The organism is Pseudomonas sp. MYb541 (genome assembly GCF_037479595.1).
Lineage (GTDB): Bacteria > Pseudomonadota > Gammaproteobacteria > Pseudomonadales > Pseudomonadaceae > Aquipseudomonas > Aquipseudomonas canadensis.
This window is the reverse complement of record NZ_JBBGYS010000037.1, coordinates 1-57,671: the sequence shown is the minus strand read 5'-3', so window position 1 is coordinate 57,671 and position 57,671 is coordinate 1. Positions and strand designations below refer to the sequence as shown.

General features: G+C 60.4%; 37 protein-coding genes and 2 pseudogenes (1 of these 39 running past the window's edge). 22 read left to right on the top strand and 17 right to left on the bottom strand.

All coding sequences use genetic code 11. The features are described 5' to 3' along the window. Positions 1-1,570 carry the 3' portion of an ATP-binding protein gene (locus WH299_RS21650; RefSeq protein ID WP_339551253.1) on the top strand. The gene continues 611 nt to the left of window position 1, outside the view, so the window shows 1,570 of its 2,181 coding nt (coding positions 612-2,181); its start codon lies off the left edge, out of view; its stop codon occupies positions 1,568-1,570. A 3-nt stretch (positions 1,571-1,573) separates the two neighbouring features. Here WH299_RS21650 and WH299_RS21645 read toward each other — a convergent pair whose 3' ends face one another. The 4 genes from WH299_RS21645 to WH299_RS21630 form a co-directional block, all read right to left on the bottom strand. Beyond that, positions 1,574-2,740 (bottom strand): GGDEF domain-containing protein, encoded by a 1,167-nt coding sequence (locus WH299_RS21645; protein ID WP_122727496.1) that lies wholly within the window; start codon positions 2,738-2,740, stop codon positions 1,574-1,576. Positions 2,741-2,791: 51 nt separating this feature from the next. Beyond that, positions 2,792-5,029, bottom strand: a complete 2,238-nt coding sequence (gene glgB, locus WH299_RS21640; protein WP_339551252.1) for a 1,4-alpha-glucan branching protein GlgB — start codon at positions 5,027-5,029, stop codon at positions 2,792-2,794. Further along, entirely contained in the window at positions 5,026-8,373 is a 3,348-nt protein-coding gene (treS, locus tag WH299_RS21635; protein ID WP_339551251.1) for a maltose alpha-D-glucosyltransferase, read from the bottom strand. Before treS ends, glgB begins: the two co-directional genes overlap by 4 nt. A 134-nt stretch (positions 8,374-8,507) precedes the next feature. Next, on the bottom strand, positions 8,508-10,496 hold the full coding sequence (locus WH299_RS21630) for an alpha-1,4-glucan--maltose-1-phosphate maltosyltransferase (RefSeq protein ID WP_339551250.1): 1,989 nt from the start codon (positions 10,494-10,496) through the stop codon (positions 8,508-8,510). A gap of 204 nt (positions 10,497-10,700) precedes the next feature. Between WH299_RS21630 and WH299_RS21625 the strand changes: the two genes are divergently transcribed. Beyond that, entirely contained in the window at positions 10,701-10,877 is a 177-nt protein-coding gene (locus WH299_RS21625) for a hypothetical protein (RefSeq protein ID WP_164393753.1), read from the top strand. On the opposite strand, the gene WH299_RS21620 is transcribed toward WH299_RS21625, so the two are convergent. After that, entirely contained in the window at positions 10,855-11,346 is a 492-nt protein-coding gene (locus tag WH299_RS21620) for an MgtC/SapB family protein (RefSeq protein ID WP_012723945.1), read from the bottom strand. The two genes, WH299_RS21625 and WH299_RS21620, sit on opposite strands and share 23 nt — an antisense overlap. A 119-nt stretch (positions 11,347-11,465) precedes the next feature. On the opposite strand from WH299_RS21620, the gene WH299_RS21615 reads away from it, so the two are divergent. The 4 genes from WH299_RS21615 to WH299_RS21600 all read left to right on the top strand — a co-directional run bounded on the left by WH299_RS21615 (position 11,466) and on the right by WH299_RS21600 (position 15,306). Beyond that, complete coding sequence (locus WH299_RS21615; protein WP_122727504.1) at positions 11,466-11,705, top strand: DUF3203 family protein; 240 nt, start codon at positions 11,466-11,468, stop codon at positions 11,703-11,705. Between the two features lie 184 nt (positions 11,706-11,889). Further along, a complete protein-coding gene (ccoG, locus tag WH299_RS21610) occupies positions 11,890-13,299 on the top strand; it encodes a cytochrome c oxidase accessory protein CcoG (protein WP_123477186.1) in 1,410 nt (469 codons plus the stop codon). Positions 13,300-13,369: 70 nt separating this feature from the next. Beyond that, positions 13,370-14,779 carry a GntR family transcriptional regulator MpaR gene (gene mapR, locus WH299_RS21605; protein WP_122727508.1) on the top strand — a complete coding sequence of 470 codons (1,410 nt, stop codon included), beginning with the start codon at positions 13,370-13,372 and terminating at the stop codon, positions 14,777-14,779. Positions 14,780-14,901: 122 nt separating this feature from the next. After that, positions 14,902-15,306, top strand: coding sequence for a hypothetical protein (locus WH299_RS21600; RefSeq protein ID WP_339551249.1), 405 nt, complete (start codon positions 14,902-14,904; stop codon positions 15,304-15,306). A gap of 7 nt (positions 15,307-15,313) precedes the next feature. On the opposite strand, the gene WH299_RS21595 is transcribed toward WH299_RS21600, so the two are convergent. The 7 genes from WH299_RS21595 to tpx form a co-directional block, all read right to left on the bottom strand. Continuing rightward, positions 15,314-16,060, bottom strand: coding sequence for an SDR family oxidoreductase (locus WH299_RS21595; protein WP_122727510.1), 747 nt, complete (start codon positions 16,058-16,060; stop codon positions 15,314-15,316). A gap of 54 nt (positions 16,061-16,114) precedes the next feature. Continuing rightward, positions 16,115-18,211, bottom strand: a complete 2,097-nt coding sequence (locus WH299_RS21590; RefSeq protein ID WP_122727512.1) for a putative bifunctional diguanylate cyclase/phosphodiesterase — start codon at positions 18,209-18,211, stop codon at positions 16,115-16,117. 241 nt (positions 18,212-18,452) lie between these two features. Beyond that, positions 18,453-20,033: an efflux transporter outer membrane subunit gene (locus WH299_RS21585; RefSeq protein WP_122554762.1), complete on the bottom strand. Its 1,581-nt coding sequence runs from the start codon at positions 20,031-20,033 to the stop codon at positions 18,453-18,455. Then, positions 20,030-23,137, bottom strand: a complete 3,108-nt coding sequence (locus tag WH299_RS21580; protein WP_122727516.1) for an efflux RND transporter permease subunit — start codon at positions 23,135-23,137, stop codon at positions 20,030-20,032. Before WH299_RS21580 ends, WH299_RS21585 begins: the two co-directional genes overlap by 4 nt. Further along, entirely contained in the window at positions 23,134-26,235 is a 3,102-nt protein-coding gene (locus WH299_RS21575; RefSeq protein ID WP_123477178.1) for an MdtB/MuxB family multidrug efflux RND transporter permease subunit, read from the bottom strand. The genes WH299_RS21580 and WH299_RS21575 overlap by 4 nt, the downstream gene beginning before the upstream one ends. After that, positions 26,232-27,536, bottom strand: a complete 1,305-nt coding sequence (locus WH299_RS21570; protein ID WP_126571628.1) for an MdtA/MuxA family multidrug efflux RND transporter periplasmic adaptor subunit — start codon at positions 27,534-27,536, stop codon at positions 26,232-26,234. The genes WH299_RS21575 and WH299_RS21570 overlap by 4 nt, the downstream gene beginning before the upstream one ends. Positions 27,537-27,767: 231 nt before the next feature. After that, positions 27,768-28,268, bottom strand: a complete 501-nt coding sequence (tpx, locus tag WH299_RS21565) for a thiol peroxidase (RefSeq protein ID WP_126571629.1) — start codon at positions 28,266-28,268, stop codon at positions 27,768-27,770. A gap of 158 nt (positions 28,269-28,426) precedes the next feature. Between tpx and WH299_RS21560 the strand changes: the two genes are divergently transcribed. The 12 genes from WH299_RS21560 (at position 28,427) to WH299_RS21505 (ending at position 49,008) form a co-directional block, all read left to right on the top strand. After that, positions 28,427-29,716 carry a glycosyltransferase gene (locus WH299_RS21560; protein ID WP_339551247.1) on the top strand — a complete coding sequence of 430 codons (1,290 nt, stop codon included), beginning with the start codon at positions 28,427-28,429 and terminating at the stop codon, positions 29,714-29,716. Positions 29,717-29,788: 72 nt separating this feature from the next. Beyond that, complete coding sequence (locus WH299_RS21555) at positions 29,789-30,736, top strand: AraC family transcriptional regulator (RefSeq protein ID WP_339551245.1); 948 nt, start codon at positions 29,789-29,791, stop codon at positions 30,734-30,736. A gap of 124 nt (positions 30,737-30,860) precedes the next feature. Then, positions 30,861-37,262 carry a hypothetical protein gene (locus WH299_RS21550; protein WP_339551244.1) on the top strand — a complete coding sequence of 2,134 codons (6,402 nt, stop codon included), beginning with the start codon at positions 30,861-30,863 and terminating at the stop codon, positions 37,260-37,262. A gap of 289 nt (positions 37,263-37,551) precedes the next feature. Next, entirely contained in the window at positions 37,552-38,823 is a 1,272-nt protein-coding gene (locus WH299_RS21545; RefSeq protein ID WP_445262716.1) for an ABC transporter substrate-binding protein, read from the top strand. Between the two features lie 153 nt (positions 38,824-38,976). Next, a complete protein-coding gene (locus WH299_RS21540; RefSeq protein ID WP_032864136.1) occupies positions 38,977-39,867 on the top strand; it encodes a carbohydrate ABC transporter permease in 891 nt (296 codons plus the stop codon). A gap of 10 nt (positions 39,868-39,877) precedes the next feature. Next, positions 39,878-40,708: a carbohydrate ABC transporter permease gene (locus WH299_RS21535; RefSeq protein WP_003173672.1), complete on the top strand. Its 831-nt coding sequence runs from the start codon at positions 39,878-39,880 to the stop codon at positions 40,706-40,708. A 22-nt stretch (positions 40,709-40,730) separates the two neighbouring features. Next, positions 40,731-41,834 carry an ABC transporter ATP-binding protein gene (locus WH299_RS21530; RefSeq protein ID WP_339551242.1) on the top strand — a complete coding sequence of 368 codons (1,104 nt, stop codon included), beginning with the start codon at positions 40,731-40,733 and terminating at the stop codon, positions 41,832-41,834. Between the two features lie 18 nt (positions 41,835-41,852). After that, complete coding sequence (locus WH299_RS21525; protein WP_339551240.1) at positions 41,853-43,334, top strand: mannitol dehydrogenase family protein; 1,482 nt, start codon at positions 41,853-41,855, stop codon at positions 43,332-43,334. 134 nt (positions 43,335-43,468) lie between these two features. Continuing rightward, on the top strand, positions 43,469-44,950 hold the full coding sequence (gene xylB / locus WH299_RS21520) for a xylulokinase (RefSeq protein WP_339551238.1): 1,482 nt from the start codon (positions 43,469-43,471) through the stop codon (positions 44,948-44,950). A gap of 12 nt (positions 44,951-44,962) precedes the next feature. Beyond that, positions 44,963-45,901: a carbohydrate kinase family protein gene (locus WH299_RS21515; RefSeq protein ID WP_339551236.1), complete on the top strand. Its 939-nt coding sequence runs from the start codon at positions 44,963-44,965 to the stop codon at positions 45,899-45,901. Between the two features lie 143 nt (positions 45,902-46,044). After that, positions 46,045-48,648: an autotransporter family protein gene (locus WH299_RS21510; RefSeq protein WP_339551235.1), complete on the top strand. Its 2,604-nt coding sequence runs from the start codon at positions 46,045-46,047 to the stop codon at positions 48,646-48,648. 90 nt (positions 48,649-48,738) lie between these two features. Beyond that, a complete protein-coding gene (locus WH299_RS21505; RefSeq protein WP_122727540.1) occupies positions 48,739-49,008 on the top strand; it encodes a DUF2790 domain-containing protein in 270 nt (89 codons plus the stop codon). A 65-nt stretch (positions 49,009-49,073) separates the two neighbouring features. Here the strand turns inward: WH299_RS21505 and WH299_RS21500 are convergent, their stop codons facing one another. Together WH299_RS21500 and ilvA are read right to left on the bottom strand one after the other, a co-directional pair. Then, positions 49,074-49,340 carry a DUF1652 domain-containing protein gene (locus tag WH299_RS21500; RefSeq protein ID WP_122727542.1) on the bottom strand — a complete coding sequence of 89 codons (267 nt, stop codon included), beginning with the start codon at positions 49,338-49,340 and terminating at the stop codon, positions 49,074-49,076. A 258-nt stretch (positions 49,341-49,598) separates the two neighbouring features. Beyond that, positions 49,599-50,585 (bottom strand): annotated as a pseudogene (ilvA, locus tag WH299_RS21495) (threonine ammonia-lyase, biosynthetic); the annotation flags it as partial. Between the two features lie 252 nt (positions 50,586-50,837). Here ilvA and WH299_RS21490 point away from each other — a divergent pair. Together WH299_RS21490 and map are read left to right on the top strand one after the other, a co-directional pair. Then, entirely contained in the window at positions 50,838-51,038 is a 201-nt protein-coding gene (locus WH299_RS21490) for a ParD-like family protein (protein WP_058425498.1), read from the top strand. Then, positions 51,038-51,793, top strand: a complete 756-nt coding sequence (gene map / locus WH299_RS21485) for a type I methionyl aminopeptidase (protein ID WP_339551232.1) — start codon at positions 51,038-51,040, stop codon at positions 51,791-51,793. The genes WH299_RS21490 and map overlap by 1 nt, the downstream gene beginning before the upstream one ends. A 114-nt stretch (positions 51,794-51,907) precedes the next feature. Here the strand turns inward: map and WH299_RS21480 are convergent, their stop codons facing one another. Both WH299_RS21480 and WH299_RS21475 read right to left on the bottom strand, forming a co-directional pair. Continuing rightward, a complete protein-coding gene (locus tag WH299_RS21480) occupies positions 51,908-52,846 on the bottom strand; it encodes a magnesium transporter CorA family protein (RefSeq protein WP_339551231.1) in 939 nt (312 codons plus the stop codon). Between the two features lie 7 nt (positions 52,847-52,853). Then, positions 52,854-54,440: a RimK family protein gene (locus tag WH299_RS21475; RefSeq protein ID WP_122727550.1), complete on the bottom strand. Its 1,587-nt coding sequence runs from the start codon at positions 54,438-54,440 to the stop codon at positions 52,854-52,856. A gap of 94 nt (positions 54,441-54,534) precedes the next feature. Between WH299_RS21475 and WH299_RS21470 the strand changes: the two are divergent. After that, a pseudogene (locus tag WH299_RS21470) lies at positions 54,535-54,981 on the top strand (GNAT family N-acetyltransferase); the annotation flags it as partial. On the opposite strand, the gene sfnG reads toward WH299_RS21470, so the two are convergent. Next, entirely contained in the window at positions 54,980-56,065 is a 1,086-nt protein-coding gene (gene sfnG / locus WH299_RS21465; RefSeq protein ID WP_122727554.1) for a dimethylsulfone monooxygenase SfnG, read from the bottom strand. The pseudogene WH299_RS21470 and the gene sfnG overlap by 2 nt on opposite strands. Positions 56,066-56,320: 255 nt before the next feature. Here sfnG and WH299_RS21460 point away from each other — a divergent pair, with 255 nt between their 5' ends. Next, positions 56,321-57,553, top strand: a complete 1,233-nt coding sequence (locus WH299_RS21460) for an acyl-CoA dehydrogenase family protein (protein WP_339551230.1) — start codon at positions 56,321-56,323, stop codon at positions 57,551-57,553. Positions 57,554-57,671: the final 118 nt, after the last annotated feature.

The following is a 57,671-nucleotide window of genomic DNA, read 5'->3' as shown; positions in this document are numbered from 1 at the left end:
CGGCTTTACCATTCGCGGCAACTGGGCGGCCCCCGGCTCGCCGAGTATCGTCGGGCGCTACAGCCTGGCGTCGTTCGGCGCGCGGGCCGTGCAGCAACTGCGTGCCGGAGAACCGCTGGTGGTGCAGGACAACCGCGTCGAATTCCCGCCGGAGGTAGCCGCCAGCTACCAAGCCCTGGGTGCAATGGCGACCGTATGCTTCCCACTGATCAAGGACGGCCGCCTGACCGCGTTGATGGCAGTGCACCACAAGACGGCACGCGTCTGGGCGCCCTACGACCTGGCGCTGGTCGGGGAAGTCACCGAGCGTTCCTGGGCGCATATCGAGCGGGTGCGCGCCGACGCCGCCGTACGCGAGGGCCTGGCGGCGTTCACCGAGCTCAATGCCACCCTGGAACAACGGGTGCAGGAGCGCACCCTCGCCCTCACCCAGACGGAAGCGGCGTTGCGCCAGTCCCAGAAGCTGGAAGCCATCGGCCAATTGACCGGCGGCGTGGCCCATGACTTCAACAACCTGTTGACCATCATCCGCTCGTCGGTGGACTTCCTGCGCCAACCGGGGTTGTCCGAGGAACGGCGCCAACGCTATATGAGCGCCGTTTCCGACACCGTCGAGCGCGCCAGCAAACTCACCAGCCAACTGCTCGCTTTCGCCCGACGCCAGCCGCTCAACCCGGAAGTCTTCGATGCAGGTCTGCGGGTCAAGAACATCGGCGAAATGCTCGAAAGCGTCACCGGCGCACGTATCCATGTGCAGGTGCAATTGCCCGAGCGTCCTTGCCATGTGCGCGTCGACGCCAGCCAGTTTGAAACCGCGTTGATCAATATCGCCCTGAACGCCCGGGACGCCATGGACGGGCAAGGCACCCTCACCTTGCACGTGGCCCCGGTGGACACCATGCCGCGCATCCGTGGCGACGAGGAAAGCCGCCAACCCTTTGTGAGCATCGCCCTGGCCGACACCGGCAGCGGCATTCCCGGCGACACGCTGGAACGCATTTTCGAACCGTTCTTCACCACCAAGGCCGTCGGCAAAGGCACTGGCCTGGGGTTGTCCCAGGTATTCGGCTTTGCCAAGCAGTCCGGCGGAAACGTCGATGTGGCGAGCCATCCGGGCCAGGGCACGCTGTTTACCCTGTACCTGCCAGAGGTGGCGGCGCAGGTGATATCACACGAGCAAAGCCTGCAAGATCCCCTGCCGGGCCAGAACATAACGCTGCGCCATATTCTGATTGTGGAAGACAACCTCGAAGTGGGCCGCTTCGCCAACCAGATCCTGCAGGACCTGGGTTACCAGACCACCTGGGCCACCGATGCGGAGCAGGCGCTCGCATTGGCCGGCGCAGACGCCCTGGCGTTCGATGGGATTTTTTCGGATGTGGTGATGCCCGGTATGACGGGCGTAGCGATGGCTAAAGTATTGCGCCAACGGCGCCCGGATTTGCCGGTGGTGCTCACCTCCGGCTACAGCGAGGAACTGGCCGAAAGTGGTTATGAAGGGTTCGAGTTCCTGCCCAAGCCCTACTCCGCCGACCAGGTTGCCCGGGCGCTTGCCAAGGCGATGTCCTGAGTCCTATTCGGCTACCGCCACCTGATTACGCCCTTGGGCCTTGGCACGATACAGCGCCTTGTCAGCGGTGTTCATCAGGCCGTGCAGGTCTTGGTCCTGAGTATGGGTGGAGGCCACGCCAAGGCTGGCAGTCAGGCCATGCACCGGCTCGGAGGCCAGGCCTGAGATGGCCTTGATCAACTGCTCGGCAATGTCCCGCGCGGTTTCCAGCGACGTATTAGGCAGCAACACCGCAAATTCCTCGCCGCCCAGGCGCCCGTACACGTCGGCCTGGCGGAACGAGGCACTGATCACCCCACCAATCTGGCGCAGCACTTGGTCACCGGCCTGGTGACCGTAGGTGTCATTGATTTCCTTGAAGTGGTCCATGTCCATCATCAACGCACACAACGGCTGCTGATTGTGACGGCATTGTGCGTACAAGACCTGGGCATGTTCGAAAAAGGCACGCCGGTTCATCAGGCCGGTGAGTTCGTCGGTCTGTGCGGCGCGGGTGGAGATGTTGTGGGCACGCTCCATCTGACGGGTCAGGCGAAAGGCCTTTTCCAAGGCGTCCGACAGCTTGCGCGTGGCGCTGACCACAAAGGTGGAGAACACCAGCACCGCAATGGCGACGCCCACTTGCATCGAGGATGGCTGGAACAGCAGCCACACGGTACACGGCAATAGCACCACAGCCATGGAGGCCAAGGTCATGTAGCGATAAGCCGAGTAACAGGACACGGCGCTGACCGACATGCCCACCGTAAACAGCATCACCAGCACCTGGGACAATCGATCATCGGTGGGCATGACCGCCAACGCACCGATTCCCCAGGTTGCGGCAGACAGCATCAGCGTAACCCAGTAACGGCGCTCCCAACGGTCCGGCGTACGCTCGGCATTGGGACAGCGAAACCACTCCATGAACATCTGGATACGAACCAGGGAAGTCACCGCCAATACCACCAGCCAGACCAGGATGACCTGATGGTCAAACCGATCCCAGCACAACCAGCTCAGCATCACCGCGGCCAGGTAACTGCCGAAAATCGCAGCAAATGACTGCCGGAACAGCTGGTGCAAACGGTCGGTCCGCACCTGCTCCTCTATAAAGCAATCCTGGTCCTGCCCACGCCCAAGGCCATTCATGAATTTCGCCTGATTCGACTGCCACGACAAAGGCGCCATTGTGGCACCCTGCCAGTAGTGCGGACAACAGAATCCAGCAAGGTAGAGCCTTTAAAGCGATTCCGGCCGCAGAATCAGCACGCCCAGTGGCGGCAGATTCAACGACAGTGACACCGGCTGCCCGTGCTTGGGTTCATCCTGGGTAAACACCTCGCCTCCATTACCGTAATTGGATCCTGCGTACATGTCCGCATCACTGTTGATCATTTCACTCCAGCGCCCACCAAACGGCACGCCGACGGCGTAACCCTCGCGCGGCACCGGGGTGAAGTTGGCCACCACCAACACCGGCTTGCCGTCCTTGCTCCAGCGCAGCCAGGCGTAGACGCTGTTGATCGCGTCGTCACCGATCAGCCACTGGAAGCCTTGAGGCGCGTCGTCCTGTTCATGCAGGGCCGGCTCCTCGCGGTACAGACGATTGAGGTCGCCCACCAGCTTCTGCACGCCTTTGTGTTCGGCGTACTGCAGCAGGTACCAATCCAATTGCTGGTCATGATTCCACTCGCGCCATTGGCCGAATTCGCAGCCCATGAACAACAGCTTTTTGCCGGGGTGCATCCACATGAACGCCAGGTAAGCGCGCAGGTTGGCGAACTTCTGCCAACGGTCGCCAGGCATCTTGTCGATCAGCGAATGCTTGCCGTGCACCACTTCATCATGGGAGATCGGCAGGATGAAACGCTCGGACCAGGCATACACCAGGCCAAAGCTCAGCTCGTTGTGATGGTGGGCGCGGTACACCGGATCCTGCTGGATGTAATGCAGGGAATCGTGCATCCAGCCCATGTTCCATTTGTAGTTGAAGCCCAGGCCGCCTTGCTGGGTGGGCTGGCTGACGCCGGGCCAGGCGGTGGATTCCTCGGCGATCACCAGGGCACCAGGTGCCTCGATAGCGACCACATCGTTGAGGTGACGCAGGAAGTCGATGGCTTCCAGGTTTTCGCGGCCGCCATGGCGATTCGGCACCCATTCGCCGGCTTTACGTGAGTAGTCGCGGTAGAGCATCGAAGCCACGGCGTCCACGCGCAGGCCGTCGATATGGAAGTGTTTGAGCCAATGCAACGCCGACGCCAACATGAAGCCATGCACTTCGGTGCGGCCCAAATTGTAGATCAGCGTGTCCCAATCCTGATGGAACCCTTCCAGCGGGTTGGCATATTCGTACAGCGCAGTGCCGTCGAATTGCGCCAGGCCGTGGGTGTCGGTGGGGAAATGCGCCGGCACCCAGTCAAGGATCACGCCGATATCGGCCTGATGCAGGGCGTTGACGAAATAGGCGAAATCCTGCGGCGAACCGAAGCGTGCCGTCGGTGCGAACTGTGACAAGGCCTGGTAGCCCCAGGAGCCGCCGAAAGGGTGCTCCATGATCGGCATCAGCTCGATATGGGTGAAACCCAGTTGCTGCACATAGGGAATCAGGCGCTCGGCCAATTCGCGCCAGTTGTATTGGCGCGCCACTTCGCCCGCTTCATCCAGCTCCGCCTGCCAGGAACCCACGTGCAATTCATAGATCGACAACGGCGCGGTGGTCTTCTGCTTCTCGACTCGCGATTGCATCCATTCGTGGTCCTGCCAGTCCACCTGCAAGGGCTCGGCAACCTTCGAAGCCGTGTCCGGCGGCAGTTGAGTGGCCAACGCCACGGGGTCGGCCTTGAGCGGCAGGATCCCATTAGCGCCGAGTACTTCGTACTTGTAGGCCGCACCCGGCTGCAGACGTGGGATAAAGATCTCCCACACGCCGGAAGGATGGCGCAGGCGCATCGGATGCCGGCGACCGTCCCAGATATTGAAGTCGCCCACCACCGAGACCCGCCGCGCATTCGGTGCCCACACGGCGAAGCGCACACCCTCAATGCCATCGACGCTGGTCACCTGGGCCCCCAGGCAACTGCCGAGATCGCGGTGATTGCCTTCAGCGAACAGGTACAGGTCCATTTCACCGAGCAACAGTTGTTGGAAGCTGTAAGGGTCTTCGGTGATCTGTTCACCACCGGCCCACTGGATTTTCAACAGGTACGCCTGCCGGGTCTTGAACTGCCCGACAAACAACCCCGGGACCTGGCTCGCGTCCAGGCTGCCGATCGGCTCGCCGCTGTCGCGCGCCAGCACCTGGACGCTCAAGGCCTCCGGCAGGAACGCGCGGATAAACTGGCCGCCGTGTTCATCATCGTGTGGCCCGAGAATCGAGAACGGGTCATGGTGCTCGGCGCGTACCAGCGCTTCGACGTCCTTGGACGCCGGCAATGCAGTCAACTTCGGTTGCAGCGGTTCTTTATTTGTAAAGCTCATGACGTCTCCCCACCGCGTGCAGTTTTCGATATAGGTGCAAGCCCGCTCAACAGTCCGTGCAACCCTTGCAGGGGCACCGGCAACCAGGTCGCGCGGTTTTCCGCTTCGTAGGCCACTTCATACGCGGCCTTCTCCAGGCTGAACAACGTCAGCGCTGCGTCCTGACCTTTGGCATCCTGCCAGTCATGCGCCAGTGTAGACGTAGCGGACTGATAAGCCTGGATAAAGGCCTGGCGTGCTTCTTTGAGGTAACGGTCAGTCACGCGTTTGCGCGCCTGGTCCGCTTCGGGCGAATGGTCCACCCCTTGTACATTCAAGGCCATGGCTGCCGCGTAGTCGAAGGAGCGCAACACGCCGCTCACATCTTTATACGGGCTGTGCTTGCCGCGTCGTTCGTGCAGTGGCCGCGCCGGTTCGCCTTCGAAATCGATCAGGTAGGCATCGCCCTTCACCACCAGCACTTGGCCCAGGTGCAAGTCACCGTGGACCCGAATACGCAACCCGCCGGCCGTGGCTTTCGCCAAGGCCTGCACATGGCTGGCAATGGCTTTTTTCTGCGCCAGCAATTCACTGACCAGCGCTTGATCCGCGGGGTTCAACTGGCTTTGATGAAGTTTGAGCAGTTGCAACGCGCGGTCCAACTGCGCGCCGACATCCTTGGCCCAGGCCTGGGTGTCCTTGGCCGTGGTGGCTTCGGGCTTGAAGTCTTTGTTGGTGGTTTTCGCGCCGAGTACCAGGTGCATTTCACCCAGGCGTTGGCCGAGCAACCCGGCAAAATCCGCCAGCTCGCCCAGGGCGTTGTAGTGCTGTTCCTGCTCGGAGATGGCTTCGGCCAGTTCGTCGCGAATCGCCCTTTCCAGGTTGTTCTGGGTCCAACCCCAGGCATCGCCCTGGTTGCTCAAATAGCCTTGGGCAATCATCAGCAGGTTGTCTTGGCCTTCGGCATCATGACGCACCATCGAGCCCAGTAGCGGCGAGATGTTGGGGTAGCCGGCTTCGGTCAGGTAGGCGCTCATTTCCAGTTCCGGGTGCACGCCGGAGGCGACTTTGCGGATCAGCTTGAGCACCAGGCTCTCGCCCACCACCACCGAGCTGTTCGACTGCTCGGCCGACAGGTAGCGCACTTCGGACTCATCCGTCAGTTGCAGCTTGGCCAGGTGCAGCGTGGCGGCAAAGCGCAGCTCGCCTTCGCTGGTGTTGAGCACGGTGCCCGCCTGTAAACCCTGGATGACGGCGCGGATAAAGTGTTCGAGGCTGAAGGCATCAGTCACCAACCCCACCTGACGCACTCGGCGTACACGGGCCAGAGCCAATTGCTGCGGCAAGGCGCTGGTGAACTGGTCTTCACCGAGGAAGCCGAACGGCAACTGATAACGGCTGACCTGGCCACCGGCCGTCACTTCAAGCTCGCTGAGCAACACCGGATGCTGCGGATCGCCAAAGCGCACACCGTAGGCAATGCGCACGCTGTCGATGGCCGTGTCCTTGCCCGCGAACCAGCGGCGCTTGGGCAGCCAGGCCGGCAGTGCGGTCTGTTCCAGGGAGGCGCGGCAGGGTTCTTCGAGCAATTCTTCCATGCGCTTTTTCAATACCAGCGTGGTGAAGTCCGGCATGCTCTGGGCCGGCTCCACATGCCAGCTGGGCATCTGGTTTTCCGGCGCCAGCACAAACCAATAAAAGCCGTAAGGCGCCAGGGTCAGCAGGAAATTCAGCTGGCCGATGGGCGGGAAGGCATTCCCGCCGAGCATCTCCACCGGCACCATGCCGGCGAATGCTGACAGGTCCAACTCGGCCGCCTGGGCACTGCGCGACACGTTGGCCACGCAGAGGATGATCTCGTTGCGCCCGTCTTCGCCGGTGAATTCACGGGTATAGGCCAGGATGCGGCGGTTGCTCGGTGAAAGCATTTTCAAGCTGCCACGGCCGAACGCCTTGGATTGCTTGCGCACCGCCAGCATGCGCCGGGTCCAGTTCAGCAACGAATGCGGGTCCTGGGCCTGGGTCTCGACATTCACCGATTGATAGCCGTATTGCGGGTCCATGATCGGCGGCAACACCAGGCTGGCCGGGTCGGCGCGGGAGAAACCGCCGTTGCGGTCGATGGACCATTGCATCGGCGTACGCACGCCATCGCGGTCGCCGAGGTAGATGTTATCGCCCATGCCGATTTCATCGCCGTAATACAAGGTCGGCGTGCCGGGCATCGACAGCAACAGGCTATTGAGCAACTCCACACGACGACGATCGCGCTCCATCAACGGCGCAAGGCGCCGACGAATACCCAGGTTGATCCGCGCGCGCCGGTCGGCGGCGTAGTAGTTCCACAGGTAGTCGCGCTCTTTGTCGGTGACCATTTCCAGGGTCAGTTCATCGTGGTTGCGCAGGAAAATCGCCCATTGGCAGTTGGCCGGAATCTCCGGGGTCTGGCGCAGGATGTCGGTGATCGGGAAGCGATCTTCCTGGGCCAGGGCCATGTACATGCGTGGCATCAGCGGAAAGTGGAAGGCCATATGACATTCGTCGCCGTCATCGCCCTTCTTGTCACCAAAGTAGAGTTGGGTGTCTTCCGGCCACTGGTTGGCTTCGGCCAGCAGCATGCGGTCGGGGTAATGGGCATCGATTTCGGCGCGGATCTGCTTGAGCACGTCGTGGGTTTCAGGCAGGTTTTCGTTGTTGGTGCCGTCGCGCTCGATCAGGTACGGAATGGCGTCGAGGCGCAGGCCGTCAATGCCCATATCCAGCCAGTAACGCATCACCGACAACACAGCTTTCATCACCTGGGGGTTGTCAAAGTTGAGATCGGGTTGGTGGGAATAGAAGCGGTGCCAGAAGTATTGGCCGGCGACCGGGTCCCAGGTCCAGTTCGACTTCTCGGTGTCGAGGAAGATGATGCGCGTGCCGTCGTATTTCTGGTCGTCATCCGACCACACGTAGAAGTCCCGCGCCGCCGAGCCTGGCTTGGCCTTGCGCGCGCGTTGGAACCAGGGGTGCTGGTCGGAGGTGTGGTTGATCACCAGCTCAGTGATCACCCGCAGCCCACGTTTGTGCGCCTCGGCAATAAAGCGCTTGGCGTCGGCCATGGTCCCGTAGTCGCTGTGCACACCGCGGTATTCGGCAATGTCATAGCCATCGTCGCGACGCGGCGAGGGGTAGAACGGCAATAGCCAAATGGTGTTTACGCCCAGATCGGCGATGTAGTCGAGCTTGGCGATCAGGCCGGGGAAATCACCGATGCCGTCGTTATTGGAGTCGAAATAGGATTTAACGTGAACCTGGTAGATCACCGCGTCCTTGTACCAGAGCGGGTCTTTGATGAAGGTGGCAGCGTTGGGCTTCTTCGCCATTGGAAACTCCTGGAATATTCGAACGGGAGAAACGCGGTCACTGTAGGAGCCGGCTTGCCGGCGATGGCGTACTTGAGCCATGCAGCGATGCCAAGGGCCTTATCGCCGGCAAGCCGGCTCCTACAGGTCCGGTTTCAAGAAGTGGTAATACGCCAGATCCCAAACGGCATCTGCGGCTCCAGCCGCATCCACTGGCTTTTGCCATACCAGGTCCAGCGATGGCCGTTCATCAAGTCTTCGCCCTGGGTCTGGGCGTCGTCCGGCAGGCCTAACTCCCACAGTGGCAGCTCGAAATGGGCTTCCTGGGCATTGAAGGGATCAAGGTTCACTACAACCAAAATGAAGTTACTGCCATCCTCGCTGCGCTTGCCGAAATACAGGATGTTGTCGTTCCAGGCGTTGTAGAGCTTGAGCCCCAGGTGCGTCTGCAACGCCGGGTTCTGCCGACGGATACGGTTGAGTTGGGCGATCTCGGCAATGATGTTGCCGGGCGCGGTGAAGTCCCGTGGACGAATCTCGTATTTCTCCGAGTCCAGGTATTCTTCTTTGCCCGGCACCGGGGCCGCTTCGCAGAGTTCGAAGCCGGAATACATGCCCCACAGGCCTGAGCCCATGGTGGCCAGCGCGGCACGGATCAAAAAGCCGGGACGGCCGGATTCGTGCAGGAAGGCCGGGTTGATATCCGGCGTATTCACGAAGAAATTCGGCCGGTAGCATTCGCGCCACGGCGACTCGTTCAACTGCGTCAGGTATTCGCTCAACTCGGCCTTGGTATTGCGCCAAGTGAAATAGGTGTAGCTCTGGGAATAGCCGACCTTGCCCAGGCGCGCCATCATCGCCGGCGTGGTGAATGCCTCGGCGAGGAATATCACCTCGGGGTGCTTGGCGCGCACATCGCTGATCAGCCATTGCCAGAACGGCAGCGGCTTGGTGTGGGGGTTGTCGACGCGAAAGGTCTTCACGCCCTCTTCGACCCAGCCCACCACGATATCGCGCAGCTCGGTCCACAGGCCCGGAATGGCGTCCGCCGCGTAAAAGTCGACGTTGACGATGTCCTGATACTTCTTCGGCGGGTTTTCCGCGTATTTGATCGTGCCGTCCGGGCGCCAATTGAACCAGCCCGGATGCTCCTTGAGCCATGGATGGTCCTGGGAACACTGGATGGCGAAGTCCAAGGCAATTTCCAGACCATGCTCGGCGGCCGCCTGGACCAGGCGGCGAAAGTCGTCGCGGCTGCCCAGTTGCGGATGAATCGCCTCATGGCCGCCGTCTTCGCTGCCGATGGCATAGGGGCTGCCCGGATCATCCGGGCCGGCGGTCAGGGAATTGTTCTTGCCTTTGCGGTGGCTGCGGCCGATGGGATGGATTGGCGGGAAATACAGCACGTCAAAACCCATGTCATGGATCATCGACAGGCGCGAGTGCACGTCATTAAAGGTGCCGTGGCGCGCGGGATCGTCGGTGATCGAGCGCGGGAACAGCTCGTACCAACTGGCAAACAGCGCCGCCTCGCGCTCCACATCGATCGGGTAGACGGTACTGATGCTCAAGTAAGCGCGATGATCGGCCTGGGTCATCAAGTGTGCACTGTCTTCGTGCAGGAACTGCGCGACCTGCTCGGTTTCCAGCAGGCCGGAGAGTTCGTGGTGCAACAGCATCAGGCGGTCACGTAGCTCATTGTCACTGCGCTCGGCGGCCTGCAGCACCAGGCTGCGGCCTTCCTGCAACTCCAGGCTGACCGGCACGCCGGCCTCATGTTTCTTGCGCAACTCGTAGCAAAAGCTGGCAAAGGTATCGATCCAGGCTTCGATGCAGTATTCGTGAGGGCCTTGCTGGGCCACGGTAAACGCGCCCTCCCAGCCGTTGTTGCCCACGTCGGTCATGACCACGCTGTGCCAGCTTTCGTCCTGCAGCGGGCGCCAGCGGATCAGCACGGCGAGCTTGTCATGGCCGTCGGCGAAGACTTTGCTGGTGACGTTGACACGCTGGCCCACCACGGCTTTTACGGCGAATTCGCCGCCGTCAATCACGGGGGTGGTGCTTTCGATGGCGATCCTGGGCAGCAACAAGGCCTGGGACAACGGTAACAAGGATTCATCTGGAGTCAGTGTTTCAGCAGTCATCGAGCATCTTCCCCTTACGCCCTATGGACGCTCTTTGCTTGATCCGAATTCTGATACGACGCTGCTCTCCCTGAGCAAGGCCGTCATAGGTCCGAGCCCGGGCCCGCGATAAAAGTTCAGCTGGATGTACTGCCATTGAGCGGGGAATCAATTCGCCCCGGCGGATGTCCACCGATAGAGCAAAGCACAAAGGAGGCCACACCGATGAATATCCCGATCCCAGCGGAAACGCCGGACCCGAATATCGACAAACCCACGCTGCCGCCGAGCCAACCGGAACCGATTCCGGAAAAAGAACCGCCCGAAAATGAGCCGCCACCGGTAGAGGAACCGCCGACGACCATGCCGCCCGTGATCGTCAGTCCTTCTCGAAACGCTTGACGATTTTTGGCATGACGCTGAACACCGCCAATGCCAGCAAGGTACTCAGCACCGCTGTCGATTCCCGGCCCAACCCGGCTGAGACCCCAATCGCAGCGGTCATCCACAAACCGGCAGCGGTGGTCAGGCCTTTGACATGGCCTTCTTCATCATCCTTGCCCTTGATGATCGTACCGGCGCCCAGAAAGCCGATCCCCGCAATCACCCCCTGCACTACCCGGCTCATGGCATCCGCCTGATTGCCGGACATTTGCGGCACCATCACGAACAATGCAGCGCCCAACGCCACCAGCATATGGGTGCGCACCCCGGCGGCCTTGCCCTTGCTCTCTCGCTCAAAGCCGAGGATGCCGCCCAGGATGGCGGCGATCAGCAGGCGCACGGTGATCTGGGTGAGTTGCTTGGCGTCGCCGATGTCGGCGAACTCGGCTTGCAGGGTTTGCCACACTTCATGCCACCACGCGTCCATCTGGGCTGTCCTTTGTCTGGTTGGTAAAGGATGGACAGCGACGACCGCCAGTCAGTTGCCTGGAACCCCTTCACATCGCTGGGCCCTAACGCTTATAGCCCATGAACAAGGAGAACGGCATGCCCATTCGTATCGAAAACCAACTGTGCTACTTCACGCTTGATGACAATGGCCAGGAACAGAGCGTGCCAGCGACCCGGGTCAATATTGTTACTGACCTCGACAAGTCGATGTCCTACGTGGAACTGGCCGCCGAACGGATCTATATCACTGAGGCCGAGGCAGACGCCTTGACAGTGGCGGGTGCCCATGACGGGCGTCAGCACGTGAAGGCCGAAGAACCTGGTTCGCTGATTTAATTGATCTGTGTCAGCGCCCTCGAAATAACCCTGCACCCCTGGCGCCATGGGGTGCAGCACATTGTCGCAGCGCTGTTCCCCTGCCCCATCTGATCCGCTTTTTATCGCCATAGCTGAGTCTGTTATGCAAACAGTGTCACGCGCATAGTTCATCCGCCTGATGGAGGCTGATGAGCGAACGACCATGAGCGAACACATCCCAACCGTGGAAATTTTTGAGCCCACACACCCAAAGAAGGTGAAGGCCAAATCCAGCGACAACCTGATTCATACCCGCAGTTTCACCGGCCTGTTCCGTACCTTGCGCGTGAGCGGTGCAGCCTTCCTGTTCCTGGCGTTTTTCGGCACGGTGTGGCTGAACTGGGACGATCGGCAGGCGGTGCTGTGGGACCTGGCTGAAAGCAAATTCCATATCTTTGGCGCGACCTTCTGGCCGCAGGATTTCATCCTGTTGTCGGCACTGTTGATCATCTGCGCCTTCGGCCTGTTTGCGATCACCGTGTTTGCCGGCCGCGTGTGGTGCGGCTACACCTGCCCGCAAAGCTCGTTTACCTGGCTGTTCATGTGGTGCGAAAAAGTCACCGAAGGCGAACGCAACCAGCGTATCAAGCTGCACGCGGCGCCCTGGAGCCTGAACAAGCTGGCGCGACGCTCGGCCAAGCACACCTTGTGGCTGGGGATCAGCGTGCTGACCGGCCTGACGTTTGTCGGCTATTTCACGCCGATCCGGCCCCTGGCGACCGAACTGCTGACCTGGCAGATGGGCGGCGTCAGCCTGTTCTGGGTGCTGTTCTTTACCGGCGCCACCTACATCAACGCCGGTTGGCTGCGCGAAGCGGTGTGCATGCACATGTGCCCGTATGCGCGGTTCCAGAGCGTGATGTTCGACAAAGACACCCTGACCATTTCCTACGACGTGGCGCGCGGCGAAAGCCGTGGTCCACGCAAACGTGAAGTCAAACCTGCCGACGTCGGCCTGGGCGACTGCATCGACTGCCAGTTGTGCGTGCAGGTCTGCCCCACCGGCATCGACATCCGCGACGGCCTGCAAATGGAGTGCATTGGCTGCGCGGCGTGCATCGACGCCTGCGATTCGATCATGGACAAGATGGGCTACCCGCGTGGCCTGGTGAGCTACACCAGCGAACATCAACTCCAAGGCGGCAAGACGCACCTGCTAAGGCCGCGCCTGATCGGCTACAGTGCCGTGCTGTTGGTGATGATTGCTGCGTTGGTAGTGGCGTTGGTAGAGCGGCCGATGGTGTCGCTGGACGTGACCAAGGACCGTGGCATGTTCCGTGAAAATGCCCAGGGTCTGATCGAGAACATCTACAGCCTCAAGGTGATCAACAAGACCCAGCAGCGTCAGGACTATCGCCTGGAACTGGTGGACGCCGACGGCTTCCAGTTGCAAGGCAAGAGCGAGATCAGCCTTGCGCCTGGGGAAATCACCGATGTGCCGGTGTCGGTGGCATTGCTGGCGGATAAACCGGCGAGCAGTTCGCAGACCTTGCGTTTCAAGGTCACGGACGTGGATGAGCCGTGGATCTACAGCGCCGCTGATAGCCGCTTCGTGGCGCCGCTGAACCGCTGAAATCTGTCTGAATATGTGGAGATCCCACAATTTAATCGCTGCCAAGTCTGAAAAAACTGTTAAGGCCCCCATGAAACGCTACGAAAAATTCGCCGACGACATTGCAGAACTGATTCGCTCCGGCGTCCTTGGCCCCGGCCAGCGGGTGCCGTCGGTGCGCTATGCCAGCCAGACCTACGGCGTCAGCCCGTCCACGGTGTTCCAGGCCTACTACCTGCTTGAGCGCCGAGGCCTGATCCGCGCGCGACCGCGCTCCGGTTACTTCGTCAATACCCATGCGCCCAGCCCATTTTCCGAGCCGGTGGTGAGCGAGCAGGTGCATGAGTCCACCGAAGTGGATGTGAGCGAACTGGTGTTCTCGGTACTCGACTCGATCAAAGACCCGAACACCGTACCGTTCGGCTCGGCGTTTCCCAGCCCCATGCTGTTTCCGCTGCCGCGCCTGGCACGCTCCCTGGCCAGCGCCAGCCGCGAAATGGACCCACGACTGGTGGTCACCGACATGTCGCCGGGCAACCCGCAACTGCGCCGGCAGATCGCCCTGCGCTACATGGTCGGCGGCCTGATGCTACCGATGGAAGAACTGCTGATCACCAACGGCGCTTTGGAGGCCTTGAACCTGTGCCTGCAGGCGGTCACCGAACCGGGTGACCTGGTGGCCATCGAAGCCCCGGCGTTCTACGCCTGCCTGCAAGTGCTGGAGCGTTTGAAACTCAAGGCAGTGGAAATTCCGGTGCACCCGCGCGACGGCATCGACCTCAACGCCCTCGCACAAAGCCTTGAGCGCTACCCGATCAAGGCCTGCTGGACCATGACCAGCTTCCAGAACCCCATGGGCGCAACCCTGCCGGAAGCCAAGAAACAGGCCCTGGTGGAACTGTTGCGCGGCCATCAGGTGCCCTTGATCGAAGACGATGTGTACGCCGAACTCTATTACGGCCAACAGGCCCCGAAACCCGCCAAGGCGTTCGATACCGAAGGCTTGGTGATGCATTGCGGCTCCTTCGCCAAAAGCCTGGCTCCGGGCTATCGCGTCGGCTGGGTGGCAGCCGGACGCTTTGCGCAGAAGGTTGAGCGGCTGAAGCTGATGACCTCGCTCTGTCCGTCAATGCCGGCCCAGGCGGCGATTGCCGATTACTTGCAGCACGGCGGTTATGACCGGCACCTGCGCAAACTGCGCTATGCCCTGGAAGAACAGCAAAGCGCCATGCTGGCCGCGATCGCCCGCTATTTCCCGGCACAGACGCGGGTCAGCCAACCGGCCGGCGGGTATTTCCTGTGGCTGGAGCTGCCGGAGCAGACGGATTCGTTGAAGTTGTTCCAGATGGCGTTGGCGCAGGGCATCAGCATCGCGCCGGGGCCGATCTTCTCGGCGACCCAGCGCTTCCGGAACTGCATTCGCTTGAATTACGGCAGCCCGTGGAACGAGGCGTCGGAGAAAGCCATGGAAACACTGGGAAGAATCGTGCGCTCGTTTTGAATCGGAACCGAACCCATCAGGAGGCCACACAAGGAAACTTTTTCCTGTTCTCAACCTGGAGTTTTCCCATGCTAACAGCGAGCGTTTCCTGCCTCACACCGCTTCCGGTCCCCCCAAACTACATGCGTGCAGACGAACAGAAACAAGTGCGCGAGATGAACGGCCCCATGGGCCGTCCTGTCGGCGACCATCGCTCGGCCGACAGGATCATCGAACAGAGCCCCGTGTTGAAAAGCTTCCTGGACAACCGTGACAATTACCACCTGATCGATGATTTGAAACGAAACGTGGGTGATTGGGACAGCGCCAACCCGGAGGTCCGGGCGAACGCGATCTACAACCTGGATAAAGTCTTGCGTTTTATCGACAACCTCGACGACCGTTACTTGAACGGCAGCCACAGCCGCAACGGGAAAATCGACGGTCTCGCCAGCAATGGCTACAGCCTGCTGGATAACTCGGAAGCCAGCCTACTCAAGGCGTTTTCCGAGAAGGGTTATCCAGTGCTGCGCCATCTGCGTACCTAACCGACGTCTAGCGACCTCCGCCCAGATCGAGGAATGTGCCAGTGGCGTAGGAAGCCTTGTCTGACAGTAACCAGATGATCGCCTCGGCCACCTCATCCGGGCGCCCACCCCGGGCCATGGGAATACCGGACTCGAGCTTGCTGACTCTGTCCGGATCACCGCTCAGGGCATGGAAGTCGGTGAAGATGTAGCCGGGGCGCACGGCGTTGACGCGAATGCCCTCACCCGCCACCTCTTTTGACAAACCGAGGGTGAAGGTGTCGAGTGCACCTTTGGACGCTGCGTAGTCGACATATTCACCAGGCGAACCCAAGCGAGCCGCCACCGACGACACGTTGACGATACTGCCGCCCTGCCCGCCATGCTTGGGCGACATGCGCAGCACCGCATGCTTGGCGCACAGGATCGGGCCGAGCACGTTGGTCTTCATGATTTTCAGGATGCGGAACTCGGACATCTCGTCAACGCGGGACTTGTGCCCCACCGTGCCCGCATTGTTGACCAGTGCGGTCACACGACCCAGCTCGGCGTCCACACGATGGAACAACGCGACCACTTCATCCTCGATGCTCACATCTGCCCGCACGGCAATGGCTTGGGCGCCCAGCGCACGCACTTGTTCCAGTACGCGGTGGGCCGCCTCTTCGTCGGACTGGTAGTTGATGCAGATGCGATAGCCTTGGCGAGCGGCCAGCAAGGCCGTCTCGGCGCCAATCCCGCGACTGCCCCCGGTGATGATGACGACTTTGTCCATGCGTGCGATCTCCTGATTCAACCTGATGTTTAGGGTTGGATCCAAGAATACCTGTCACGCACGGCTTTTGTCAGGCGCAACGGCCTCTTCGGCGCGTTGGATATCTGCCATGAAGCCCTCTGCTGGCAACGGGTGGCCCAGCAGGTAACCCTGCAGGGAATTGCACCCAAGCCGTGTCAGGAAATTTTGCTGCACATCCGTCTCGACACCCTCGGCAACAATCCGTAACCCCAGGGCCTGGCCAAGGGCAACGATGGCCGAGACGATGGCGGCGTCGTCGCTGTCGTGTTCCAGGTCGCGCACAAAGCCTCGGTCGATCTTCAGCTCGTTGGCCGGCAGGCGCTTGAGGTACATCAGGCTGGAATAACCGGTGCCGAAGTCATCGATGGACAAGTCGACGCCCATGTCCGACAGCTGCTGCAACACCGTCATGCTCGCGTCGGCGTCGCTCATGGCCGTGGTTTCGGTGATTTCCAGGGTCAGGCTGTTGGCCGGCAATTGGTGCCGCTCAAGGGCCGCCGCCACGCTCTTGACCAACCCGGCGTGGCAGAACTGCAAGGCCGACAGGTTCACGGCGATGCGCCAATCTTCGTAGCCCTGAACGTACCACAGACTCATTTGACGGCAGGCTTCGTTGAGCACCCACTCCCCAATTGGAATGATCAAGCCGGTCTTTTCCGCCAGTTCGATAAACGTCGCCGGTAGCAGCAACCCCTGTTGCGGGTGTTCCCAGCGTAGCAAGGCTTCGGCGCCGACCGGGATGCCGCTGAGCGCGTCGAACTTGGGTTGGTAGTACAGGCGCAATTGCTCTTGTTCCACCGCATTACGCAAGTCCTGCAACAGCTGCAATTGCTTGCGTGCGTTGTTGTTCATCGACACGTCAAAGAAGCTGTAGCCGTTCTTGCCCATGCCTTTGGCGTGGTACATCGCGGCGTCGGCGTTCATCAGCAATTCCTGAGGGTTGCCACCGTTGCCCGGGAACATTGCGATGCCGACGCTGGCAGAGATCTTCAGCTCATGCTCGGCCACCTGGAAGGCGCGGTTGATCAGGATCACCTGGCGTTCGGCAAGGCCAAGGGCATCGTCCGGCTGGGTCAGTTGCACCAGCAACACAAACTCATCGCCGCCGATGCGCGCCAAGGTGTCCTGGCTGCGCAAGTCTTCGCGCAGGCGCAGGCCGACTTCACGCAACAATTGGTCACCCATGTGATGACCAAAGGCATCGTTGACCGGTTTGAAGCCGTCGAGGTCGATAAACATCAACGCAAAGCAACCGCCCTGCTCTTTCACCGCTTGCATGGCCTGTTGAATGCGATCGGCCAGCAACGTGCGATTCGGCAGGCCAGTGAGCATGTCGTGCAGGGCCAGATGGGTCAATTCCTGGTTGGCTTGGGTCAGGGAATCGGCCAGCACAGCGGTGCGGACTTCCAGGCGGGCGTCGAGCAGCGAGGTGAGCAAGGCAATGGCCAGCACCGCCAGGGTCGTGACCAGCACCAGGTTATCCAGGCCCTTGCCGCTCAAGCCGTTCAGCGCAGCGCCGCAGAAACTGTCATCGGCGAAACGTGCCGCGGCCATGCCGGTGTAATGCATGCCGACGATGGCAAAGCCCATCACCACCGCTGCGCCACCTCGTAAAAGACGCACGTACGGTGTGCTACGGCGCAAATTGTGGGCGATCCACAGTGCAGCGCCAGACGCGACCACGGCGATCAGCAACGACGCGCCAAACAAGGTGGGGTCATAGTCGATGCCTGGGGTCATGCGCATCGCGGCCATGCCGGTGTAATGCATGCACGCGATGCCGGTGCCCATGACCAGCGCGCCAAACCCCAGTTGCCAGGCAGGCAAACGCGGCTGGCTGATCAACCACAAGGCAAAGCCGCTCGACAACACCGCGATCAACAACGACAGCGCGGTGATGCCCAAATCGAAGCCCAGGGCAAACGGCAAGCGCAGCGCCAGCATGCCGATGAAATGCATCGACCACACCCCCACACCCATCGCCATGGCGCCGCCGGCTATCCATAGATAAACGGTACGACCTTTGGCGGTAGCGATGCGACCGGAGAGATCCAGTGCGGTGTAGGAAGCCAGGATCGCAACGAACAGTGAGATCACGACCAGTGAGGGTGAATAACTACCGATGAGCATGGGACTTCTCGTGCGCAGCGGGCCTGAGACGCCCGTGCCAGGTGGCAAAGCGGGCGATTGTAGCGAGAATAATTCTTGAGCAGTTGATTAATTATCAGAGGGCCATTAGTGGCATTTTGACGCCAATCTACTGGCTCAAAAGACCCTCGACGACCGCGCCTTTGCACTGCGCGGAGGTCGACCTTCACCCCCCCTGTAGAAGCCGGCAAGCCGGCTTCTACAGATGACCGGCGTTGCAGAGTCAGTCTTTCTCGGCAATCGGCGTCTGCCCGTCCCAGCCACCGCCCAATGCCGCGATCAATTGCACACTGGCCACCAGGCGTGTCTGCAGCAACGTCAATACCGTGCGTTCGTTGCTCAGGGCTGTGGCTTGCGTGGTGACCACATCCAGGTAGGCAATCAGCCCCGCCTTGTATTGGTTCTGGGTCAGACGTAACGATTCACGGGCGGCGTCCAGTGCTTCATTGCTGACCACCGCCTCGTCTTCCAGCACCTTGAGCTGCACCATGTAGTTTTCCACTTCACGGAAACCATCCAGCACGGTCTGGCGGTACTTGGCGACAGTCTCGTCGTAGCTGGCGATGGTGCGGTCGACTTCCGCTGACCGTTGGCCACCGTCAAACAACGTCATGGCCAGTTTTGGCCCCACCGACCAGAAGCGGTTCGGCAGGCTGATCCAGTCGGCGTAGGTGCTGCTGGAGTAACCACCGGCCAGGCTAAGGCTCAGGTCCGGGTAGTAGGCGGCCTTGGCCACGCCGATGTTGGCGTTGGCGGCAATCACCGAGCGTTCGGCCGAGGCGATGTCCGGGCGGCGCTCCAGCAGTTGCGATGGCAGGCTCACTGGAATCTGCGGCAGTGCCGGGATGTCCTTGCTCACCGCCAGGTTGAAGTTGGCCGGCGCTTCGCCGATCAACACTGCAATCGCGTTTTCCAGCTGGGCGCGCTGCCAGATCAGGTCGATCAGGCTGGCCTGGGTGGTCTTGAGCTGGGTTTGTGCCTGGGCCACCGCGTCCTTGCCGGAAACCCCGGCACGGTATTGGTTTTCGGTCATTTGCAGGGAGCGCTGATAGGTCTCCAGCGTGGCTTGCAGCAAGCGCGTTTGTTCATCCATGACGCGCAGTTGCAGGTAGCTTTGCACCAGTTCCGATTGTTGGCTCAGGCGCATCGCCGCCAAATCCGCCGAGCTGGCTTCGGCGCTGGCTTCATTGGCTTCCAAGCCACGGCGCAATTTGCCCCAGATGTCCGCTTCCCAGCTCACGCCCAACTGGGCATTGAGGGTGTCGCGGATGCCGCTGCTGGAGCTGCTCAGGCTCGCGTTGCTGCTGCCGGTGCCCTGGCTGGCGCGGGTTTTCCCGACGCTCAGGTCGACAGTCGGGTAAAACGCGCCCCGGGAGCTGCGCACCAGGGCCTGGGCCTGGCGGAAGCGTGCTTCGGCCTGGGCTACGGTTTGGTTGGACGTGTTCAGGCGTACTACCAGGTCGTTGAGCTGACGGTCGCCGTACAGTTCCCACCAGGCGCCACGGGCCAGGGAGTCGCTTGGGGTGGCTTGGCGCCAGCCTTGGGCTTCCTTGAATTGCGCCGGCTCGATGACCTCTGGCCGGTGGTAGTCCGGGCCAACGGCGCAGGCGCTGAGCAACAACGCCAACCCCACCGTAGGTGCGAGCTTGCTCGCGAAGGTCGCCAACGATAACGCGCCCAACCGGGAGGTACGTGGTGCCTGGGCGTTTATCGCCGGCAAGCCGGCTCCTACAGGGGAATGCGGTACGCCGGGAGTCGTTGAATCGCGCGGACGTGGTGCATTGGCGTGAGTTGAATCGGTCATAGCGCAGTGTCCAGGGCAGCATCGGTACGCACGCCGCGCCATTTGTTGAAGCGATGGCGCGCGCGGTCGAGATAGAGGTAGACCACCGGGGTGGTGTAAAGGGTCAGGACCTGGCTGAACACCAGGCCGCCGATAATCGTCAGGCCCAACGGACGGCGCATTTCCGCACCATCGCCCGCGCCCAGCAGCAACGGCAAGGCGCCGAGGATGGCTGCCAGGGTGGTCATCAGGATCGGGCGCAAACGCAACAGGCAGGCGCTGCGGATTGATTCCAGCGGGTTCATGCCATCGTGGCGTTCCAACTGCAAGGCCAGGTCGATCATCAGGATCGCGTTTTTTTTCACCACGCCGATCAGCAGGAACAGCCCCAGCAAGGAAATCAGACTGAATTCGCCCCCGGTCAGGTAGATCGCGAGCATCGCGCCGACACCGGCCGACGGCAAGGTCGAGAGGATGGTCAGCGGGTGAATGTAGCTTTCATACAGAATACCCAGCACCAGGTACACCGCCACCAGCGCGCCGAGGATCATGAACGGCTGGCCCTTCTGCGTGGCTGCAAAGGCATCGGCGGTACCGGCCATCTTGGCGATCACGTCTTCGGGCAAGCCGACCTTGGCAATCGCCCGTTCGATAGCGGCGGTGCCCTGCTCCACCGTCACGCCGGGGGCCATGTCGAACGCGATGTTCTCCGAGGCGAACTGGCCTTCGTGGCTGACGCGGTCGTCGGCCAGGCTGTTCTCATAATGGGCAATGGTCGACAGCGGCACCCGTGCGCCCGTGGAGGTAATCACCTGCATCTGGTTGAGGGTGATCGGGTCCTGGGCATATTTGGGATTGACCTCCATCACCACCTGGTACTGGTTGAGGCTGTCATAGATGGTGGAAATCTGCCGCTGGCTGTAGGCGTTGTTGAGCACCGCCGTGACCATGTTCATGTCGATGCCCAGGCGCTTGGCCTGGTCGCGGTCGACAATCAGCGTGACCTGCGCCGCGCCCCGGCCTTCACGGGCGTCGATGGCAGTGAGTTCTGGCAGCTCGCGCAAGGCCGCCACCACTTTCGGGTACCACAGGCGCAATGCCGCCAGGTCGCCGCTTTGCAGGATGTAGGAATACTGCGCGCTGGTCTGGTCGCGGCTGCCGCCGAATTGCAGGTCCTGGTCGGCCATCAGGAATAACCGCCCGCCCGGCACCAGCGGCACCTCCTTGCGCAGACGCTCGATCACCGCCTGGGCGGAAATCTTGCGCTCGCTGATGGGCTTCAAGCGCACCAGCATCACCGCATTGTTGGTGCCGTTGTTGCCGCCAATGAAGCCGGCCACGCTGAGCACCGCCGGGTCCTTGAGCACCGCCTTGCGGAAGGTTTCCATTTTCGGCTGCATCACGCTGAACGACAGCCCGTCATCACCGCGCACAAAACCGATCAACTGGCCAGTGTCCTGCTGGGGCATGAAGGTCTTCGGCACCACCACATACAGCGCCACGTTCATGCCGATGGTCAGCAACAGACTGAGCAAGGTCAGGCGTCGATGGCGCAACACCCAGTCCAGGCTGGTGGCGTAGCCGGCGACCATGCGGTCGTTGACCTTCTGGCTCCAGCGTTGCAAACCGGTCATCTCGCCCTTCACATGCGGCTTGAGCCAGCGCGCGCAGAGCATCGGGGTCAGGGTCAGCGAAACAATCAGCGACACAATGATCGCCGCCGACAAGGTGATGGAAAACTCGCGGAACAGGTTGGTGACAATCCCCCCCATGAACAGGATGGAGAGGAATACCGCCACCAGCGACACGTTCATCGACAGCAAGGTAAAGCCGACTTCCTGGGCCCCCAGGTACGCTGCCTTCATTGGCGGCACGCCCTCGTCGATATGCCGCGAAATGTTCTCCAGCACCACGATGGCATCGTCCACCACCAAACCGGTGGCCAGGATCAACGCCATCAACGAGAAGTTGTTCAGCGAGAACCCGTACAGGTACATCACCGCAAAAGTGCCCACCAATGAGACCGGCACCGCCAGGGTGGGGATCAGCGAGGCGCGGAAGTTACCGAGGAACAGGTACACCACCAGGATCACCAGGCCCACGGCGATGAGCAAGGTCATCTCGGCTTCGTGCAGAGTCGCGGTGATTACCGGCGAGCGGTCCATGGCCAGGCTCAGCTTGACGCTGGACGGCAGCACCGCCTGCAACGCCGGTAACTGCGCCTTGATCTGCCGGACCGTCTCGATGATGTTGGCGCCAGACTGGCGGTTGATCACCAGCAGCACCGCCGGTTCGTTGTTGAAGAAACCGCTGTTGTAGCGGTCTTCCACGCCGTCACTGATCTTGGCCACGTCGCCCAGGCGCAGCGCCGCGCCGTTCTGGTAGCGGATCAGCAGCGGTTCGTAGTCCTTGGCCTTTTCCAACTGGTCATTGGCCTGGATCTGCCAGTTGCGCTGGCTGTCTTCCAGGGAACCCTTGGGCCGGCGCTGGTTAGCGTTGGCGATGGTGTTGCGCACATCGTCGAGGGCCACGCCGTACTGGTCGAGGGCCTTGGGTTCGAGCTCGATACGCACCGCCGGCAAGGAGCTGCCGCCGATCTGCACTTCACCGACGCCGGGCACCTGGGACAGGCTCTGCGACAGAATGGTCGAGGCAAGGTCGTACAGCTGGCCCTTTTGCAACACGTCCGAGGTCAGCGACAGCACCATGATCGGCGCCTGGGACGGGTTGATCTTCTTGTAGGTGGGCATGCTGCGCATACCGCTGGGCAGCAGGTTGCGCGAGGCATTGATCGCCGCCTGCACTTCCCGCGCCGCGCCGTTGATATCGCGGTCGGAGTCGAACGCCAGGATCACCCGCGTAGAACCCTGGCTCGACGAACTGCTCATGGTGGTGATGCCGGCAATCGCGCCGAACGAGCGCTCCAGCGGCGTCGCCACCGTAGACGCCATCACCTCGGGGCTGGCACCGGGCAAGCTGGCCGACACCACGATCACCGGGAAGTCGATCTGCGGCAGCGGCGACACCGGCAACAGGTTGAAGCTCACGCCGCCCAGCAACAGGATCGCCAGGCTCAGCAGCATGGTCGCGACCGGCCGGCGGATGAAGGGTCCGGACAGGTTCATGACTCAACCGGCTCCAGGCTTTGCGGCTCTTTGCGCCAGCGACGGCCCAAACGATCGAAGTACAGGTAGATCACCGGCGTGGTGAACAGGGTGAGCACCTGGCTCACCAACAGGCCACCCACCATCACCAGCCCCAGCGGCTGACGCAGTTCCGCACCGGAACCGGTGGCGAGCATCAACGGCACCGCGCCGAACAATGCGGCCAGCGTGGTCATCAGGATGGGCCGGAAGCGCAGCAGCGCCGCCTGGTAGATCGCGGTCTGCGGGTCAAGGCCCTGGTTGCGTTCGGCATCGAGGGCGAAGTCGATCATCATGATCGCGTTCTTCTTGACGATACCGATCAGCAAGATGATGCCGATGATCGCGATCATGCCCAGGTCATTGCCGCTGAGCAGCAACGCCAGCAAGGCCCCCACCGCCGCCGACGGCAAAGTCGAGAGAATGGTGATCGGGTGGATATAGCTCTCGTAGAGCACACCCAGCACGATGTACATGGTGACCACCGCCGCCAGGATCAGCAGCAAAGTGCTCGACAGCGAGGCTTCGAAGGCCTGGGCCGCGCCCTGGAACTGAGTCTGCACGCCCACCGGCATGCCAATGTCTTTCTGGGTCTGGTTGATCAGCTCCACACCTTTGCCCAGCGCAACGCCGGGGGCCAGGTTGAACGACATCATCACTGCCGGGAACTGGCCGATGTGCGCAATCGCCAATTGCGCCTGGCGCTGTTCCACACGGGCCAGGCTGGACAGGCGCACCTGGCCGCCGTCGGTGGTTTTCACGTGGATCTGGTTCAGCGCATCCGGGCCGAGGGTTTCGCCGGACTGGGCCTGCAACACCACGCGGTACTGGCTGGCCTGGGTGTAGATGGTGGAGATCTGCCGCTGGCCGAAGGCGTCATACAACGCGTCGGTGATGGTCGATACGCTGACGCCCAGGCGCGAAGCCGCGTCGCGGTCGATCACCAGGTACACCTGCAAGCCCTTGTCCTGCAGGTCGCTGGCGACGTCAGTGAGTTCAGGCAACTGGCTCAACGCGTGGACCAGTTTGTCACTCCACAATGCCAGCAACTCGGCGTCCGGCGAAGACATGCTGAACTGGTACTGGGTACGGCTCACGCGGTCTTCGATGGTCAGGTCCTGCACCGGCTGCATGAACAGACGGATGCCCACCAGCTTGTCGATTTCCGGCTGCAGGCGGGTGATCACCTGGGCCGCGCTCAGGTCACGCTGGCCGTGGGCCTTGAGGTTGATCAGCAGGCGCCCGCTGTTGAGGGTGGCGTTGTCGCCGTCCACACCAATGTAGGAAGACAGGCTTTCCACAGCGGGATCGGCCAGGATGATCTTCGCCAGGTCCTGCTGGCGCTGGCTCATGGCCGCAAAGGAAATCGACTGTGGCGCTTCGGAAATACCCTGGATCACGCCGGTGTCCTGCACCGGGAAGAAACCCTTGGGCACGATCAGGTACAGGAACACGGTCAGGCCCAGGGTCGCGATGGCCACCAGCAGGGTCAGCGGCTGATGCTTGAGCACCCACTGCAGCATGCTGCCGTAACGTGCGATCAACCAATCGATCCAGGCGCCGCTGGCCTTGTAGAAGCGACTTTGCTCCTCGATCTTGGGTTCGCGCTTGAGCAAGCGCGCGCACATCATGGGCGTGAGGGTCAGCGAGACTACCAGGGAAATCAGGATCGCCACCGCGAGGGTGATGGCGAACTCTCGGAACAGCCGCCCTACCACGTCAGCCATGAACAGCAGCGGAATCAGTACCGCGATCAGCGACAGCGTCAGGGAAATCAGGGTGAAGCCGATCTGCTTGGCGCCCTTGAGCGCGGCGGCCAGCGGCGTTTCGCCTTCCTCGATATAACGGGAGATGTTCTCCAGCATCACGATGGCATCGTCCACCACAAAACCAGTGGCGATGGTCAAGGCCATCAGCGTCAGGTTATTGATGGAGAACCCCGCCAGGTACATCACGCCAAAGGTGCCCACCAGGGACAGCGGCACGGCAATGGAAGGAATGATCGTGGCGCTGACCCGGCGCAGGAACAGGAACGTCACCATCACCACCAGGGCAATGGCGATGAGCAATTCGTGCTGCACGTCTTTGACCGAGGCGCGGATGGTCTGGGTGCGGTCGGTGAGTACCGTTACGTCGAGGCCGGCCGGCAGGTTGTCAGTGATGCTCGGCAACAGCGCCTTAATGCGGTCCACCACCTCGATCACGTTGGCCCCCGGCTGGCGCTGGATATTCAGCAGCACAGCCTGGTTTTCGTTGGCCCAGGCGGCAAGGCGTTCGTTTTCGGCGCCGTCGACGATCTGGGCTACGTCTTTCAGGCGCAGCGGCGCGCCATTGTTGTAGGCCAGGATCAGTTCGGCGTATTGCTGGGGCGAGACCAATTGGTCGTTGGCGTCGAGCATCGACACGCGGGTGGGGCCGTCGAAATTACCCTTGGGCTGGTTGACGTTGGACGCGGCAATCAGGGTACGCACGTCCGACAGGTTCAAGCCATTGGCCGCCAGGGCCTCGGGGTTGACCTTGATGCGCACCGCCTGGCGTTGGCCGCCCGCGATGCTGACCATGCCGACGCCGCTGATCTGCGCGATTTTCTGCGCCATGCGCGTGTCGACCAGGTCGTTGAGCTTGGGCAGCAGCATGGTCTTGGAGGTGATTGCCAAGGTCAGTACCGGGGTATCCGCCGGGTTGACCTTGTTGTACACCGGCGGCGCCGGCAGGTCCTTGGGCAACAGGTTGGTCGCGGCGTTGATCGCGGCCTGCACCTGCTGCTCGGCGACATCCATGTTGATGTCGAGGTTGAAGCGCAGGGTCAGCACCGACGCACCGCCGGAGCTGGTGGAGGCCATCTGCGTAAGGCCGGGCATTTGCCCGAACTGGCGTTCCAGCGGCGCGGTGACCGCACTGGTCATCACGTCGGGGCTGGCGCCGGGGTACAGGGTCATCACGCGGATCGTCGGGTAATCCACCTGGGGCAAGGCCGACACCGGCAGCAAGCGATACGAAATGATGCCGGCCAACACAATGGCCAGCATGCTCAGCGTGGTGGCGACCGGGCGAAGGATAAACAGCCGCGACAGGTTCATGAACCGACCTTTTGCGCCTTGCCGGCAGTGGTGCCGGTCTCCCCTTTCGCCGCGGGCTTGCCTTGCAGGTGCTCGGTCGGGGTGGTCGGCACTTCGCTGCTGTCGTTGACCACTTCGATTTCACTGCCGTCCTTCAAGCGGTCGGTGCCTTCCAGCACCACGCGATCGCCGGCCTTGAGGCCCTCTTTGATCACGGTGTTGTCGCCATCGGTATCCCCCACCACCAGCGGCTGCACCTTGACCTTCTTATCGCCGTCGAGCACATAGACGAAGGTGCCGGTGTTGCCGAACTGGATCGCCGCCGACGGCGCCAGCACGACGTTATGCAGGGTGTCGGCCAGCAGGTGCACATTGACGAACTGGTTGGGGAACAGCGCCTGGTCCTTGTTATCAAAGCGCGCCTTGAATTTCAGGGTGCCGGTGGTGACGTCGATCTGGTTGTCCAGGCTCTGCAGCACGCCGGTAGCCTGTTGCTTCACGTCGCCACGGTCCCAGGCTTCCACGGGCAGCTTGTTGCCGGCGTGGTAGCGGGCGAGCACGGTTTCCAGTGTGCTCTCCGGCAAGGTGAAGGCCACGCTGATCGGCTGGGTTTGAGTGATAACGGCGAGGAACGTGGTGTCGTTGGCTGCTACCAGGTTGCCGACGTCGACCTGGCGCAAGCCGACGCGGCCGCTGATTGGCGCACGGATCTTGGTGAATTCGAGGTTGAGCTTGGCGTCATCCACCGCACCCTGGTTGGTCTTGACCGTACCCTGGTATTGCAGGACCAGCGCTTCGGCGGTGTCCAGGGTCTGCTTGGCGATACTGTCCTGGGCGTACAGGTCGCGGTAACGCTGCACGTCGACCTGGGCGTTTTTCAGCTGGGCCTGGTTCTGCATCAGCGTGCCCTGGGCCTGGAGCAAGGCGTTCTGGTAACTGCGCGGGTCGATCTCGGCGAGCAGGTCACCGGCCTTGACCATCTGGCCTTCTTCAAAGGCGATCTTTACCAACTCACCGCCCACCCGGCTGCGCACATTGATGGTATTGAGCGCAGTAACCGTGCCCAGCGCCTTGTAGTACACCGGGAATTCGCCCAGCACCGCAGGCGCCACACGCACTGGCACCGGGCCGGTAGAGCCACCGAAACCCGGGCGCATCATCCCCGACTTGCCGGCACGTCCGGCTGGCGCCTGCGCGGCGGCATCCTTGTGGCTGGCGGGCCAGAACTTCCAGCACAGGCCGGCAATAACCAGCAGCACAAGCAGGCCGAACAGCCAGCGGCGGGACTTACGGGGGGAGGATTGCATGGAGTGATCAACCATTGGGCGCGAGAGCTTCTTCTTTGGGAGGCTGAAAGATAAGCACTGGGGCGCATTTAGAAAAGCGCCTTTACCGGCTATTTACCTTGGGCTTACAACTTTTAACTTCTGACCTTAGTTCATCGGCCGTTTCGCTAAGCATCTGAGCTACCAATAAAAACGGCCTGGACTAGGCCAGGCCGCAATCATGCATCAAGCGTGTTACTGCAAAACGACAGTAACGTACCGGAACAGTTACTTCAAAACAGCCAGGGCTGCTTCGTAGTTTGGCTCTTGGCCGATTTCTGGCACCAGTTCGCTGTGCAGCACGTTGTTGTTCTCGTCCAATACCACCACGGCGCGGGCGGTCAAGCCTTGCAGTGGACCGTCAGCCAGCGAAACGCCGTAGTCGACCGCGAAGTCAGCGTTGCGGAAGTCCGACAGGCTCAGCACATTGTCCAGGCCTTCAGTGCCGCAGAAACGCTTCTGGGCAAACGGCAGGTCAGAGGAAATGCACAGCACGACGGTGTTGCTCAGGTCGTTGGCCTGGGCATTGAACTTGCGAACCGAGGTCGCGCAGGTCGGGGTGTCGACGCTTGGGAAGATGTTCAGCACTTTGCGCTTGCCGGCGAAGGTCGCCAGGGTCGCGTCCGACAGATCGCCGGCAGTCAGGGTGAAATCAGGGGCTTGGGTGTCGGTTTTCGGCAATTCGCCTTCAACCTGGACAGGGTTACCACGAAGGGTGACTTGAGCCATGAACGGAATCCTTATGCTGATTTGGGTTTAACGAATTCGAGAGGCCGAAGTTAACCACAAAGTACGTTCGCTACCTACCGCCAAACATAAATTGTCATGTCGTCGGTTATGGTTTAATTGCGCGCTTTGCGCCCTGCCCCTCAAGGAAAACGATGTCGATGAATGCCCCTGCCACCAAAGTCCTGGTCATTGGATACGTCTGGCCGGAACCCCGTTCCTCGGCCGCCGGCGGGCATATGATGCAAATTCTTGAGAGTTTTCTTACGCAAGGTTGGGATATCACCTTCAGCAGCCCCGCCACTATTGGCGAACACAAGGCCGACTTGACTGCACTGGGCATCGCCGAATGTGCCATAGAACTCAATAACAGCAGCTTCGATGATTTTGTCCGCGAACTGGCGCCGGATATCGTGCTGTTCGACCGTTTCATGATGGAGGAACAGTTCGGCTGGCGCGTTGAGAAGCACTGTCCCGATGCCCTGCGGGTGCTGGAAACCTGTGACCTGCAGAGTCTGCGCGACGCGCGCCAGCAGCGTCTGAAGGATCACCTCAAAGCCCATCCCCACAGCGAGGATTTCAGCGCCCTGTTCGCGCCGGCGCTGGATGATGAATTCCAGCTGATGGCCGATACGGACATCGCCAAGCGCGAGATTGCCGCGATCTACCGCTGTGACATCAGCCTGATGATCTCGGACGTGGAAGCGCGGCTGCTCACCGAGCAATTCAAGGTACCCGCCGCCCTGCTCCACTGGTGCCCGCTGATGTTGCAGCCGCCGACCGAGCCCTTCGTGCCGTTTGAAGACCGTGCGCACTTCCTCAGCATCGGCAACTTCCGCCACGCGCCCAACTGGGATGCGGTGTTATGGATGAAAAACAGCCTGTGGCCGCTGATTCGCCAGCAATTGCCCGGCGCGCAGCTGCATATCTACGGGTCCTATACCCCGCCCAAGGCCACGGCATTGCACAACCCGGCGCAGGGTTTTCATGTGATGAATTGGGCCGAAGATGCCCTGCAAGTCATGGCCGCCGCGCGTATCTGCCTGGCGCCCCTGCGCTTCGGTGCCGGCATCAAGGGCAAACTGGCGGACGCGATGCTCTGCGGCACACCGAACATCACCACGCCCATCGGCGCCGAAGCCATGGGTGATGATCAGCCGTGGCCTGGCATGATCGAACACAGCGCCCCCGCCCTGGCCGCCGCCGCCGTGGCGCTGTATCAGGATCGTGAACGTTGGACCCAGGCCCAGGAAGACGGCCGCCGGTTGCTGGCCCGACGCTACAACGCGGCCACCCACGGGCCGGCGTTGGTGGCGTGCCTGGAACACTGTCGCGGCAACCTGGCTGCCCACCGCCGGGACAACTTCACTGGCAGCATGCTGCGCCACCACGCCCATAAAAGTACGCAGTACATGTCCCAGTGGATCGAGGCGAAAAACCGCCTCTTATAAACACCAGCGCTGGCGAGGGCGCGCGCGACGGGGCATTATCCTACGCAGCAACCACAATAAAGCGACGGCAGCATGACCCGAGCAACGCGTATCACCGACCCTTCCTACGAACTGATGGACGACCACAACGGCCTGTCCATCATCTATCGCCAGCACGGTTTCCCCTGCCCGCTGGTGCGCTGGCACTTCCACAAAGAATATGAGCTGCACCTGATCGTGGCCAGCTCCGGCAAGGTGTTCATCGGCGACTACATCGGCAACTTTTACCCGGAAAGCCTGTTTCTCACGGGTCCCAACCTGCCCCACAACTGGATCAGCCAGGTGGAGGAAAACGAGGTGGTGCCCAAGCGTGACATGCTGGTGAATTTCACTGATGAGCTGTTCGAGCAAGGCAGCCACATCTTCGCCGAACTCAAGACCCTGGCGCCGCTGCTGGAGCGCGCGCAGTACGGCATCGAATTCCGCTGCAAAAAAACCATCGCCCAGGCCATGACCTTGATGCAGCGCATCGAGGACACCCAGGGCATGGCGCGCCTGGGGCACTTCTTTATCCTGCTGGACGTGTTGAGTGCGTGTGAGGACTACCAATTGCTCTCCGGAGTGACCACGCCGCAACTGGCCGATGAACACAGCATCGACCGTACCAACCGCGCAGTGGACTATATCTTTGCCCACTACGCGCGCGAGTTGCCACTTGAAGAAGTGGCGGATTATCTGGGGATGAAGCCCACGTACTTTTCGCGGGTATTCAAACAGGCCACCGGACGCACGTTTATCGAATTCGTCAATCGGCTGCGCATCAGCAAGTCCTGCGAGTTGCTGGCCGACGGCGACAAGGCCGTGACCGATGTGTGCTTCGAATCGGGCTTCAATAACATCTCCAACTTCAACCGGCGCTTTCAGCAACTCAAGGGCATGACACCCTCCCACTACCGGCGCCTGGCAGTGCAACGGCTCACCGAAGAAAACCGCGGCCAGCATCTTACGACACAAGCAAACGGCTACAAATCAGGCCTTTAGATCGCTGCCTTCACGCAATGGAACCCTTTAAATAGCCAAGCCACAGAGTGAGCACACACCCAACGCTTCTTTTTCATTCGTTGGGTGGCGTATTTTTCACACGCAGGCATAAGGCGCTCGACTAATGACCAGAGTTCACCGCTCTCGCTTAACCACCTCTGTTACGCCCTCGGAACCTACAAGACAAAGCCTGCACGCGGCGCCTGAGAACCCGGCGGCCGCCAAAGTCGTCGGACTTTTTCAGGCACGTCAAAACGGGCAAATGGAGCGCTCGCAGCCCGAATACGCGGCAAATATGCCCAAACACGCGCCGCAGCGGCTCCTTGATCTGCTCAGCTATACGGTGACAGAAGAGCAGCCAAGTCTGGCCGAACAGATCAGTCAGTTGGTACAGGGCTCTGGTAAGTCACTCACAGACGAAAAAGTGCTGCACAATGAAGTCGAGCGGCTCCTGAACCAGCCAAGCGCGCTCAATCCGCAAAAAACTTACACCCAGCTTATTGACGAAATACTCCAAAACCCGTCGCGCGCCATGCCTAACAACGGCCATGGTTTTTCTCGAGTGCGCCGAGAACTGGGCAATGCCGCCCCTGCGCAAAACGCCGGCGACACTGCGGTCCAGCAGTTCGCCAATGCCTTGGTTGAAGACAGCGACAGCCAACTGGCGATTAATTTCGCCAATCATCTGATCCGCATTCGGGTGAATGCGACCCCATACAGCCTCGCTAGTGCAGCCCCAATTGCCATCCCGCCCAGCTCAACGTTCGGCCTTGCCTGGAACGAACTGGCTGACGCACTCGACGCGGAGCCTTTCAAGACCTTTGCCCAAACCAAAGGTATTGATATTTCAAGTCTTGTCATCAAGGCCAATGGAGACCTGACTGGGCGCAGACACAACCAAACCTTCAGTTTCTCTTTGACACAACATCCCGAATGGGCGAACGCTTCATCTGCCGTTTTGACCGCGTCGAACAAAATGCGCGGGGACATCACGTTCAGCGACCGAGGGCACGCACCAGCGGCGAACGTCGCAGGCTTTTATCTGGAGCGCAACAGCCGCTTCAACAGTGACGACACGCTAATGGCGATTGATCGGCTGATGAGCGAGAGAAACTTCAGTTCGATAAGTAATACCGACAGCTACTACGCGGCTCAATACGGCCCAGTCCAGCAGCGCCAAAGGGACGCCAAACAACAGGTTGCAAACCTGCCACCTTCCCGGTTGAACCGTCTACTGGCAGATTTCGAGCCCGCGTCGGCGGCACAAAAAATCAAGGACGCCGATCAAGCCCTGGCCCGCCTGAGCAGCCAAGCGATTGGCACGTTGTCAGGATTCACGATTGAAGAACTGCCCGAGTACTCGACCTTCAACCTCGTACGTAACAACCTCAAGGAGGCGCTGAACGGCGTTGCCTTTACGGCGTTCGCAAAAGAACAAAACCTTGACGTGTCGAGCGTCCGGATCATTTCGGAGGACGGAACCTTGATAGGCAAAGTCAATGGCGTCGAAACCACCTTCGCTTTGAACGGCCTCTCCGGTTGGTCCGACGTCTGGCCGCAAGTACAACCGGCGGTAGAACGTATGGCGACAGGCTCAGGCGACTACGTCTACTACCCCAACGCACGTTCTGCAGAGGTTTCAGAAGTGCTCCGTTTTTACGCGGAAGAAGGACTGCCTCGAAATGACTTCCCTAAGCCTGGCTGGGCGCGAAGAGTGCACGAAGCGAGTCTGCGCAGAAGTGCCAAAATCACTCAAGTCGACGGCTTCAAGGCATTGGTCGGCACGCCCACTGACGATGCCCGCTCGCTGAGCGTACGCGCGGCGCAGCAGGCCGTCATATTGCAACTCACTGGAAAACCACTGCACCTTACGCCGCTTGAAACCCTGGCGGCAGCAGCCAAGGCCAACGTGCCACAGACCAACCCCGCACCGCCCATAAACGCGGCACCAAGCCCCGACACGCCAGAAGACACCTTGGCACGTGCCGAAGCCGAACTGGTCGGCACTACGCATCGCGTGATGCTTGAGCTCAAGAGCGACCCGACCCCACCTGCATCAAAAAAGATTGAACCGATCCCGGCCAACAGCCTGTTCGGACAATGGCTGGCTTACTTGGACAAAGCCCTGAAGAGCAGCGGTTTTACCGAGTGGGCCGCGAAACAGGGCATTGACCTGAGTTCCTTACGCTTTGACCCAACGGACCACGCTCTGATTGGCAAGGTCGGTGGTGTTGAACAGCGTTTTACCGCCACTGACTTCACGAAAAAATACCCGGCAGAGCATTTTGACGTGCTCACGCCAGTGTTGACCGCTGCCGAGGCATTCACCGCACACGGAAAACCGATCACGCTGGCTCAGGCCAACGACAGCAGCGCATCCTTTGAGTGGGTGGCCAATTTCTATTCCATCAGTACCGACTACGACAGCGAGGCGTTCACGCGACACACGGAGCTGATGGGCCGAACATTGGAGTTTCCAACGCCACCTGAAAACCCAGGGAAAATCGTGAGCTGGCTGAACCAGCGCAAAACCGCGTTAGGCGACAGCAATGACAGGCATGCGCTGATTCATCAGCTTAAATTCGGGAATGTTGATAACGACGCCACAACCCGCTTTACGGTGGATCCGGACTCCAGCCACCAGCCCAAGGGCACCACGACACTCCAGAAGTTTCTGTCAGACCACGGCTGGTACGGTGCGACGTCGGCTGCACAGGTCGATAACTTGTTGCTGGCGTTGCAAACCGAGATCCCGCAGGCACCTCCCTTAGGCAACCAATGGGGCTTCTTGTCCACGGACTTACCGTTGAGTGCCGAGCAACGCAGCGCGGTGGGTGAGTTCCTCAAAACGTCTGTTGGAAGCCACAGCACCCTTCTCAGCTTCTTGAGTTCCGGCGTTTCCAACCTGAGCAGCAACCCAGATCAGGCACTGCAACAACTCCTCTCCAGTGACATCGCCCTGGAGCTCGCCACACACTTGCAAACCGCAATGAAGGGCGCTGCTACCCCAACCAGCCTAAAGCAATGGCTATTGACCGCGCTTGTACTAGAGCTTGATCCAACGGCCGGCACCCAGCGCAATCGCGTTGCAGGTTTCGACTTCATGTGGCCTGCGAACTGGGGCTTAGGCGCTGGCAAGCTCAGTGAGCTTTTAAGCCAACATCTGGCTGATACCCAACAGGTCCCGACCAACCTTCGTCCGGCAGTCACACGCCTATTGATGTCCGGTGCCGCGCCACATTTGCTGGTCAAAGACATACCGTCGACGTTGAAGTTCGGTTCCCCAGAATGGGTCAACTTTTCAAGTGCGGTAAATCGAATCGAACTGATAGTCGCCGGTGCCAGCGCGAACATGACTTACCAGCAGGTCATGGACTTTCATAACATCAAGCCCATTTCAGCAGAGGAAAACCGCCTGCAGGCCGTCGCCCAACTGAACCCGGTGATTGATTGGGCCGTCATCAATAACCATCTTGGGAAAAACAACAACGACGAATATAGCCTCGATCAGCTGAACGACAGCCAGGAAAAACTCGATACACAGATCAATGAGACCTCGCAAGCCAAGCGTTACCTGCGAACCGTCGAACCGCCGAGCAGAAGGGCCATGGCCCTGGCGGCACTGAAAGAGCAGTTTGGCTCGGCCATCGATTTTGAGAGCCGGGTCCTATGGGAAAAGGTCGCGGGCGGGCTCTTTTCCGGCATTAACGCAAGCATCGTCGAGGTCTATGAGGCCGGCCGCCTGGGTGAAAGTTGGAGTACAGGCCAACCAGGTCTGAACTTCGAAGACCTGCGCAAAAAGGCACATGAGTTGCCAGATATCAACGAGCAATTCGACAAAGCCATCCAGCCAGACTTCACCCAGCGCAGGGCCAGTAAGATTTCCCTGTTCAAAGATATGCTCAGCAAGTTGCCGCTGGAAGAGCGCAATAGCCTTAACTTTGGAGCGGTGGAACTTCTGCAAGTGGAAGGTGCCGCCAGTGGCATCATCATAACCTCCGTCTACGAAGGCGTGAGGAGGGATTTCGCGGTCTATCCGGCAACTGGGCAAATCGTCAAAATCCCCGACATTGATCCATTAACGCCGCTAGACGAAAAAGTCAGCCTTGCCATCGACATGGACGCGCTCAAAAACGGGACAGAGCCCAAACAGGGTGTCACCTCCGATGTTGTATTGAGGGTAAGCGAGCAATTCATCCTCATCGAGCGTGCTGACGACGACAAACGCCCTGAGTTGCGTGAAAGGCTCTTCCTTGAACGCCCTGCAAGTGACGCATCCTCCGTTTACGACGGCGAGAGGATGGAGGACCTCGCCAAGGTGCTGGTTGACACGGCCTACCTGCGCAAAAGTACCTTCATCGCTATCCACCGTGGGTTGCATAATGCAGTTGAACAGGGAGTAGAACCCAGCGACTTCTTCAAAGGCCTTTTACGTGCCCTTCCAGGCGGCAGCAGCCTTGAAGATATTTACCACGGTGAATACGCCAAAGCGGCGGGTGATCTACTCATTGATATCGCGCTCTACGTGGCCACTGAAGGCGCTGGGAAAATATGGGCGCTAGCAAAAACAGGTGCTGCGTGGGCCATTGCCAAGGTTTCTGGCAAGTTTGTCGAGAAGTTCGGAGCAGAAGAAGCCGAAAGCATTGCACTCAAGGATGTAACCGCCGCCAGTACCTCGAATTCGATCAACACATTGAGCCGCATGCAGGATAGCCGCATTGCAGAGCAAACGGCAGACATGGCCGACGGCAGAGTCATACGTTCCAACACCCAGAACCAAGTCAAGGTCACCACAGTATTCCAGGACGGTGAATGGTACGCCTACGACGCCAAGACACAGGCGGCTTATGGCCCCGCCCTGGAGGGTTTTATCTCGGATACATCAGCCCCCCTGCGCCAAGAGACTTTCTCAAGCGGCACTCAAGCCCTGGTAACTGAAAAGCCCCTGGCCGCCGATGCATATACCCTGCCTCGCGCCAATGGCTTCGACCTGGTCAATGACGGCAAGGTATACCGTTACGATGCCCGAAATCCCAATGTGCTCACCGACCTGGAGTCGGCCGACCACTTTAAGCCCTTGGATAAGTTCGAAGCGATCTGTGAGGCACCCTCCGTTGGCGGCAGAGCCAAACGCGGTGCCAATGACACGTGCTTCTCCAAAATCATTGAGAACACTCCCAACGAATTGACTCAGGAGCTACAAGCACTTGAGCATGTACGCTTGTTCCCCTCACCGCGGAAGCTTTTCAGAAAGGATCAATTTGTCGTCTTCGAACGACGCCGCTGCCAAGTGATTGAAAGCGAAATGGGGCCTCAACTTCACCCGACTCAGGACAACAAGCGCATCACCTACAAATCGCAGATAACCGGCAGCATCAAACATGATCCACAGTTTGGCTTTTACGCTGGGCAAACCAACGGAGCACTGAACCAGGAAACGCGTGTAATCAAGCTCAACAGCATCAGCGATATCTGTGACGACAAGCGCGAAGTTCGCGCGGTCATCGTTAACGGTCGAACGCCTGGCGACACCGAAAAGTACCTGGTGATCGAGGCGGACACCGCGGAGTTCTATTACGCGAAACTGAATACCACGGCATCCGGTGAACTCACATTCTTTAAAACCACACCCAACGACCTATCACTCGTAAATGGCTATCGGAATAAATTCAGCATCCGCCAAGGCGTGTCCAGAACACCACTGGATGCCGAATTCATCGCCCTGCCCAAACTGGACTCGGCGCTGGAAGAGTTGAAGCGTTTGGGTTACCAGAAAAAAGATGTCGATGAGTTAGGTGCTTTCGTTAAAAGCATGACGAAGGAGCAACAGCGCGAGGTGCTCTATCAGTTGCAACGTAGCGAAGCGATTGGCAAGGCGAATATCGCCCTGAAGCCAAATCAAGTAACCGCTCTGACAACGCCATCGAACTTCTCGACGTTAACAGCCGAGCAGCAAAACAAACTCCTGGCGCAGCAGGTAAAAGACACGGTAACCCGTTCCATGACGGCCACCGGGCTAGGCCCAGGCAACCAGATACGCTCAGCATCGGATATTGCACGAGCAGACGCAGCCAGCCAGACCCTCGCATGGTTGCGTCGAAGCATTCCCAGCAGTGCGCGGAATCGCTCTGACATGATTATGAAAGCCGGCGCCGGCAATTGCGGAGAAATGGCCCTGCTTTCGAGGGACATCATCAAAAAGAGTGGTGGCAATGCCTACGAATGGGCAGCCTCAGATGCTCACGCATTCACTGTGGTGGGCGGCCCCTCCGGGCTACCTGCAGCAACGGTCGACTTCTCGGAACCTGAGTGGGCGGATGCCTGGATTGTCGACCCGTGGGCAGGCATTGCCAGCCCCGCTCGTGAGTACACGCAAAAATTGAAAGCGGTCATGACGCAATGGGAGCGTGATGGCATAAAAATAGTGGACGGCAACAAGACCATAAGCCCACTGGACACAGACTGGATGGATGCCCTAATCACGAAACCGAAGACGCCGTATCCTCACGGTTATATCAACCCCTAAGCCCCTGCGGCGCCGGGCGAAAACCGCACGCAGTTGCAGTGCAGCGATTTTCGCCCAGGCCGGGCAGTGAAAAGTTTCAGCCAACCCCAAAGACAGTGCAAAAAAGTATCAGTCCCAGTGTTCCCAAGGATTTGTCACAGCGCAATTAGAAGGCTGTAATCAACGCACACTCTTCCTGACTCCCTGTGGGAAGACACAACAACAATAACTGTCCTTCTGTAGCCCCCTGGGCGCGGAAATGGAGTGCGCGATGAAGTTCACAGCAAAAGCCCTGCTTGTCTCTACCTGCATGACCCTCAGCGCCGTCAGCCTTGGCGCGCAGACCTTGACCATTGCCACCGTCAACAACAGCGACATGATCCGTATGCAGAAGCTCTCGAAAACCTTCGAGACCGAGCATCCGGAGATCAAGCTGAACTGGGTGGTGCTCGAAGAAAACGTGCTGCGCCAGCGTCTCACCACTGACATCGCCACACAGGGCGGGCAGTTCGATGTGTTGACCATCGGCATGTACGAAGCTGCACTGTGGGGTGCCAAGGGCTGGCTGGAACCGATGAAGGACCTGCCGGCGTCCTACGACCTCGATGATGTATTCCCTTCGGTGCGTGACGGTTTGTCCGTCAAGGGCTCGCTGTACGCCCTGCCGTTCTACGCCGAAAGCTCGATCACCTATTACCGCACCGACCTGTTCAAGGACGCCGGGCTGACTATGCCCGAGCACCCGACCTGGACCCAGATCGGCGAATTCGCCAGCAAACTCACCGACAAGACCAAAGAGCAATACGGCCTGTGCCTGCGCGGCAAAGCCGGTTGGGGCGAGAACATGGCGCTGATCACCACCCTGGCCAACGGCTACGGTGCGCGCTGGTTCGATGAGAAGTGGCAGCCGGAATTCAACGGTCCAGAATGGAAAGACGCGCTGAACTTCTACGTCGACAACATGAAGAAATCCGGCCCGCCGGGTGCTTCCAGCAACGGTTTCAACGAAAACCTGGCGCTGTTCAACAGCGGCAAGTGCGCGATCTGGGTCGACGCCAGCGTGGCCGGCTCATTCGTCACCGACAAGACTCAAAGCAAAGTGGCTGACCATGTCGGCTTTACCTTTGCCCCGCACGAGAAGACCGACAAAGGCACTTCGTGGCTGTACTCCTGGAGCCTGGCGATCCCTACCAGCTCCAAGGCCAAGGACGCCGCCAAGGTGTTCACCAGTTGGGCGACCTCTAAAGAATACGGCGCATTGGTCGCCAAGACCGACGGTGTTGCCAACGTACCGCCAGGCACGCGCAAGTCGACCTACAGCGACGACTACATGAAGGCCGCGCCGTTTGCCAAGGTGACCCTCGAATCGCTGAAAGTCGCAGACCCGACCAAACCGACGCTCAAGCCGGTGCCGTATATCGGTATCCAGTTGGTGACCATTCCTGAGTTCCAGGCGATCGGGACGCAGGTCGGCAAGTTCTTCTCGGGCGCGCTGACTGGTCAGCAGACGGTGGATGCTGCATTGACCGCCGCGCAGACCACCACCGAGCGTGAAATGAAGCGGGCCGGGTATCCCAAGTAAAGCAGGCCCACCACCGTCAAATGTGGGAGGGGGCTTGCCCCCGATAGCAATCTACCAGTTGATGATTTTGTGACTGACACACTGCTATCGGGGGCAAGCCCCCTCCCACACTGACCGCACTCCGATTCTTGCTCTGTACCGGTCGTGAATACCATGAATACACCCGCCAAAAACCGCCTGGCCAACCCCGGCTGGTTCCTTGTCAGCCCCTCGGTGGCCTTGCTGCTGCTGTGGATGATCGTGCCGCTGGGCATGACCCTGTACTTTTCGCTGATCCGCTACAACCTGCTCTACCCCGGCGAAAACCAATTCGTGGGGTTGGAGAACTTCACCTACTTCATCACCGATTCGGGCTTCCTGCCCGGCGCCACCAATACCTTGTTGCTGGTGGGCAGCGTGTTGCTGATCAGCGTGGTGTTCGGTGTGCTGATCAGCGCCCTGCTGGAGGCCAGTGAGTTCTTCGGCCGTGGCTTGGTGCGAGTGTTGCTGATTTCGCCGTTCTTCATCATGCCCACCGTGGGCGCGCTGATCTGGAAGAACCTGATTTTCCACCCGGTCTCGGGGATTCTCGCCGCCGTGTGGAAGTTCTTCGGCGCAGAACCCGTGGACTGGCTGGCGCACTACCCGTTGCTGTCGATCATCATCATTGTGTCGTGGCAGTGGCTGCCCTTCGCGATTCTGCTGCTGATGACCGCCATGCAGTCCCTCGACCAGGAACAAAAGGAAGCCGCGCGCCTGGACGGTGCCGGCGCCATCGCGATTTTCTGGCACCTGACCCTGCCCCACCTGGCCCGCCCGATTGCCGTGGTGGTGATGATCGAGACGATCTTCCTGCTCTCGGTGTTCGCTGAAATCTTCACCACCACCAACGGTGGCCCCGGCTACGCCTCGACCAACCTCGCCTACCTGATCTACAACCAGGCGCTGGTGCAGTTCGACGTGGGCATGGCGTCGGCCGGCGGTTTGATTGCCGTGGTCATCGCCAATATCGCGGCCATCATCCTGGTGCGGATGATCGGCAAAAACCTGACTGACAAGCCTTGAGGGCCGCGCCATGACGCTTCAACAATCCCGCCGCCTGCAAAGCCTGTTGCTCGGCACATTGGCCTGGGCCATCGCGATCCTGATCTTCTTCCCGATCTTCTGGATGGTGCTGACCAGCTTCAAGACCGAAATCGACGCGTTCGCCACGCCGCCGCAGTTCATCTTCACGCCGACGCTGGAGAATTACCTGCACATCAACGAGCGCAGCAATTACTTCAGCTATGCGTGGAACTCGGTACTGATTTCCTTCAGCGCAACGGCGCTTTGCCTACTGATCTCGGTGCCAGCGGCCTACTCCATGGCGTTCTACGAAACCCAGCGCACCAAAGGCACGCTGCTGTGGATGCTGTCCACCAAAATGCTGCCGCCGGTGGGCGTACTGATGCCGATCTACCTGTTGGCCAAGAGCTTTGGCCTGCTGGATACGCGCATTGCGCTGATCATCATCTACACCCTGATCAACCTGCCGATTGTGGTGTGGATGGTTTACACCTACTTCAAGGACATCCCCAAGGACATCCTCGAAGCCGCGCGCCTGGATGGCGCGACCCTGTGGCAAGAGATGGTCCGCGTACTGTTGCCGATTGCCAAGGGCGGCCTGGCGTCCACTGTGTTGCTGTCGCTGATCCTGTGCTGGAACGAGGCGTTCTGGTCGCTGAACCTGACCTCTTCCGCCGCTGCGCCGCTGACCGCGTTGATCGCCTCCTACTCCAGCCCCGAAGGCTTGTTCTGGGCCAAATTGTCCGCCGTGTCGACCCTGGCCTGCGCGCCCATCCTGATCTTTGGCTGGATCAGTCAGAAACAGCTGGTGCGCGGCTTGTCCTTTGGCGCCGTTAAATAATAATTCCTAGCGGAGGCTCATCATGGCCAACCTGAAAATCAAGAATCTGCAAAAAGGCTTCGAAGGCTTTTCCATCATCAAGGGCATCGACCTTGAAGTGAACGACAAGGAATTCGTGGTCTTCGTCGGCCCGTCGGGCTGCGGTAAGTCCACCCTGCTGCGCCTGATCGCCGGCCTGGAAGAAGTCAGCGAAGGCACCATCGAACTGGATTGCCGCGATATCACCGAAGTGACCCCGGCCAAGCGTGACCTGGCGATGGTGTTCCAGACCTACGCGCTGTACCCGCACATGAGCGTGCGCAAGAACATGTCGTTTGCCCTGGACCTGGCCGGTGTCGACAAGAAGCTGGTGGAGAGCAAGGTCAGCGAAGCGGCGCGCATCCTCGAGCTGGGCCCGCTGCTGGAGCGCAAGCCCAAGCAGCTGTCCGGCGGCCAGCGTCAGCGTGTGGCCATCGGCCGCGCGATTGTGCGTAACCCGAAGATCTTCCTGTTCGACGAACCGCTGTCCAACCTCGACGCCGCCCTGCGCGTACAGATGCGCCTGGAACTGGCGCGCCTGCATAAAGAGCTGCAAGCGACCATGATCTACGTGACCCACGACCAGGTTGAGGCGATGACCCTGGCCGACAAGGTGGTGGTGCTGAACAGTGGCCGTATCGAGCAAGTCGGCTCGCCGCTGGAGTTGTACCACCAGCCGGCCAACCTGTTTGTGGCGGGCTTCCTCGGTACGCCGAAGATGGGTTTCCTCAAGGGCAAAGTCACCCGTGTTGAAAGCCAAGGCTGCGAAGTGCAGTTGGACGCTGGCACGTTGATCAACCTGCCGCTGAGTGGCGCCACCTTGAGCGTGGGCAGTGCAGTGACCCTGGGCATTCGTCCGGAACATCTGGAAATTGCTTCCCCGGGCCAAACCACCCTGACCGTCACCGCCGACGTCGGCGAGCGCCTGGGCAGCGACACCTTCTGCCATGTCATCACCGCCAACGGCGAGCCGCTGACCATGCGGATCCGCGGCGACATGGCCAGCCAGTATGGCGAGACGCTGCACCTGCACCTGGACCCGGCGCACTGCCATCTGTTCGACACCGACGGTGTTGCCGTGGCCCGCCCACTGCGCGCTGCCGCCTGATTTCGCGAGACTTTGCTGATGAAACTGAATAAACAGAACCTCACCCAGTTAGCGCCGCAAGTAAAACTGCCGGCCTACGCGATTGCCAGTACCACGCAGGGCATCGCCCATATCGGCGTCGGCGGTTTCCATCGCGCGCATCAGGCGTATTACACCGACGCGCTGATGAACACCGGCATCGGCCTGGACTGGAGCATCTGCGGCGTCGGCCTGCGTGCCGAAGACCGCAAGGCCCGCGACGACCTGGCCGGCCAGGACTACTTGTTCACTTTGTACGAGCTGGGCGATACCGACGACACCGAAGTGCGTGTGATCGGCTCGATCAGTGACATGCTGCTGGCCGAAGACGGCGCCCAGGCGCTGATCGACAAGCTGGCTGACCCGGCGATCCGTATCGTCTCGCTGACCATCACCGAAGGCGGCTACTGCATCGACGACAGCAACGGTGAATTCATGGCTCACCTGCCGCAGATCCAGCATGATCTGGCGCACCCGCGCGCGCCAAAGACCGTGTTCGGCTTCATCTGCGCCGCCCTGACCCAGCGTCGCGCTGCGGGCACACCGGCGTTTACCGTAATGTCCTGCGATAACCTGCCACATAACGGCGCCGTGACGCGCAAGGCACTGCTGGCGTTCGCTGCCTTGCACAATGCCGAGCTGCACGACTGGATCAAGGCCAACGTGAGCTTTCCGAACGCCATGGTCGACCGCATCACACCGATGACCAGCACCGCGCACCGCCTGCAATTGCATGATGACCACAGCATTGACGATGCCTGGCCGGTGGTGTGCGAACCTTTTGTGCAATGGGTGCTGGAGGACAAGTTCGTCAACGGTCGCCCGGCCTGGGAAACGGTCGGCGTGCAGTTCACCGATGACGTCACGCCGTATGAAGAAATGAAGATCGGCCTGCTCAACGGCAGCCACCTGGCACTGACCTACCTGGGGTTTCTCAAGGGTTATCGGTTTGTGCACGAGACCATGAACGACCCGGTGTTTGTCGCCTACATGCGCGCCTACATGGACCTGGACGTCACGCCAAACCTGGCGCCGGTGCCGGGCATCGACCTGACGGACTACAAGCAGACGCTGGTGGATCGCTTCTCCAACCAGGCGATTGCCGACCAGCTGGAACGCGTGTGCTCGGATGGTTCGTCGAAGTTTCCCAAATTCACCGTACCGACTATCAACCGCCTGATTGCCGATGGGCGTGAGACTGAGCGCGCGGCGCTGGTAGTAGCGGCGTGGGCGTTGTACCTCAAGGGTGTGGACGAGAATGGCGTGAGTTACAAGATCCCCGATCCGCGTGCAGAGTTTTGCCAGGGGCTGGTGAGTGATGAGGCGTTGATCAGCAAACGGCTGCTGGGGGTGGAAGAGATTTTTGGCAAGGCTATTCCCAATTCGCCTGAGTTTGTGGCAGCGTTCGAGCGGTGCTATGTGAGTCTGCGCGACAAGGGCGTCACAAAAACCCTGCAAGATATCCTGAAGAAACCAGCTTGACCATGTGGGAGCTGGCTTGCCTGCGATGGCGGTCGATCAGGCAGCCATGAGGTGACTGACAGACTGCCATCGCAGGCAAGCCAGCTCCCACAATGACCGCATTTCAATCCAACAATAATGCTGAGCAAACCCTCATGACCCAGCAAAACCTGTTTCTCGGCATCGACTGCGGCACCCAAGGTACCAAGGCCATCGTCCTCGACGCCTCCAGCGGCAAGGTACTGGGCCTCGGCGCGGCTGCGCACACCTTGATCAGCGGCGCCAATGGCCGTCGCGAGCAGCACACCCAGGAATGGCTGGACGCCTTTACCGAAGCCACCCACCGCGCCCTGCAACAGGCCGGCGTGGACGGCCAGGATATCCTCGGCATCGGCGTTTCCGGCCAGCAACATGGTTTGGTGCTGCTGGATAACCAAGGCCAGGTACTGCGCCCGGCGAAACTCTGGTGCGACACCGAGACCGCACCGGAAAACGACCGACTCTTGCAGCACCTGGGTGGTGAAGGCGGTTCCCTGGAACGTCTCGGCGTGGCGATCGCACCGGGCTACACCGTGTCCAAGCTGCTGTGGACCCGCGAGCAGCACCCGGACATCTTCGCGCGCATCGCGCATATCCTGCTGCCCCATGACTACCTCAATTACTGGCTCACCGGCCGCGCCGTCGCCGAGTATGGCGATGCGTCGGGCACCGGCTACTTCAACGTGCGCACCCGTGAATGGGATGTGGCGCTGCTCAAGCACATCGACCCGAGCGGACGCCTTGAAAACGCCTTGCCACAACTGATCGAGGCCGATCAAAGCGTCGGTACGATTCTTCCGGCGATTGCCGAACGCCTGGGCATCAACCCCAACGCCATCGTCTCCAGCGGCGGTGGCGACAACATGATGGGCGCCATCGGCACTGGCAATATTGCCCCTGGCGTGATCACCATGAGCCTCGGCTCGTCGGGCACCGTGTATGCATTTGCCGACCAACCCAGCGTCAGTCCGCAAGCCTCGGTGGCCACTTTCTGTTCATCCAGCGGCGGCTGGCTGCCGTTGATCTGCACCATGAACCTGACCAACGCCACTGGGGTGATCCGCGAGCTGTTCGACCTGGACCTGGCCGCGTTCAACGCCCTGGTCGAGCAAGCGCCCATCGGCGCCGACGGCGTGAGCATGCTGCCGTTTCTCAACGGCGAACGCGTGCCCGCCCTGCCCCACGCCACCGGCAGCCTGCACGGCCTGACCATGACCAACCTGACCCGCGCCAACCTGTGCCGCGCGGTGGTCGAAGGCACCACCTTCGGCCTGCGCTACGGCCTGGACCTGCTGCGCCAGACTGGCCTGCAAAGCCAGAGCATCCGCTTGATCGGCGGCGGTTCGAAAAGCCCGGTCTGGCGGCAGATGGTCGCCGATATCATGAACACCGAAGTGGTCTGCACCGAACAAAGTGAAGCCGCCGCCCTGGGCGCGGCGATCCAGGCGGCGTGGAGCCAGTCCGGCGAGTCACTGGCCAGCCTGTGCGACAAATGTGTGAGCGTCGACCCGGCCAGCCGTACTCTGCCGGTAGCGGCCAGTGTCAGTGCGTATCAACAAGCCTACGAGCGCTACCAGCAGCTTGTGGCAACCCTTTAAGAGCGAACGACTATGTATCTGGTGTGTGGTGAAGCGCTGTTTGATTTTTTCAGCGAGGAAGACGCCAGCGGGCAGGCTTCCAAGGTCAATTACAAGGCGATTGCCGGCGGTTCGCCGTTCAACGTCGCGGTAGGCTTGCGCCGCCTGGGTATCGAGGCGGGCTTGTTCGGCGGCTTGTCCACCGACTTCCTTGGCCGCCGCTTATTGCAGGTGCTCAAGGATGAGGGCGTCAGCGAGCAGTTCCTGGTGGAATTCGCCGCGCCGACCACCTTGTCGATGGTCGCCGTGGGCGCCAATGGCTCGCCGCAGTACAACTTCCGTGGTGAAGGCTGCGCCGACCGACTGCTGGAAGTCAGCCATCTGCCCGCGCTGGGTGATGACATCCGTGGCCTGCATATCGGCTCGTTCTCGCTGGTGGTGCAACCGATCGGCGACACCTTGCTGAGCCTGGTCAAGCGTGAAAGCGGCAAGCGCCTGATCAGCCTCGACCCCAACGTGCGGCTCAACCCGCAGCCGGATATCCAGCTGTGGCGCGACCGCGTAGGCGAGTTGGTCAAACACGCCGACCTGATCAAGGTCAGCGACGAAGACCTGCACTTGCTCTACCCCGATCAGTCGCCTGAAAGCGTGCTGCAGGGTTGGCTGCAACACCGTTGCCAGTTGGTGTTCCTCACCCGTGGTGGCGACGGCGCCAGTGTGTTCAGCCGGCAGCATGGCCACTGGTCGGCGCCGGCAGTCAAGGTGGTGATGGCGGATACCGTGGGGGCTGGTGATACCTTCCAGGCCGCGTTGATTGCCTGGCTGACCGAGCAGCAGCGTGACTCGGTAGAGGGCCTGCAACAGCTCACCCGTGGGCAAATCGACGCCATGCTGGGTTTTGCAATCCGTGCTGCGGCGTTGACCTGCACCAAGACCGGTCCGGACCTGCCTTACCGCCACCAGGTGAGCTGAACCCGGCAGCAACATGACCAATGTGCCACCACGCAGGCCACGTATTCCGTGGCCTGCGCGCGTTTATATAAAAATTGCCAAGTGGGAAAACTGTGCTAAACCCATAACAGGAGCAGTAACTACAACGCATGCAGGACAGACCCATGCAAAAGAGCAACGGTTTTTCAACCCGCGCCGTTTTAGCTGTCGGCCTCCTTTCACTGCAGTACACCGCACCACAACAATCCTACGCTGCCTGCACACTCACTCCCGGTCCGGGCAACGACACACTTATTTGCGACAGCGGCACCAGTGCCGGCCTGACCGACCTCCTGGGCGATAACCGCCTGACCCTGCCTGCAGGCGGCAGCGGCATCATCAACGGCAACGTCACCTTCGGTCCGGGGAAAGACGCCGTGTGGATCGACTCCGGCCAGATCAACGGCGCCGTACAGCAAGGCGCCGGCATCGATGACTTCATTATGAACGGCGGGCAAATCCAGTCCCTGGCACAGGGCGACGGCCGTGACACCTTCCGGATGACGGGCGGCACCATCGTCGGCGCCTTCGAGGACGGCGACGTGGCGCAGCAGACCGGTGGCACCATCGGTCGGGTCGACATGAAGCTCGACAAGAACTTCTATGACATGTCTGGCGGCGTAATCCTGGGCAACCTGGTCACCGGTTTCGATACCGATACGATCATCGTCTCGGGCGGCAGCATTGGTGGCAATATCAGCACCAGCGGCGGCGACGACAGCATCACGGTCAGCGGCGGCGTGGTCAATGGCGAGATCCGTGCCAGCGTCGGCAATGACACGTTCAACTGGCTCAATGCCGGCCAGATCAAATCGGCGGTGCTGATGGGCGATGGTGACGATACCGCGCTGCTGCGCGGCCTCAGCGAAAGCCTGTTGGCTGCCACGCCCTCCATCGACGGCGGCCTGGGCAACGACCAACTGACCTTCGACAACACCACGTCCAGCACGGCGGCCCGCTACATCGGCTGGGAAACGGTCAATCTCAACAACACTTCGCGCTTCGACCTGGCGGGAGATTTTTTCCTGGGTGACAGCGCGAGCAATACCGGCACCTTGAACATTGACGCCAGCAGTACGCTGGCCGTGACCCAAGGCAGCGTGCGGCCCTATCTAGCCAGCCAACTGGCGACGCTGAACAATGCCGGCAAGATCGACATGACCAGCGGCAGCGCCGCCGCCAACGATGCGCTGACGGTGCATGGCAATTACGTAGGCAATAACGGCCAGTTGTGGCTGCAAACCGTGCTGGGCGATGAAAACTCCGCGACGGACAAGCTGGTGGTATCCGGTGGCACGCTGAGCGGTCGTACCGAATTGGCGGTGAGCAACCTCGGCGGCGTCGGGGGCTTTACCCGCAATAACGGGATCGAGGTGGTGCAGGCGCTCAACGGCGCGGTGAGCAGTACCGATGCCTTCTCGTTGAAGAGCTCGGTCTCGGCCGGGGCCTATGAATATTTGCTGTTCAAGGGCGGCGTGACGGCCGGTACCGAAAACAACTGGTACCTGCGCTCGTCAGTGGTTGCCGTGCAACCGCCGGCGGTGCCACCCGTGCCACCGACACCACCAGTGGTGGTGCCCGTACCGCCGATTCCAGCGACACCGCCGGTGGTCGACCCCGATGAACCGCCGGTGGAACCGCCGACCTCGCAACCCGTCGCGCCGGTCGAGCCCCCCGCCCCGCCGCCCAGCCAGGTTGCAGCAGGCAACTCGCCGCAATCCGCCGCGAGCAACCCGGCGCTGCCGACCGCCATTGCCGGTGCCGAGCCCATTCCGCTGTACCGCTTGGAAGTGCCGGTGTATTCGGTGGTGGTGCCCGCCGCACAGTTGATGACCCTGCAAGCGCTGGGCACCTTTCATGATCGCCAGGGCGAGCAAAGCCTGCTGACCGAAACCGGCGCGGTGCCGGCTGGCTGGGGGCGTGCCTATGGCAGCGACTTCAACAAGCACTGGTCGGGCACCGTGGCGCCAAGCTTCGACGGCTCGGTCAAGGGCTATCAGGTCGGTCATGACCTGTATGCATCCGAAACCAGCGGCGGGCAGATCCAGCGCTTCGGGCTGTTTATCGGTCAAAGTCGCCTGAGCGGGGACGTGAAAGGATTCTCGATGGGCTGGCAGAACAATCGCTCCGGGCGGGTCAAACTCGATGGCGATAACTTCGGTGCCTACTGGACGCTCACCGATTCGACCGGCTGGTATGTGGACCTGGTTGCGATGGGCACGCGCCTGAAGGGCGACAACAAGTCCGAGCGGGGCATAAAGATGGACACCAAGGGCCATGCCCTGGCGCTGTCCGCCGAAGCCGGCTACCCGATTGCCGTTTCCGAGCATTGGGTCGTGGAACCGCAGGCCCAGGTAATCCGCCAGACGATCGACCTGGACAGCCAGAACGACGGTATTTCCAGGGTGTCATTCGACTCCCAGGAGTACTGGACCGGCCGCCTCGGCGCCCGCCTCAAGGGCCGCTACCTGGTGAATAACACACCGGTCGAACCTTACTTGCGGGCCAACGCCTGGCACACCTTCGGTGGCAGCGACACGGTGACCTACGATGATGTGGATCGCATCAAGAGCGATCACAAGTCTTCCACGGCGGATGTGGGTGTCGGCGTGGTTGCGCGGCTGTCGTCTTCGGTGAGCGTCTACCTGGCCGCAGACTACAACACCACCCTGGACGGCAACGCGATGGAGGGTGTCAGCGGCAATGCCGGGGTGCGGATGAGTTGGTAAAGATGAAGGTTTTGTCAGCCCGGTAAAAATTAATCGATGGTTAATCCCGCAAGTCGAGAGTGAAGTTGTCCCCACTTGCGGAGAACCACCATGAAACTGCGCACTTTGATGTTCGGCAGCGCCTTGGCGCTGGCCGCAGTATCTGGCCTGGCCCAGGCCGACGAGCAAGGCGCCGCTGTCAAACCCGTGCCTTACCAGTACGGCATGCCGATGAATATCGCCAAAGTCCTGGCGATGAACGAAACCCAGACCGATGAATGCAAAGTCATCAAGGCGGATATCAAGTTTTTGGATAAGGCGGGCAAAGTCGAAGATGTCAGCTACCGGAAGATGTCCGAAGCCTGCGATTTCCAGAACTGATCGACAGGCGTAAACAGCATTGGGCCTGGCAATCACCAGGCCCACAGGTCAAGACTCAAGCATTTTCAGTAAGCGCGCCCTCCTACGCGTTGCAGGATGGGGGTATGCGTGTGCTTGAGGTCTTCGCGCAACCCGGCGATCAGGTTGCAAATGGCTCGACTGCTGTCGAGTTTGTCCGCGTTGATCCCTTTGACTTCCAAATCCACCCGGTCACGGTCACGGTCGTCGTAGACCTTGATCGTCAGCGAAGCATCTTCGGCTTTGGTGCATTCGCACCGTTTAGGCAGGAAACTTCCTTCAATAATGCTGCGAAGTTCTAATTCCGAAAGCATGGTCAACCTCTCCTTTTCTGAGACTGCCAACAGATTGTTGTGTATCCGACGAGCTCATGCCCGCCGCGCCTTGCCGACCCTGGAAGACGCTTGTAACACCCAAGCCTACTCGGCAAAATCGGCCTTCGTTGTAACTTTTCCTCATAAGCCACATGCCGGGATATATAAGTAAAAGTGTGCGGTTTGAATCTTCGTCGAACCGCAGCGATTAAACGTTTAACTCTGGACTCAAAATTCATTACAGGCCTGTGCGGCGACCCTTTCGGCAACATGTCGCAAACTATCGAAGTTGATGTTCGCTCCGGAATTGATCGCCACCAAGGTCTGTTTGCGCAGGCCATGATGGGCGACGTACTTGCGCACGCCCGCCACTGCCAACGCGCCAGAAGGCTCGGTGATTGAGCGCGTGTCGTCGTAGATCAGCTTGATGGCGCTGCACAGTTCGTCGTTGCTGACCGTGATAACGTCATCCACCCAATCCCGGCAGATTTCAAACCCGTAGGCCCCTACCTGCGCTACCGCCGTGCCGTCGGCGAACCCGTCGACACTGGGCAGCACCACCCTTTCGCCGGCACGCAGCGCCGCCAACAGACAGCTTGAACCCTCGGGCTCGACGCCGATGATGCGCACCTCGGGCCGTAGGTATTTGACGTAGGCGGCAACCCCGGCAATCAGCCCACCACCGCCTACCGGTACGAAGATCGCATCCAACGGGCCCTGTTGCTGGCGCAGAATTTCCATGGCTACAGTGCCCTGACCGGCGATCACATCCGGGTCGTCGAAGGGCGAGACAAAGGTGCAACCGGATGACTCAGCCAGTTGCAGCGCGTGGGTCAGGGCAAAGGGGAAGCTCTCGCCATGCAGGACCGCTTCAGCGCCACGGGAACGCACGCCCAGTACCTTCAACTCCGGCGTGGTGCTGGGCATGACGATCCGCGCCTGGATCCCCAACTCCCTTGCTGCCAGCGCCACGCCCTGGGCATGGTTGCCGGCCGATGCGGTGACCACGCCGCGCGCCTTTTGCTCGTCGCTCAACTGCACCAGTTTGTTGTAGGCGCCCCGGATCTTGAAGGAAAACGTTGGCTGCAAGTCTTCGCGCTTGAGCAGCACCTGGTTGCCCAGCAACGCTGACAATGCGGGTGCGGGTTGCAACGGCGTGCGCACTGCCAGGTCGTAGACCGGCGCGGCGAGGATCTTTTTTACGTAATGCTCAAGGAGTGCCGAGTCGGCGGTGCAGGTGCTCATAGGTGTTTCCTGGCTTTTTGTTCAAGGCCCAGGAGACGGAAAAACAAAACCCGCCTCTAGGGCGGGTTTGGGTACAGCCGTGCGCTATCCCGCCAAATGAGGAATGGCGGTAATAATGCTTGGCTGGCTGCGAAAGGTTTGAAAGGTCATGCCGCGAAATTAACCGTCCGCGGCCGGACAAGTCAACAAAAGGTTTACTCATAGCATACGAAACGTATACGCTTCGTATATCAACCCAGCACAGTGAACCCCATGGGCATCGTCAAGATCACCGACCAACTGCACGAACAACTGCGCCTGGCCAGCGCTGCGATGGACCGTTCCATCAACGCCCAGGCCGAATTCTGGATCAAGATCGGCCTGCTCGCCGAGCTCAACCCGCAACTGCCCTACAACGAGTTGATCAACAAACTGTTGCTGGACAAGCCCGACCTGATCCGGGGGCGCAGTTGATGATCAAGACTGCCGCCCAACTGGCCGTGATGCGTGAATCCGGGCGCCTGCTGGCCCAGGTGTTTACCATGCTCGACGGGTTTGTCGGCGTTGGCCGCTCCACCCTGGAGCTGGACGCCGCCGTCGAAGCCTTCATCCGCAACGACCTCAAGGCCCGCCCCGCCAGCCTGGGCCAATACGACTACCCCTTCTCCATCAACACCTCGATCAACGAAGTGGTGTGCCATGGCATGCCCAGCGCCAAGGACATCCTCAAGGACGGCGACATCATCAACATCGACATCACCCTGGAAAAAGGTGGCTTCATTGCCGACTCCAGCAAGATGTACATGATCGGCAGCGTTACGCCCAAGGCCCAGCGCCTGGTCGAGAAGACCTTCGAAGCGATGTGGGCCGGTATCCGCCAGGTCAAGCCCGGCGCGCGCCTGGGCGATATTGGCCACGCAATCCAGAGCCATGCGCAAGCCAACGGCTACAGCGTGGTCCGCGAGTATTGCGGCCACGGCATTGGCCGGCAGATGCATGAAGAACCACAGGTCCTGCACTTTGGCCGTCCCGGCACCGGGTTGGAACTGCGTGAAGGCATGGTGTTTACCGTGGAGCCGATGCTCAACCAGGGCAGCTCGAAAGTACGCAGCCTCAAGGATGGCTGGACGGTGGTCACCAAGGACAACAGCCTGTCGGCGCAGTGGGAACATACCGTGGCGGTGACGGCGGATGGGTTCGAGGTCCTGACCCTGCAGCCCCCCTCCTGAACGACACAACCCCTGTGGGAGCGGGCTTGCTCGCGAATGCGGTGGGTCAGTTGATTAATGTCTGTCTGACACTCCGTATTCGCGAGCAAGCCCGCTCCCACAGGCGATCCGTGTTCACACGACATTCGAGCCGCCGGCTATACGCTTGAGCCCTAACACCATCAGCCCTCCTCCGAGCCCCATCGCCGCCAGAAACAACGGATACGACACCCACCACGGCGTCCCCGCCGTCATCATGCTGAACTCCGACATGCCACCGATGCTCGCAATCAGGTTCAGCGGCAGGAACACCACGTTGATCAAGGTGAGCTTGCGCAACAGGTTGTTCATGCTGTTGTTCATCAGGTTACCGCGAGCGTCGATCAGCCCGGAGAACACGTTGGAATAGATCTCCGCCTGTTTGTAGCACTGGTGGTTCTCGATGATCAGGTCGTCGATCAGCGCGAGTATTTGCGCACTGAAGTGTTCCTTTTCTGCATGATTGCGCAGCCGCGACAGCACCGCGCCGTTGCTGTGCAGCGCGTTGATGTAATAGATCAGGCTTTCGCTGAGGCTGAACATCTGCATCAGGTGGTGGTTGCTCATGGACGCATTGAACTGCTGCTGCAATTCCCGTGCGACCAGCTTGATCACCTTGAGGTGGCCCAGGTAGTGGTGAATGTTGTTGAGCAACAAGTCGAGCAATACATCCAGCGGCGTGTGCAACGGGCGGCGCTTGCCGAGGCCGGTCAGCGGGGTTTCGTCGGTGGCGATCACCAGCAGGCGGCCAGGCGAAAACAGCAGGCCGCAGGACGACACCTCGAACACCAGGCTGCCGCCACCGGAGTAGTTTTCCGGGCGTTTCCAGATCAGGAACAGATTGTCCGGGTGAAACTCGATGCGCGAGACCTCATCGGGGTCCAGCGCCGAGGCCAGGGCGTGCTCGTCGAGCTTGTGGTGGTCGCGCAGCCACTCGCGCTCGGCAAGGTCAGGATTGTTGAACAACTGAATCGGGGCGTCATCACTTTCCCCACTGTGCAACTTGCCATCGGTCAGTTGAAAACGCTGGATCATCGCCGGGTCACCAGACCTGGCCCTGACGCTTCAACTCCAGGCGCCGCACAAACTCCTCCAGCACCAGCCCATACAGATCGTCCTGCAAATAGGCATCTTCGATACCTGCGTCCAGGTTGGGGTTGTCGTTGACTTCGATCACCACCACCTTGTCGCCGGACTGCTTGAGGTCGACGCCGTAGAGGCCATCGCCGATCAGGTTGGCGGTCTTCACGGCCAGCTCCACCACCGCCTTGGGCGCTTCATGGACCGCCAGGGTACGGCATTCACCGTTGATGTCCTGGCCGATGGCCTTGTGGTTGTAGATCTGCCAGTGGCCCTTGGACATGAAATACTGGCAGGCAAAGATCGGCTTGCGATTAAGGATGCCGATGCGCCAGTCGTACTCGGTGTAGAAGAACTCCTGGGCCAGCAACAGCACCGAATGTTCGAACAACTCGGCAGTGGCCTTGAGCAAGGCTTCCTGGCTTTCTACCTTGATCACGCCGCGGGAGAAACAGCCGTCGGGGATCTTCAGCACCAGCGGAAACCCCAGGCGCTCGCCGACCCGTTCGAAGTCTTCCGGTCGCTCCTTGTAGAGGATTTCGGTGGCGGGCATGCCCAGTTGGTGACTGTTGAGCAGGTCGGTGAGGTAGACCTTGTTGGTGCAGCGCAGGATTGACGCCGGGTCGTCCATCACCACCAGGCCTTCGCTTTCGGCTTTCTTGGCGAAGCGGTAGGTGTGGTTGTCGACGCTGGTGGTCTCGCGGATCAGCAAGGCGTCGTATTCGGCCAGGCGCGAATAGTCCTTGCGCTCGATCAGCTCCACATCGATGCCCAGGCCCTTGCCAACGCGGATGAAATTATCCAGGGCCTTGGCATTGGAAGGCGGCAATTGCTCTTGAGGGTCGTGCAGGATGGCCAGGTCATAACGGGCCAGGCGACGTGAACGCGGCTGGCGCCAGATCTTGCGGCTGAAGTTATCCAGCGCGTGGGCGAATTGATCTTCCTGATCGTCGCGCAACTTGTGCAGCACGCCCGATTTAACGCCTTCAATATGCCAACCGTTATTCTTTTTAAAATCAACTAACAAGATCGGACATGGAAAGGCTTCAAACAACTGACGAGCCAAGTCCTGCAACGGCTCTATATTGGTCCGGCCAAAGTAAAGTGTCAGGGTAAAGCCTTCGGTATTGCTGTAGAGATGATGGCTCAAGGCTTTATCGAGGGTTTTATCCAGGTCGTCCAAGGCCAGGCCGTACAGCGACTTCTTCGTCAGTTCGCTGATGGTGCGCACCGACGGAATCACCTTGTGCCCGCGGGCTTCGGCCAGCAGCGAGCAGTAATAACCATGCCCCAGGTACTTGTAGCTGCGGCACAGGTTGATCACCTGTACGCGCTTGCCACTCTCGTTTTCACGGGTCTGTTCCAGGTATTCCTGGGCGGTGACGATGTCTTCGCTGGGGAAGTAGGAGGCCCAATCTTCCTTGCGCTCGACAATGATCACAACTTGACTGCTAGCTTTCGGTGGTGCGGAAAAATAACTTTTATTAGTTATTGTCGCCGCGACGGTTTGCTCGGATACTTCACGCCAATGACCTTGTACCGCCGACATAATATTTGATCCGCTTTTGAGAACTCGACCTTTTCTATTAAGCACGATCTTTTAGAGAAGTCCCGTTTCGTTACGCAACTTTTACGGCGGTCATATGGCTCTTTGCTTTCGCGTTGCAACCCTCTTGGATGTGCCTGAATTACTGGCCTTGGAACAGCACTGCTTCACCACCGACAGGCTGTCACGGCGCAGTTTCCAGTGGATGGTCAGCCGCGCCCATGGCCAGTTGCTGGTGGCGGACAATGACAGGCAATTGCTCGGTTATGCGCTGGTGCTGTTGCGCCGTGGCACCTCGTTGGCGCGCCTGTATTCCATCGCCATTACCGAACCTGCGCGTGGCACGGGGCTGGGCAAACAGTTGCTGAGCCGCGTTGAAGCTATCGCCGTGGCGCAGGGTTGCACGCGCCTACGCCTGGAAGTACGCACCGACAACCCCGGCGCTCTCAGCCTTTATGAGCGCAACGGTTATCGGCGCTTTGCCCTGATCGACGCCTATTACGAAGACCACACAGCAGCGCTGCGCCTGGAAAAAAAACTGCTCACGCCACCTGCTTGATCGCCGCCTTGGCTTCCAGCTCGCGCACCAGTGGCAACACACGCTTGCCGAAGTACTCGACTTCTTCCTGGAAGTGCAGGAACCCCGCCAGCACCAGGTCCACCCCCACCGCCTTGAGCGCGACGATGCGCTCGGCAATCTGTTGGGGCGTGCCGATCAGGTTGGTCTTGAAGCCATCGTTGTACTGCACCAGGTCTTCAAAGCTGGACTTGGCCCAGTTGCCCTCGCCTTCCGGCGATGCCTTGCCCGCTTGCTTCGCTGCATCGCCAAAGGCATTCACCGCCTCCGGGTCGGCCTTGTCGATGATCTCTGCGAGCACGGCGCGGGCTTCTTCCTCGGTGTCGCGGGCGATCACGAAGGCGTTGACGCCGACTTTGACCGAATGGTTGTTCGCCGCCGCTTTCGCGCGAATGTCATCGACCTGGGCTTTGATGCCTTCAGGGGTGTTGCCGTTGGTGAAGTACCAGTCCGACACCCGCGCCGCCATGTCCCGCGCGGCCCGTGAGCTGCCGCCCTGGAACACCTCCGGTTGGCCCAGTGGCTTGGGCTTGAGGGTGTAGTTGTTGAAGCGGTAGAAGTCGCCCTTGAAGGTGAACTCATCCTGGGTCCAGATGCCTTTGAGGGCGCGGATGAACTCTTCGGAACGGCGATAACGCTCATCGTGCTCCAGCCAGTGTTCGCCGATGGCCTGGAACTCGCCCTTGAACCAGCCGCTGACGATATTCACTGCGATACGGCCGTTGGTGAGCTGGTCGATAGTCGCCAGTTGCTTGGCCGCCAACGCCGGTTGCCAGGGGCCTGGCAGGATCGCGGCGATCACCTTGAGCGTGGTGGTCGCGGCCAGCAGCGCATGGCTGAATGCCACGGACTCATGCTGGTTTTCGGCACCGTAGCCCGCGGTGAAGCGGATCTGGGTGAGGCCGTATTCGAAGCCGGCGGCTTCCGCCAGTTGCGCCAGTTTGCGGTTGTAGTCGATGCCCCAGTGGGTGCGTTGTTCGATCTTACTGACCACCAACCCACCACTGACGTTGGGCACCCAGTAGGCAAATTTCACGGCTTGCTGACTCATCTCGCGTTTCCTCGCACAAAGGGGATGTACCCAGGGCTTGAGCAGCAAGCGTGCCAGGCCGGGAAAACGCCCGGGCCAGGGGCGTTGCACGCAATACTGCGTGCCGGCGTCGATGTCGCAGAGTGTACGGGTTTGTCGATCAGCTGTTGCCAGGGCAACAGTGGTTGAGCGCTTTGGCCCGTAAATACGGGCGCCGATACCCGGCACGGAGTATGCACTCTCCGCTGCATTGATCACTGCCCAGGAACCTTGCCCATGACCGAACAACACGTCATCAACCCGCTGTCCACTGGCGTCGACTATTCGACCTTGGCCGCGCGCTTCCGCCCGATCTTCCAGCGCATCGCCGACGGCGCTGTAGACCGCGAACAGTCCCGCACCCTGCCCCATGAACCGATCCAGTGGCTCAAGGAAGCAGGCTTTGGCGCAGTACGCGTGCCGGTGGAATATGGCGGCGGCGGTGCTTCCCTGCCGCAGCTGTTTGAACTGCTGATCGAATTGGCCGAATCCGATTCCAACGTACCCCAGGCCCTGCGCGGGCACTTTGCATTTGCTGAAGATCGTCTGAACGCCCCGCCCAGTGCCGGCCGGGATCTGTGGTTCAAGCGGTTCGTGGACGGCGATATCGTCGGCTGCGCCTGGACCGAGATTGGCAACGTGGCGATCGGCGATGTGGTCACCCAGGTCAGCCCTGACGGCGATGGCTGGAAGCTCAACGGAGAGAAGTTCTACAGCACTGGCAGCATCTTTGCGGACTGGATTGATGTGTATGCCCAGCGCAGCGACACCGGTGGTGATGTGATCGCCGCCACCCGCGCCCGTCAGCCTGGGGTGGTGCACAGCGATGACTGGGACGGCTTTGGCCAGCGCACTACCGGCAGCGGCACGTCGCGCTTTACCGATGCGGTGGTGGATGCGGAAAACGTCATCGACTTTGCCAGCCGGTTTAAATACCAGACGGCGTTCTATCAGTTGGTGTTGCTCGCCAGTTTGGCGGGGATTGGGCGTGCGGCCTTGCGCGATGTGGCGCATCAGGTGCGCAGCCGTAAGCGCATCTACAGTCATGGCAATGCGGCGCATGTGAGCCAGGATGCGCAGGTTCAACAGGTGGTCGGGGAAGTGGCGGCGCTGGTGTATGCCGCTGAGGCGAGTGCGCTGAGGGCGACGCTGCCGGCGCAACGGGCGTATTTGGCGCGGTTTGGGGGGGATGATGATGCTGAGCGTATAGCCAATGTGGCTGCAGAGATTGAGTCGGCTACGGCGCAGGTGGTGGTGTCGGGGTTGATTCAGCGGGCTACCAGTGAGTTGTTTAATGCACTGGGGGCTTCGGATGTGCGGCAGGGTAAGGCGCTGGATCGGCATTGGCGGAATGCGCGGACGGTGTCGTCGCATAATCCGGTGATTTATAAGGCTCGGATTGTGGGGGATTGGGTGGTTAATGGGGTGGAGCCGCCGTTTGTTTGGCAGATTGGGAATGGGCGGGGTTGAGTTGTGGGTTTGATTGGGGGCATATCCGTTATTTAGGTGATGGCTGGTATTGGTTCCGCCCTTACGGCGGCTCACTTTTGAAGAGCCGGAATGCCGGCCCAGTCAAAAGTAAGCAAAA

Excerpts from the sequence above, each read along its gene's own strand:
- WH299_RS21645 (WP_122727496.1), bottom strand. The coding sequence starts at position 2,740 with ATGGCGCCTTTGTCGTGGCAGTCGAATCAGGCGAAATTCATGAATGGC.
- glgB (WP_339551252.1), bottom strand. The coding sequence starts at position 5,029 with ATGAGCTTTACAAATAAAGAACCGCTGCAACCGAAGTTGACTGCATTG.
- treS (WP_339551251.1), bottom strand. The coding sequence starts at position 8,373 with ATGGCGAAGAAGCCCAACGCTGCCACCTTCATCAAAGACCCGCTCTGG.
- WH299_RS21630 (WP_339551250.1), bottom strand. The coding sequence starts at position 10,496 with ATGACTGCTGAAACACTGACTCCAGATGAATCCTTGTTACCGTTGTCC.
- WH299_RS21625 (WP_164393753.1), top strand. The coding sequence starts at position 10,701 with ATGAATATCCCGATCCCAGCGGAAACGCCGGACCCGAATATCGACAAA.
- WH299_RS21620 (WP_012723945.1), bottom strand. The coding sequence starts at position 11,346 with ATGGACGCGTGGTGGCATGAAGTGTGGCAAACCCTGCAAGCCGAGTTC.
- WH299_RS21615 (WP_122727504.1), top strand. The coding sequence starts at position 11,466 with ATGCCCATTCGTATCGAAAACCAACTGTGCTACTTCACGCTTGATGAC.
- ccoG (WP_123477186.1), top strand. The coding sequence starts at position 11,890 with ATGAGCGAACACATCCCAACCGTGGAAATTTTTGAGCCCACACACCCA.
- mapR (WP_122727508.1), top strand. The coding sequence starts at position 13,370 with ATGAAACGCTACGAAAAATTCGCCGACGACATTGCAGAACTGATTCGC.
- WH299_RS21600 (WP_339551249.1), top strand. The coding sequence starts at position 14,902 with ATGCGTGCAGACGAACAGAAACAAGTGCGCGAGATGAACGGCCCCATG.
- WH299_RS21595 (WP_122727510.1), bottom strand. The coding sequence starts at position 16,060 with ATGGACAAAGTCGTCATCATCACCGGGGGCAGTCGCGGGATTGGCGCC.
- WH299_RS21590 (WP_122727512.1), bottom strand. The coding sequence starts at position 18,211 with ATGCTCATCGGTAGTTATTCACCCTCACTGGTCGTGATCTCACTGTTC.
- WH299_RS21585 (WP_122554762.1), bottom strand. The coding sequence starts at position 20,033 with ATGACCGATTCAACTCACGCCAATGCACCACGTCCGCGCGATTCAACG.
- WH299_RS21580 (WP_122727516.1), bottom strand. The coding sequence starts at position 23,137 with ATGAACCTGTCCGGACCCTTCATCCGCCGGCCGGTCGCGACCATGCTG.
- WH299_RS21575 (WP_123477178.1), bottom strand. The coding sequence starts at position 26,235 with ATGAACCTGTCGCGGCTGTTTATCCTTCGCCCGGTCGCCACCACGCTG.
- WH299_RS21570 (WP_126571628.1), bottom strand. The coding sequence starts at position 27,536 with ATGGTTGATCACTCCATGCAATCCTCCCCCCGTAAGTCCCGCCGCTGG.
- tpx (WP_126571629.1), bottom strand. The coding sequence starts at position 28,268 with ATGGCTCAAGTCACCCTTCGTGGTAACCCTGTCCAGGTTGAAGGCGAA.
- WH299_RS21560 (WP_339551247.1), top strand. The coding sequence starts at position 28,427 with ATGAATGCCCCTGCCACCAAAGTCCTGGTCATTGGATACGTCTGGCCG.
- WH299_RS21555 (WP_339551245.1), top strand. The coding sequence starts at position 29,789 with ATGACCCGAGCAACGCGTATCACCGACCCTTCCTACGAACTGATGGAC.
- WH299_RS21550 (WP_339551244.1), top strand. The coding sequence starts at position 30,861 with ATGACCAGAGTTCACCGCTCTCGCTTAACCACCTCTGTTACGCCCTCG.
- WH299_RS21545 (WP_445262716.1), top strand. The coding sequence starts at position 37,552 with ATGACCCTCAGCGCCGTCAGCCTTGGCGCGCAGACCTTGACCATTGCC.
- WH299_RS21540 (WP_032864136.1), top strand. The coding sequence starts at position 38,977 with ATGAATACACCCGCCAAAAACCGCCTGGCCAACCCCGGCTGGTTCCTT.
- WH299_RS21535 (WP_003173672.1), top strand. The coding sequence starts at position 39,878 with ATGACGCTTCAACAATCCCGCCGCCTGCAAAGCCTGTTGCTCGGCACA.
- WH299_RS21530 (WP_339551242.1), top strand. The coding sequence starts at position 40,731 with ATGGCCAACCTGAAAATCAAGAATCTGCAAAAAGGCTTCGAAGGCTTT.
- WH299_RS21525 (WP_339551240.1), top strand. The coding sequence starts at position 41,853 with ATGAAACTGAATAAACAGAACCTCACCCAGTTAGCGCCGCAAGTAAAA.
- xylB (WP_339551238.1), top strand. The coding sequence starts at position 43,469 with ATGACCCAGCAAAACCTGTTTCTCGGCATCGACTGCGGCACCCAAGGT.
- WH299_RS21515 (WP_339551236.1), top strand. The coding sequence starts at position 44,963 with ATGTATCTGGTGTGTGGTGAAGCGCTGTTTGATTTTTTCAGCGAGGAA.
- WH299_RS21510 (WP_339551235.1), top strand. The coding sequence starts at position 46,045 with ATGCAAAAGAGCAACGGTTTTTCAACCCGCGCCGTTTTAGCTGTCGGC.
- WH299_RS21505 (WP_122727540.1), top strand. The coding sequence starts at position 48,739 with ATGAAACTGCGCACTTTGATGTTCGGCAGCGCCTTGGCGCTGGCCGCA.
- WH299_RS21500 (WP_122727542.1), bottom strand. The coding sequence starts at position 49,340 with ATGCTTTCGGAATTAGAACTTCGCAGCATTATTGAAGGAAGTTTCCTG.
- WH299_RS21490 (WP_058425498.1), top strand. The coding sequence starts at position 50,838 with ATGGGCATCGTCAAGATCACCGACCAACTGCACGAACAACTGCGCCTG.
- map (WP_339551232.1), top strand. The coding sequence starts at position 51,038 with ATGATCAAGACTGCCGCCCAACTGGCCGTGATGCGTGAATCCGGGCGC.
- WH299_RS21480 (WP_339551231.1), bottom strand. The coding sequence starts at position 52,846 with ATGATCCAGCGTTTTCAACTGACCGATGGCAAGTTGCACAGTGGGGAA.
- WH299_RS21475 (WP_122727550.1), bottom strand. The coding sequence starts at position 54,440 with ATGTCGGCGGTACAAGGTCATTGGCGTGAAGTATCCGAGCAAACCGTC.
- sfnG (WP_122727554.1), bottom strand. The coding sequence starts at position 56,065 with ATGAGTCAGCAAGCCGTGAAATTTGCCTACTGGGTGCCCAACGTCAGT.
- WH299_RS21460 (WP_339551230.1), top strand. The coding sequence starts at position 56,321 with ATGACCGAACAACACGTCATCAACCCGCTGTCCACTGGCGTCGACTAT.